Origin of the sequence: Citrobacter sp. ANG330 (assembly GCF_047467925.1) — a bacterium.
GTDB classification, from domain to species: Bacteria; Pseudomonadota; Gammaproteobacteria; order Enterobacterales; family Enterobacteriaceae; genus Citrobacter_A; species Citrobacter_A amalonaticus_G.
On record NZ_JASJUI010000004.1, the window covers coordinates 173,015 to 230,685 of the forward strand.

Genomic DNA, 57,671 nt, shown 5'->3' on the forward strand with positions numbered 1-57,671 from the left:
CGCAACTCACCCGGCGTCATTTTATAATCGTTCATTCCCACCTCTGTCTCAATTTCGCGCCTAGTGTAAAGCGCTAAGCAGGCGGGGTAAATATGCCCTTTATTAACAAATGTTGGGGTTGTGAGTGGTGTCGGACAGAGACGAAAATGCCGGATGACGATACTCACGTTTCTTATCCGGCCTACTCGCAATGTGCTTTTTGTAGGCCGGATAAGGCGTCAGCCGCCATCCGGCATAGAAGATGTGAGGATTAACTTACCAGACGTAGGTCAGCAGATTGTGCGAATCCGGCACCATAAAGTCGACGGACATCATCACGGAGAGCGCGGTAATGGCGATGATGGAGAATCCAAACAGCTTACGCGCCCAGACTCTGTCATCTTCCACTTTGTAACCCCGCAGCGCCATGCCTAACCACCAGACGCTCACTGCCGCAGCCACCACCAGATATTTATAACCTGCGTAGCCACCCAGAGAGAGCATCAGCGTCGCGATAGCAAACGCGATGATGTACAGCGTAATGTGGTTCTTGGCGACGGAAATGCCTTTCACCACCGGCAGAACCGGGATGTTAGCCGCCTGATAATCCTTAAAGCGGAAAATCGCGATGGCATACGAATGCGGCATCTGCCAGAGGCTGAAAATCGCCAGCAGAATTAACGCACCGCTGTCGAACTCGCCGGTGACCGCGCAGTAGCCGATCACCGGCGGCGCCGCGCCGGAGAGGGAGCCGATCAGCGTTCCGTAGACCGAGTGGCGCTTCATATACAGGCTATAAACGCCCACATAGACCACAAAGCCCATCACCCCCAGCCAGCAGGCCAGAGGATTTGCGCCAAACCACAGCAGCATGAAGCCAGCAATACCCAGCAGGGTGGCGTACACCAGCGAGACTTTAGGAGAAATCAGGCCTTTTACCAGCACCCGATTCTTGGTCCTTTCCATCTTTCTGTCGATATCCCTGTCGATGTAGTTGTTAAATACACAACCCGACGCCACAACCAGTGACACTCCGACCAACGTGTAGATGAACAGGGGATAGTCAATGCTGCCCTTAGAGGCCAGCAGGAACCCCCCGATCACCGAGATCAGGTTGCCAAAGATGATGCCTGGTTTCGTTACTTGCAGGTATTGCTTAAACATCATAACCGCCGCTCTTAGTGCATCATCATATTGTAGTTGAGGTTCCACATGATCCAGATGGAACCGACAACCAGGATGGCGATGATCAGCACGGTAAAGACAAAAGCCGTCATGTTCCAGCCTTCATCAGATTTGGTGTTCATGTGCAGGAAACACACCAGATGCACCAGAATCTGCACCACTGCCATTGCCAGGATAGTCCCCAGAATTACGGCCGGAGAAGCAGCGCCCGTCATTACCATCCAGAACGGAATGACTGTCAGAATTACCGACAGGATAAAACCTGTCATGTAAGTTTTTACGCTGCCATGGGACGCGCCGCTGTTCACGTTAGAATGACTCATTACATCGCCCCCATCAGATAAACAACAGTGAACACACAGATCCACACCACATCCAGGAAGTGCCAGAACAGGCTCAGGCACATGATGCGGGTACGGTTGGTGCTGGTCAGGCCGCGACGGGCGATTTGCACCATCAGTACGGCCATCCAGATAAGACCGGAGGTGACGTGCAGACCGTGCGTACCTACCAGCGCGAAGAACGCAGACAGGAAGCCGCTGCGATCCGGGCCCATACCGTTAACAATCAGGTGATGGAATTCATAGATTTCCATCCCGATGAAGCCGGCACCAAACAAGAAGGTCAACGCCAGCCAGGAAACCACCTGGCTCTTGTTGTTCTTGTGCATGGCGATCGCCGCCATGCCGTAGGTGATGGAGCTGAACAACAGCAGGAATGTTTCAACCAGAACGAACGGCAGTTCGAAAATGTCCTTACCTGTCGGGCCACCTGCGGTGCCGTTCACCAGAACGGCATAGGTGGCAAACAGAATAGAGAACAGAATGCAGTCGCTCATCAGGTAGATCCAAAATCCGAAGATTTTGTTCTGGCCTGCATCGTGGTGCCCGTGTTCGTGCGCGTGGGCAGTCGCGTGCGCTAAAGTATCAGTTGCCATTTTTCAGCCCTGCCTTAGTAATCTCATCGAAATGCTGGTTTTCCAGTTTTTCGACTTCCGGGACCGGCACGTAGTAATCAACATCTTCATCAAAGCTTTTCACAATCCAGCTGATGATCATGCCTGCGAAGCTTGCAATAGCCAGCCACCAGATATGCCAGATCATGGCGAAACCAAACAGCGTAGCGAAGGCGGTAATGACGATACCGGCACCGCTATTCTTCGGCATATGGATCTCTTCATAATGCGCTGGCTGTTTGTACGCTTCGCCTTTTTCTTTCATTTCCCAGAAGGCGTCACGCTCATGAACGTGTGGCACAACGGCAAAGTTATAGAACGGAGGCGGGGAAGACGTTGCCCATTCCAGCGTACGGCCACCCCATGGGTCACCGGTCAGATCACGGTTCTGTTCGCGGTCGCGAATAGAGACATACATCTGAATGAACTGGCACAGGATACCCAGCGCAATCAGCGCGGCGCCACAGGCAGCTACAACCAGCATCGGATGGAACTGAGGGTCAATCTGCTGGCTGAGACGACGAGTCATCCCCATAAAGCCCAGCACATACAGCGGCATGAAGGCAACGAAGAAGCCGATGATCCAGAACCAGAATGCGCGTTTACCCCAGGTTTCGTTCAGCGTGAAGCCAAACGCTTTTGGCCACCAGTAGGTCATACCCGCGAAGCAACCAAATACGACGCCGCCGATAATAACGTTATGGAAATGCGCAATCAGGAACAGACTGTTGTGCAGGACAAAGTCCGCGCCCGGGACCGCCAGCAGTACGCCGGTCATCCCGCCGACTGAGAAGGTCACGATAAAGCCAATCGTCCACAGCATTGCTGAGTGGAATACGATACGACCCTGATACATGGTGAACAGCCAGTTGAAGATCTTCACCCCGGTCGGGATGGCGATAATCATGGTGGTAATACCGAAGAAGGCGTTAACGTTCGCACCGGCACCCATAGTGAAGAAGTGGTGCAGCCAGACGATGAACGACAATACGGTAATACACACGGTTGCCCACACCAGCGAGGTGTAACCAAACAGACGTTTACGTGAGAAGGTCGCGGCGATTTCCGAGAACACCCCGAATACCGGCAGAATCAGAATGTACACTTCCGGATGGCCCCAGGCCCAAATCAGGTTGATGTACATCATCATGTTGCCGCCCATATCGTTGGTAAAGAAATGGGTGCCCAGATAGCGATCCAGGGTAAGCAACGCGACGGTAACCGTCAGAATCGGGAAGGAGGCGATAATCAGGATGTTCGCGCACAGCGATGCCCAGGTAAAGACCGGCATCTTGAACATGGTCATGCCTGGCGCGCGCATCTTAATGATAGTCACAAAGAAGTTGATACCGGTCAGGGTTGTACCAATACCGGACAACTGGACTGCCCATATCCAATAGTCGACCCCGACGCTTGGACTGTACTCTATTCCCGAGAGCGGCGGGTACGCCAGCCAACCGGTCTGCGCGAATTCGCCAACACCCAGAGACAGGTTAACCAGGATAACGCCGACAACGGTGAACCAGAAGCTCAGGTTGTTCAGGAACGGGAACGCAACGTCACGCGCACCGATCTGCAGTGGAACCACCAGGTTCATCAGACCGATAACAAATGGCATTGCCACGAAGAAGATCATGATCACGCCGTGAGCCGTGAATATCTGATCGTAGTGGTGAGGCGGCAGGAAGCCCGCTTCACCTGCAGAGGCCAGCGCTTGCTGACTACGCATCATGATGGCGTCAGCAAAGCCACGAACCAACATGACGATGGCGACGATGACATACATGATGCCAAGGCGTTTGTGGTCAACCGAAGTTAGCCACTCTTTCCACAGGTAGCTCCACTTACCAAAGTAAGTAATCAGGCCAAGTAAAGCCGCACCACCGATGATAATAGCAGCGATCGTAACCATGACGATGGGTTCATGGAACGGAACTGCATCCAGTGTCAATTTTCCGAACATCGTATTCTTCCTCAGCCCCTTGAGTTGGCGGCTTCCGCGTGGCTCATGTCCATGCCTTCCATCCCTTCGTGCGAGCTGTGCTCACCTTCTGGTTGGGTCATGTCCATGCTCTGACCGTGAGCCATGAATTTGTTAATCACGTCTTTAAACAAATCGGGTTTCACGTTGGAGAAATATTCCACCTGGTTGTATTCGCTTGGCACAGCCACTTTTTCGAACGCCGTCATGTCGCTCATGGTGTTCGGTGACTGTTTCGCTTTAGCAACCCATTGGTCGAATGCGGCGCGGTCCTCGGTTGCGATAGCCTTGAACTTCATACCGGAGAAGCCAGGTCCGCTATAGCTTGCGGAGATACCGTCATAGGTACCGGCTTCATTGGCGATCAGATGCAGGCGAGTCTGCATACCGGCCATAGCATAAATCTGGCTGCCCAGACGTGGGATGAAGAAGGAGTTCATCACGGAGTTAGAGGTCACTTTGAAGTACACCGGAGTGTTCGCCGGGAAGGCGATTTCATTCACGGTAGCAATGCCCTGTTCCGGATAGATGAAGAACCATTTCCAGTCCATGGAAACCACTTCGATGGTAATGGGCTTTTCGTCATGTGCCAGCGGCTTGCTTGGCTCAAGAGCGTGAGTGGTTTTCCAGGTGAGTACGGCAAGGAAAATGATGATTAAGATAGGGACCGTCCAGACCACCGCTTCCACTTTATTGGAGTGTGACCAGTTCGGACTATACTTCGCATCTTTATTGCTAGCACGGTACTTCCAGGCAAAACCTACAGCCATCAAGATTGCAGGAATAACGACGATCAACATCAGGCCAAATGCCGTCAGTATCAGCGAACGTTGTTCCAGTCCAATCTGTCCTTTGGGATCTAACAGCGCAGAATTACAGCCACTGAGTAATGCAGTGCCTGCAATTAATGACAACCATCCCAAACTTTTATTGTATTTCCTGAGTCTCATTTAACGACCTCAATTCCACGGGACCGGGTGGCGTTTAAAGTGTGTGGGCATTTTACGGGAAGGTTACATTACTGTAAACATCATTGGATCTGTGTTACCGGGTTCTGCCGCCCGTGTCACATATGTTGCAAGATATGTCGTCTCAGCATTAAGAACCTGTTGCAACATCACGTTATAACGAAAGGGGACTTCAGGCAGGTGACGGGAGGGCAATTGGTATAACCAATGCAAAAATAAAACAATTGGTTAACAAGTGATTATCAATAAAGAGACAAATAAAATACAAAAAATAAATGTGTTCAGGCTGAATCGAGTAAGGAAAATAAAACCTATAAAAGGCGTCAATAATTTCCAGATTTTATTGCGCACAAAACAACAAATATTATTTTTTCCAGTTGTTGCTTATTTAGCCGATATAATTACGCAGGGTGATTACAACGGCTAAATAAAGGGGCGCTTACACCAGGCGAGTTTTGCGCAGCGCCAGATAGTCGAGCAATCCGCCAAACACGATGCCGAAAATGGCGATAGTCACCGCGACTTCCAGCAGTCCGGCGAGGAAGGAGAAATTAGTGAAATCCAGCGCGTTCATCGACAGCAACAGCAGCCAGACGGCAAGCAACGCGCATCCCGCCATCAAAATCCATAACGCCAGACTGTAGGCGGAACGGAATTCTGTTCGCGGCAGGAAACTTTCGCTCTGTCGCGTGTACTCCAGCGTTTGCCGGCACAACAACAGCAGTAGCAGACCTGGAACGGCAGCGACAACAGAGAAAAGATAAAACGTCGACCAGCCGTGTGCTTCGACAAACCAACCGGCAACCGGGCCAACATAGACGCGCCCGACGGCAGAAAGTGCCGACAGCAGGGCAAACTGGGTGGCGGAAAACGACTTATTACACAGCGTCATCAGCAGCGCGACAAATGCTGATGTGCCCATTCCCCCACACAGATTTTCGAAAAATACCGCAGCAGCCATGCTGAACATGTGCTTGTCCGTCACCGACAAAAGCCAGTATCCGGCGTTAGAGACGCCCTGCAGAATGCCGAAAATCAACAACGCGCGGAACAGCGTCAGCCGCTGCATTAAAAGCCCGCCGTACAGCGCGCCAATAATCGTCGCGATCAGCCCCAGCGTTTTATTGACGACGCCCACTTCACCGGCGTCGAAACCCACACCACGAATTAAAAAGGTAGTGGTCAGGCTCATGGCGAAGGCATCACCCAGCTTATAAAGGATGATGAGCAGTAAAATCAGCCAGGCATTGTTGCGACCGAAGAAATCGCGCAATGGTGCGGCCACTGCCTGCTCCAGCGTTTTCGGCACAGGAATGCTGTCGGTCGGTTCGGGGGCGAGCAGGGTGGAAATGATGCAAGGGATCAGTAACGCTGCCATCAGCCAGTACATGCCCTGCCAGCCGAGCCAGCGATCGGCCATCCACAAAGCCAGTCCGCCCGACACCAGCATCCCGAGACGGTAGCCGAGTACGCTAATCGCCGCGCCGGTTCCACGTTCTTCCGCGGTTAAGACGTCCGTTTTCCAGGCATCAAACACGATATCCTGCGAGGCCGAGCAAAAAGCAATCACCACCGCCAGTGCTGCCATCCAGCGTAGTTGCGTTCCAGGTTCCAGAAAACCCATCGCTGCGATGGATAACAGCAACAGACATTGCGTAGTCAACAGCCAGCCACGGCGACGTCCTAAAAAGGGCGGCGTGTAGCGGTCCATGACCGGAGACCAGAGAAACTTAAAGACGTACGCCTGACCGACCAGCGAAAAGAAACCAATGGTTTTCAGATTGATATTCTCGACGGTCATCCACGCCTGAAGCGTACCAGAGGTCAACGCGAGCGGCAGGCCGGAGGCAAAACCCAACATCAGCAATATAGCTGATTTTGGTTGCTGAAATATGCGTAAGTATTGGTTGGGCATGGGCTTATAAAGCTGACCCGGCGCGGTGCCGGGTCAGGGAGCAGAGATTAACGGGCGTTTTGCTTGATGAAGTCGTGGACGCTGGTGTCCTGAGACATATCAGTAATCGTATCGGTCAGGACGCTGTTAACCGCGTTGGCGATATTCTTATTGGTCGCCTGGAATGCGCCTTCTACTGAGTAGCTGGCACGGTAGTTTTTGGTCATCTTGTTGCCATTGGCTGCCGTCGCGATGATAGCGATATCGGCTTTGGTGGCGATGTTATAGCGAACGTTGCCCTGAGACACATCCGCGTACAGCTGGTTAACAATGATCTGCAGGTTCACCGCACCGTTCGGGCCAACCATATAACCGCGTGCGGTCATCTGTTTTTCCAGTACTTCTTGTAACAGGAAGCGCAGATCGCGGGAGGCCGTCAACGTGACCAGTTGATTGTCGCGGGTCACTTTCGCCAGCGCCTGGTCCGGACGCTGATCGGCGCCATTGATGCTAACGGTCACGCCCATCAGGCTGGGATCTTGCTGCGGGAGCGTGATTTTAGGCGAAACGTCAATCGTGGTTGGCGGCGTCGCGCAGCCTGCCAGCATGAAAAGCGCGATTAACGGGAAGAGGATTTTTTTTAACATGTTCGTGCTCTCAGTAACTCTTAATCATATGGATAGAGAATAATTCCCGCCATCATAACATCGCCAACGGCGAGGGGAAGTGGGTAACGCATGTAAATTCATTATGTTGTCCTGATAATGACGTTATAGAGACCAAATTTGGTCTTTATGCCATCCTCCAACGGGTTGAATCAGTAAACTTCATCGCGTTGACGGCGAAAATCAGACGAAGGCTAAATTTTTGTTGTAATAGTGTAATGGAACGGGTAAAAGCGGCTAATATTTAAAGGGATGGGTGACATCTCAGCGCCGTTTGAGGAGATATATCATGATGATACGTGAGCAAATAGAAGAAAAATTAAGGGCAGCGTTCCAACCCGTGTTCCTCGAGGTCGTGGATGAAAGCTATCGTCATAATGTCCCGGCTGGTTCAGAAAGCCACTTTAAAGTCGTTCTGGTTAGCGATCGCTTTACCGGCGAGCGTTTTTTGAATCGTCATCGGATGATCTACGGTACATTAACCGCAGAACTATCCACAACGGTCCACGCGCTGGCTCTGCATACTTATACCATCAAAGAGTGGGAAGGGTTGCAGGATACGATCTTTGCGTCACCGCCATGTCGTGGTGCGGGAAGCATCGCGTAAAAACACATTTGCAACCGCTGGCGCTTTTCCAGTATGTTGCTAAAGATTATGTGAAAACGGCCTGCGGGCCGTTTTGTTTTGTCTGAATTTTGCACGGGTCAAACCCTTTTCAGGGCAAAAATAGCCGGGAATTGTGAAAAATGCCGCAGCAACGCGCAATAACCGTTCTCGACTCATAAAAGTGATGCCGCTATAATGCCGCGTCTTATTTGAATGTCTTCGGGATGATTCTGACGACAGGGAATGTGATTGATTAAGAGAACATCCCGGTTCCGCGAAGCTAATAATCTGTGCTTGCGGAGTAGAGTTGACCGAGCACTGTGATTTTTTGAGGTAACAAGATGCAAGTTTCAGTTGAAACCACTCAAGGCCTTGGCCGCCGTGTAACGATTACTATCGCTGCTGACAGCATCGAGACCGCTGTTAAAAGCGAGCTGGTCAACGTAGCGAAGAAAGTACGTATTGACGGCTTCCGTAAAGGCAAAGTACCGATGAATGTTGTTGCTCAGCGTTATGGCGCGTCTGTTCGCCAGGACGTTCTGGGTGACCTGATGAGCCGCAACTTCGTTGATGCCATCATCAAAGAAAAAATCAATCCGGCTGGCGCACCGAACTACGTTCCGGGCGAATACAAACTGGGTGAAGATTTCACCTACGCGGTAGAATTCGAAGTCTATCCGGAAGTTGAACTGACCGGCCTGGAAGCAATCGAAGTTGAAAAACCGGTTGTTGAAGTTACCGACGCGGATGTAGACGTGATGCTGGACACCCTGCGTAAACAGCAGGCGACCTGGAAAGATAAAGACGGCGCTGCGGATGCAGAAGACCGCGTTACCCTCGACTTCACCGGTTCTGTAGACGGCGAAGAGTTCGAAGGCGGTAAAGCGTCTGATTTCGTACTGGCGATGGGTCAGGGTCGTATGATCCCAGGCTTTGAAGACGGTATCAAAGGTCACAAAGCAGGCGAAGAGTTCACTATCGACGTGACTTTCCCGGAAGATTACCACGCTGAAAACCTGAAAGGTAAAGCGGCGAAATTCGCCATCAACCTGAAGAAAGTTGAAGAGCGTGAGCTGCCGGAACTGACTGAAGAATTCATTAAACGTTTCGGCGTTGAAGATGGTTCCGTTGCTGGTCTGCGTACTGAAGTCCGTAAAAACATGGAGCGCGAGCTGAAAGGCGCGGTGCGTAACCGTGTTAAATCTCAGGCAATCGATGGTCTGGTGAAAGCGAACGACATCGACGTTCCTGCCGCACTGATTGACAGCGAAATCGACGTTCTGCGTCGTCAGGCTGCTCAGCGTTTCGGTGGCAACGAGAAACAAGCGCTGGAACTGCCGCGTGAACTGTTCGAAGAACAGGCTAAGCGCCGCGTAGTGGTCGGTTTGCTGCTGGGCGAAGTGATTCGCACCAACGAACTGAAAGCGGATGAAGATCGCGTGAAGGGCCTGATCGAAGAGATGGCTTCTGCTTACGAAGATCCGAAAGAAGTGATCGAGTTCTACAGCAAAAATAAAGAGCTGATGGACAACATGCGTAACGTCGCTCTGGAAGAACAGGCGGTTGAAGCGGTTCTGGCGAAAGCCAAAGTGACTGAAAAAGCCACGACCTTCAATGAGCTGATGAACCAGCAGGCGTAATTGCGCTTAATCGCGCGAATTTCGCACAGAGGCCCGTCACCGTCAGGTGGTGGGTCTTTTTTTTGTCACGACTTTTGCAGGGAAGCGTGCGAAAAAGCCCTTTTCGGTGTTAGCGTTCAAGCAAAAGATTGTTATGCTTGAATTATGGCGATGCCGTACCCATAACAGAGGGACTAGCTGATAATCCGTCCATAAGGTTACAATCGGTACAGCAGGTTTTTTCAATTTTTATCCAGGAGACGGAAATGTCATACAGCGGCGAACGAGATAACTTTGCACCCCATATGGCGCTGGTGCCGATGGTCATTGAACAGACCTCACGTGGTGAGCGCTCTTTTGATATCTACTCTCGTCTACTTAAGGAACGTGTCATTTTTCTGACCGGGCAGGTCGAAGATCATATGGCTAACCTGATTGTGGCGCAGATGCTGTTCCTGGAAGCCGAAAACCCGGAAAAAGATATCTATCTGTACATTAACTCTCCGGGCGGCGTGATCACCGCAGGGATGTCGATTTATGACACCATGCAGTTTATTAAGCCAGACGTCAGCACCATCTGTATGGGCCAGGCGGCCTCAATGGGTGCTTTCTTGCTGACGGCCGGAGCGAAAGGTAAACGTTTCTGCCTGCCGAACTCCCGCGTTATGATTCACCAGCCGTTGGGGGGTTACCAGGGCCAGGCGACGGATATTGAAATTCACGCCCGTGAAATCCTGAAAGTAAAAGGGCGCATGAACGAACTTATGGCACACCATACGGGTCAATCTCTTGAGCAGATTGAGCGTGATACTGAGCGCGATCGCTTCCTCTCTGCCGCTGAGGCAGTGGAGTATGGCTTAGTCGACTCGATTTTGACCCATCGTAATTGATGCCCGGGGCGCAACTCTGCCGCTATACTTACCAGGGGCGGCACAACGCGACAAAGCGAGTTGCGCCTGAGAATGGCATTTTGCGTCGTCGTGTGCGGCACAAAGAACAAAGAAGAGGTTTTGACTCATGACAGATAAACGCAAAGATGGCTCGGGCAAATTGTTGTACTGCTCTTTTTGCGGCAAAAGCCAGCATGAAGTGCGTAAGCTCATCGCCGGTCCATCCGTGTATATCTGCGATGAATGTGTCGATCTGTGTAACGACATCATTCGCGAAGAGATTAAGGAAGTTGCACCGCATCGTGAACGCAGTGCGCTGCCAACGCCACACGAAATTCGTAACCACCTTGACGATTACGTCATTGGTCAGGAACAGGCGAAGAAAGTGCTGGCGGTCGCGGTATACAACCACTACAAACGTCTGCGCAATGGCGACACCAGTAATGGCGTCGAATTGGGTAAAAGTAACATCCTGCTGATCGGCCCGACTGGCTCCGGTAAAACGCTGTTGGCGGAAACGCTGGCGCGCCTGCTGGACGTCCCGTTCACTATGGCGGATGCCACCACGCTGACCGAAGCGGGTTACGTGGGTGAAGACGTCGAGAACATCATTCAGAAACTGTTGCAGAAATGCGACTACGATGTGCAAAAAGCGCAGCGTGGTATCGTCTATATCGATGAAATTGATAAGATTTCCCGTAAGTCTGACAACCCGTCGATCACCCGTGACGTTTCCGGTGAAGGCGTACAGCAGGCGCTGCTGAAACTGATTGAAGGGACGGTTGCCGCCGTTCCGCCGCAGGGTGGACGTAAGCATCCGCAGCAGGAGTTCTTGCAGGTGGATACCTCTAAGATCCTGTTCATCTGTGGCGGTGCGTTTGCCGGCCTGGATAAAGTGATCGCCAACCGCGTTGAAACCGGCTCCGGCATTGGTTTTGGCGCGACGGTGAAAGCCCAGTCCGATAAAGCCAGCGAAGGCGAGCTGCTCTCGCAGGTAGAACCGGAAGATTTGATCAAGTTTGGTCTGATTCCTGAGTTCATTGGTCGTCTGCCGGTTGTGGCGACGCTGAGTGAACTGAGTGAAGAGGCGCTGATTCAGATCCTGAAAGAGCCGAAAAATGCCCTGACGAAACAGTATCAGGCGTTGTTCAATCTGGAAGGTGTCGACCTGGAGTTCCGCGACGAAGCGCTGGATGCAATTGCCCGCAAAGCGATGGCGCGTAAAACCGGTGCCCGTGGTCTGCGTTCTATTGTCGAAGCCGCGCTGCTGGATACCATGTACGATCTGCCTTCGATGGAAGACGTCGAAAAAGTGGTCATTGATGAGTCGGTGATCGGCGGCCAGAGCAAGCCTTTACTGATTTACGGCAAGCCGGAAGCCCAGCAGGCATCTGGTGAATAATTAGCCAATTCATACAATCAGTTAATCAAAAAGGGGGGATTTTATCTCCCCTTTATTTTTTCCGTAATCATGGCGTTGAATGTGTGGGAAACATCCCCATATACTGACATACATGTTAAAGGTGGCGTGAAGCACAGCGATGCCGCCTGATTACCTGGCGGACACTAAACTAAGAGAGAGCTCTATGAATCCTGAGCGTTCTGAACGCATTGAAATCCCCGTATTGCCGTTGCGCGATGTGGTGGTTTATCCGCACATGGTCATACCCTTGTTTGTAGGGCGGGAAAAATCTATCCGTTGTCTGGAAGCGGCTATGGACCATGATAAAAAAATCATGCTGGTCGCCCAGAAAGAAGCATCAACGGATGAGCCGGGTGTAAACGATCTTTTCACCGTCGGGACCGTGGCCTCTATTTTGCAGATGCTGAAACTGCCTGACGGCACCGTCAAAGTGCTGGTCGAAGGGTTACAACGTGCGCGTATTTCTGCGCTGTCTGATAACGGCGAGCACTTCTCTGCGAAAGCGGAATATCTTGATTCGCCTGCTATCGACGAGCGCGAACAGGAAGTGCTGGTACGCACCGCTATCAGCCAGTTCGAAGGCTATATCAAGCTGAACAAGAAAATCCCACCGGAAGTGCTGACGTCGCTCAATAGCATCGACGATCCGGCGCGTCTGGCGGATACCATCGCCGCGCACATGCCGTTGAAGCTGGCGGACAAGCAGTCCGTGCTGGAGATGTCAGACGTGAATGAACGTCTGGAATATCTAATGGCGATGATGGAGTCTGAAATCGATCTGCTGCAGGTTGAGAAGCGTATTCGCAACCGTGTGAAAAAGCAGATGGAGAAGTCCCAGCGTGAGTACTACCTGAATGAGCAGATGAAGGCGATTCAGAAAGAACTCGGCGAAATGGACGATGCGCCGGATGAAAACGAAGCGCTGAAGCGGAAGATCGACGCGGCGAAAATGCCGAAAGAGGCGAAAGAGAAAGCCGAAGCTGAACTGCAGAAGCTGAAAATGATGTCTCCGATGTCGGCGGAAGCGACCGTGGTGCGCGGTTACATCGACTGGATGGTACAGGTGCCGTGGAATGCGCGTAGCAAGGTCAAAAAAGACCTGCGTCAGGCGCAGGAAATCCTTGATACCGACCATTACGGTCTGGAGCGCGTGAAAGACCGCATCCTTGAGTATCTCGCGGTACAAAGCCGTGTGAACAAAATCAAAGGGCCGATTCTGTGCCTGGTGGGACCGCCGGGGGTAGGTAAAACCTCTCTGGGTCAGTCCATCGCCAAAGCGACCGGGCGTAAATACATCCGTATGGCGCTGGGCGGCGTGCGCGATGAAGCGGAAATTCGCGGTCACCGTCGGACGTACATCGGTTCTATGCCGGGTAAACTGATCCAGAAAATGGCGAAAGTGGGCGTTAAAAACCCGCTGTTCCTGCTCGATGAGATCGACAAAATGTCTTCCGACATGCGTGGCGATCCGGCATCCGCACTGCTTGAGGTACTGGATCCAGAGCAGAACGTGGCGTTCAGCGATCACTATCTGGAAGTGGACTACGATCTCAGCGACGTGATGTTTGTGGCGACCTCCAACTCCATGAACATTCCGGCGCCGCTGCTGGATCGTATGGAAGTGATCCGTCTGTCCGGTTATACCGAAGATGAGAAGCTGAATATCGCGAAACAGCACCTGCTGCCGAAGCAGATTGAGCGTAACGCGCTGAAGAAAGGCGAGCTGACGGTCGACGACAGCGCCATTATCGGCATTATTCGTTACTACACTCGTGAGGCTGGCGTGCGTAGTCTGGAACGCGAAATTTCCAAACTGTGCCGGAAAGCCGTTAAGCAGTTGCTGCTGGATAAGTCACTGAAACACATTGTCATTAATGGCGATAACCTGCACGATTACCTCGGCGTACAGCGCTTTGACTATGGCCGTGCGGACAATGAAAACCGCGTGGGCCAGGTGACCGGTCTGGCGTGGACCGAAGTGGGCGGCGATCTGCTGACCATCGAAACCGCCTGCGTACCGGGCAAAGGCAAGTTGACCTACACCGGTTCGCTGGGTGAAGTGATGCAGGAGTCCATCCAGGCTGCGCTGACCGTGGTGCGCGCGCGTGCGGAAAAACTGGGTATTAATCCGGACTTTTACGAAAAACGCGACATTCACGTTCACGTACCGGAAGGGGCAACGCCGAAAGACGGTCCGAGCGCCGGTATCGCCATGTGTACGGCGCTGGTTTCCTGCCTCACCGGTAACCCGGTGCGTGCCGATGTGGCAATGACCGGTGAGATCACCCTGCGTGGTCAGGTTCTGCCAATCGGTGGGTTAAAGGAAAAACTTCTGGCTGCGCACCGTGGTGGTATCAAAACGGTCTTAATTCCGGATGAAAACAAACGTGACCTGGAAGAGATTCCGGACAACGTTATCGCCGATCTGGACATCCATCCGGTGAAACGCATTGAAGAGGTTTTGACACTTGCTCTGCAAAACGAACCCTCCGGAATGCAGGTCGTGACGGCAAAATAGTGACCTCGCGCAAAGAGCACTAATAAAAACAGGGCTGGCAGGCCATTTCGTACTTGCCAGCCTTTTTTTGTATAGCTAATTTAGATGACGGATTAGGTCTGCCATCATTATCGGGTGTTGTAAGGGCACGGCAGGCCTGATATAACTGCTGCGCGGTCGCACTTTGAAGGATTCTGGTGCGATATAAATTATAATGAGGAAGAGAAGAGTGAATAAATCTCAACTGATCGACAAAATTGCTGCAGGGGCTGATATCTCCAAAGCTGCGGCAGGGCGTGCGTTAGACGCAATTATTGCTTCTGTTACCGAATCTCTGAAAGAAGGGGATGACGTTGCGCTGGTAGGTTTTGGTACTTTTGCTGTTAAAGAGCGTGCTGCCCGTACTGGTCGCAACCCGCAAACAGGTAAAGAGATCGCCATTGCTGCCGCCAAAGTACCTGGTTTCCGTGCAGGTAAAGCACTGAAAGACGCAGTAAACTAAGCGTGATCCCCCTTCGGGGACAGGACTCAGTACAAGGGCGCATCAATTGATGTGCCTTTTTTATTTTTGCAGCGATTTTATACTCGTTGTGGGCTGACAATTGCCCCTGTTTCTTGTCACAATAGACCTTTATGCGCAGCGTTCAGGAAACGCTATGCTGCGTAACGCGTATATACACAAAGTATTCACGTTGCATCGTGGCGGTTGAAGACGAAGCAACCTGAATGATGCAGTGTATCGTCACCTACAGCGGAGTGTGGTTACACCATGATGGACAGCTTACGCACGGCTGCTAACAGTCTCGTGCTCAAGATTATTTTCGGAATCATTATCGTGTCGTTCATTCTGACCGGCGTGAGTGGTTACCTGATTGGCGGAGGCAACAACTACGCCGCTAAAGTGAATGACCAGGAAATCAGCCGTGGGCAGTTTGAGAATGCGTTCAACAGCGAACGTAATCGCATGCAGCAGCAGTTGGGCGATCAGTATTCTGAGCTCGCGGCGAACGAAGGTTACATGAAAACGCTGCGCCAGCAGACGCTCAATCGCTTGATCGATGAAGCGTTGCTTGACCAGTATGCCCGCGAACTGAAACTGGGCATCAGCGACGAGCAGGTGAAGCAGGCTATTTTCTCCACGCCGGCATTCCAGGTCGACGGTAAGTTTGATAACAATCGCTACAATGCGCTCGTGAATCAAATGGGAATGACCGCCGATCAGTATGCGCAGGCGTTGCGTAACCAACTGACTACTCAGCAGATTATTAGCGGCATCGCCGGGACTGATTTCATGCTCAAAGGCGAGACCGATGCGCTGGCGGCGCTGGTCTCTCAGCAGCGCGTCGTGCGTGAAGCCACGATTGACGTTAATGCGCTCGCGGCGAAGCAGTCAGTGACGGACCAGGAAGTGGCCAGCTACTATGAGCAGCACAAAAACAGCTTCATGACGCCGGAACAGTTCCGTGTAAGCTACATCAAGCTGGACGCAGCATCGATGCAAAAGCCGGTCAGCGATGAAGATATCCAGTCTTATTACGATCAGCATCAGGATCAATTCACCCAGGCGCAGCGTAACCGTTACAGCATCATCCAGACCAAAACGGAAGATGAAGCGAAAGCGGTGCTTGACGCGCTGAACAAAGGCGGCGATTTTGCTGCGCTGGCGAAAGAGAAATCCGCAGACATCATCTCTGCCCGTAACGGCGGTGATATGGGCTGGCTGGAAGACGCCACAACGCCGGAAGAGCTGAAAAATGCGGGTCTGAAAGAGAAAGGTCAGCTTTCTGGTGTGATTAAATCCTCTGTTGGCTTCCTGGTTGTGCGTCTGGACGACGTTCAGCCAGCGGTTGTGAAGCCGCTGAGCGAAGTCCGCGATGACATTGCCGCGAAAGTGAAGCAGGAAAAAGCGCTCGATGCATACTTTGCCCTGCAGCAGAAAGTGAGCGACGCGGCGAACAATGATACGGAATCTCTTGCGGGCGCCGAACAGGCGGCTGGCGCGAAAGCGGTACAGACGGGCTGGTTCAGCCACGAGAACCTGCCGGAAGAGCTGAATTTCAAACCGGTTTCTGACGCCATTTTTGATGGCGCTCTGGTGGGTGAAAACGGCGCGCCGGGCAGAAACTCCGACATCATTACCGTCGATGGCGATCGCGCGTTTGTTCTGCGTATTAGCGATCACAAAGCCGAAGCCGTAAAACCCCTGTCTGACGTGAAAGATCAGGTTACGGCGCTGGTTAAGCACAACAAAGCAGAACAGCAGGCGAAACTGGATGCGGAAAAACTGCTGGTTGAGCTGAAGGCGGGTAAAGGCGCAGAAGCGATGAAAGCCGCTGGTCTGAGCTTTGGCGAGTCTAAAACGCTGAGCCGTACGGGTCAGGATCCGGTTAGCCAGGCGGCGTTTGGTCTGAGCCTGCCAGCGAAAGATAAGCCGAGCTACGGCATTGCCAGCGATATGCAGGGTAATGTGGTTCTGCTGGCGCTTGATGACGTGAAAGCGGGCTCTATGCCAGAAGAACAGAAAAAAGCCATGGTTCAGGGGATCACCCAGAACAATGCGCAGATTGTCTTTGAAGCGCTGATGAGTAACCTGCGTAAAGCCGCGAAAATTAAGATCGGCGATGCGATGGATCAGCAGCAGTAATCTTCGAGACGTCTCGCAGCGTATTACGCAACTGTTGTAACGTTTAAAGGCCGCTTTCGCGGCCTTTTCCATTTCTGAATTTTGCCATTTGTCCGTGAGTATCTCCCTCGCTATCGTGATTCCACTGTTAACAAACAAGGAGAAAACAGTATGAAACATGGAATTAAAGCATTGCTTATCAGCCTTTCTTTTGTCTGTGCGGGCATGTCACAAAGCGCACTGGCGGCGTCGTCAGAGGCGAAGACTGCGGCGGTGGAAACCAAAGCGGAAGCACCCGTCGCAGGCAAAAACAAAGCGGCAACCCCGGCGAAGACCAGCGATCAGGAAGGTACCAGGATCAGTATCAATACGGCATCGGCAGAAGAGTTAGCGCGAGCGATGAACGGAGTCGGTCTGAAGAAAGCACAGGCGATAGTCAGCTACCGCGAAGAGTACGGCCCGTTTAAAACGGTGGAAGATCTCAAACAGGTGCCGGGGATGGGAAATGCGTTAGTAGAGCGTAATCTGTCAGTTTTAACTCTTTAATCACTTGCACACTGGCAAATATTTGCCAGACTGAGAGAGGTCATACCAGTTATGACCTCTCTACTCATGTCTACCAATAACAAAAACGTAAGGTTTCTGCGCTATGCAAACACAGATCAAAGTCCGTGGTTATCATCTTGATGTCTATCAGCACGTGAATAATGCCCGCTATCTTGAGTTTCTGGAGGAAGCGCGCTGGGATGGCCTCGAGAGCAGCGATAGCTTTCAATGGATGACTGCCCACAATATCGCTTTCGTGGTGGTCAACATCAATATCAACTATCGCCGCCCGGCGGTTCTGAGCGATCTGTTGACCGTCACCAGTCAGGTGCAACAGTTAAACGGGAAAAGCGGTATTCTGAGTCAGGTGATAACGCTGGAGCCGGAAGGACAGGTGGTGGCTGATGCGCTCATTACGTTCGTCTGTATCGATCTGAAATCGCAAAAAGCGCTGCCGCTGGAAGGGGAGTTGCGCGAAAAGCTGGAGCAAATGGTGAAGTAGGTGTGGTTGATTCACCTGTAGGCCGGATAAGGTGCCAGGCACCGCCATCCGGCGAAACCCACAATTATTTCAGTCCGGTCTTCTGCTTCATGGCTGCCATTACGGTTGGTTTATCCGCCAGATAATGATTCAGGCCATTTGCGCGTAGATTACAGGCCGCACAGTGGCCGCAACCGTCGCCCTTGATGCCGTTGTAGCAGGTCAGGGTTTCTTCCCGGATTAAATCCAGTTTACCCCAATAGTCGGCCAGCGCCCAGGTTTCGGCTTTATCAATCCACATCAACGGCGTTTCAAAACGGATATCTTTCGCCATGCCCAGTTTGATTGCATGATTCAGCGCCTCGACAAAATCATTACGGCAGTCAGGATAACCCGAGAAATCGGTCTCGCAGACGCCGGTAATGACCGCTTCAGCTTTTACCTGATAAGCATAAATCGCCGCCAGGGTCAGAAACAGAATATTGCGCCCAGGGACAAAGGTATTCGGGATCCCATCGGCATCCGGTTCGTAATCCGGAACCGGGATATTGTCGCGAGTCAGGCTGCTGACGGCCAGTTCACTCAATAGCGTTACATCGAGCACTTTGTGCGCTCGCGCGCCCAGTTTCAGAGCCAGATCACGTGCAACATCAATCTCCGCACGGTGTCGCTGACCATAATCAAAAGTCACGCAATGCACTTCATCATACTGATGCAGCGCCTGCGCCAGACAGGTCGTGGAGTCCTGACCTCCACTGAATACTACGACGGCACGTTTCATGGTTAATCCTGATAAATGGCTGTACACGAAATCATTCAACCTGCCTTGAGGCGACATGTTGAGAATCCCCAGGAGTTTACATAAGTAAATGACTGGGGTGAACAGACCTGGCCAACAAAGGGGCCGTTTGAAGGATGACGTGTATAAAGAGGTTATGGTAGCGCCAGAGTTGCCTGGCGACCAGCTTCTTCACGATGCGGGCGGTGGAAGCCAGGCTTCGGTGAACTCAAACCAGCCGCGCGGGTTCAGCCGCACCCCATTTACGCCCGGCGGCGCGCTAATACGATAGTGATAGTTAAACAGCGGCGTCAGCGTCGCTTCGTTCATCAGGCTGGCGAAGACGTGTTGTAATGCGGCATATCGATGCTCTTCTTCTGGCCTGATTTGCAGCGCATCCAGCGTCGCCTGCAAATGCGAAAATGCCGGGGCATCAAGTACATGCGGCCAGAGTGAATCGCAGCGTAGCCACTGTTCGAGAGTATATTCGGGCGCCTCGCCAATCAGGCGATCCCCCATCATCAGATCCGCACTGGCAAGTTGCTGGCAGCCCTCCCAGGTTTTTGCGTTATGAAAGATCAGCGTCAGTTCGCATCCCAATGCTTTCAGGGTATGACGCAGGTGATCTGCCATCGTATGCAGCTCCACCGGCAGGTGATAAATCAGCGTCATTTCCTTTGGCAATTCTACCTCGTCCAGCCCCTCCCATTGCGGGATGGCCCAACCAGGCAACAGCTCAGTGCAGGGGGTAATCAGATTTTCCCCCACATCCAGCGTTTGCAGCAGCGAAGAGCGATGAATAAGGCTGACCAGCCGACGAGCCTGCTGTGGCGTCAGGCGAGGGCTCTTTTTCAGCGTGAGATAGCAGAAACCGAGGCTGATGCCGGTGCTTACCGGACTCACCGTGGCGAGTTCCTCGGGTTTACCAATGGTTATCTGCACCGGATGACGGCAGCTGGTGCCGAGATCCTGCGCGAAAAGCTGAGGCGTGATCCAGTACTCAATGGCTTTTAGCAATGGATGCGCGAGATGATAATGATCGTGGCTTTCCAGGCGCACCAGTTCAGGCGTAAACAGCGTCAGACGAAAAGGTCCCGTTCCGATGACAGGATGTTCCGGATGCGCCAGCAGGCTGCCGTAGCTTGCCAGCCGGTGCGCCAGCCAGAAATCAGGACGATGCAGGATAAAGGTCAGACACTGAGGATGCGTCACCTCAATGCGCTTCACGCTGGTAAATAACCGGTTTAGCGTCGGGATTTCACGCAGCATCAGCAGTCGCTGATGCAGTTGTGTCGTCTCTACCGCGTCGCCGTTATGCCAGAACAGCGTTGAACGGATATAGAAGTCCCAGCGCAACCCGTCGGCGGAGATGTCCCAGTGGTGGGCTAAATCCCCGCAGGGAAGCTGCGTCTGGCTGTCAAAACGCGTCAGGCCGGAGAAAATTTGCCCTGCCAGATGTTGCTCGGCGCGTCCAGGAAGAAAACCAGGGTGTAGCGGATCAAGCTGACGGTAATAGGGGATACGTAGCGTGGGCGTGTCGTTTTGCCATTGACCGCCCATAAAGGGCTGCAGCATCGCCCGCAATTCACCGGGTGCCAGTTGCGCCAGTTCCAGCACGCTAAGCTGTTGTCCTTTCTCCAGCGCCTGTTCCATCATGGCGGTGCGCAGCGATTCCGGCGTTACCAGAAAACGTAACTGCCCACGCTTACCGCGCCCGGACTGTGCTTCCCAGACCAGCCAGCCCGACTCCTGCGCCTGGCGTAACAACGTGCGGATGTGTCGCTCGCTACAGAAGCAGCGTTCGGCCAGTTCTGCGACAGTCACGCTCTGCGGTTCGCCATTAGAAGGCTGCCAGAGTCGCTGGTACTGATTAAGCCGATTGAGTAGTCGCATATAAACCCGGAACAATTTTTTTTATCTATTCACTATTACTTCCGTATATATCAGGTAATACTCGATCACAAGTTAATTTGTCACAGAGTGGAGAAAGAGATGGCACGCCTGGCGGCATTTGATATGGATGGCACCCTGTTGATGCCAAATCACCTTTTGGGTGATGAAACGCTCTCTACTCTTGCGCGTCTACGCGAACGCGACATTACCCTGACGTTTGCCACCGGGCGTCATGTGCTGGAAATGCGCCATATTCTTGGCACTTTTTCACTCGATGCTTTTCTGATAACCGGTAACGGGACGCGTATTCACTCGCTGGAAGGCGAAGTGCTGCATCATCGGGATCTGGATCCGGTAGTGGCGGAGATTGTTCTACATCAGGCCTGGGACACGCAGGCGAGTATGCATGTCTTCAACGATAACGGCTGGTTTACCGGGCAAGAGATCCCCGAGATGCTGCACGCTCACGTCTACAGCGGGTTTCGTTATCAGATTGTGGATGTCGCGCGTATCCCGGCAGATAACGTCACCAAAGTTTGTTTTTGTGGCGATCATGACGATCTGACACGGCTGAAAATTCAGCTTGAAGAGGCATTAGGCGCGCGGGCCCATCTTTGCTTCTCGTCGGTTGATTGCCTGGAAGTGCTGCCGGTGGGCTGTAACAAAGGTTCTGCACTGGAGGTCCTGAGCGGACATCTGGGGCTGTCGCTGGCGGAATGTATGGCCTTTGGCGACGCGATGAACGATCGCGAAATGCTCGGCAGCGTTGGACGGGGGCTGATCATGGGCAATGCCATGCCGCAACTTATTGCCGAACTTCCCCATTTACCGGTGATTGGGCATTGCCGCAATCAGGCGGTATCACACTTTTTGACACATTGGCTGGACTATCCAAATCTTCCTTATTCCCCCGAATGAGAGACCCTACCAGCAACGGGCATAGTGATATGCCCGTTTTTTTTATTGCTGATTCAGGATGTGTGACAGTTGAGATTGCCACGGCGTTAAATCGCCAATGTGCGCGCTTACCCATTCAGGGTTGTAGTAAGTGTCCAGATAGCGCTCGCCGCTGTCGCACAGTAATGTCACCAGCGAGCCGGTTTCTCCGGTTTCGCGCATGCGGCTGGCGAGTTGCAGCATGCCCCACATATTGGTGCCCGTAGAGGCGCCGACTTTGCGGCCTAACTGTGTTTCCAGCCAGTGCGCAGTGGCCACGCTCGCAGCATCAGGAACGCGCAGCATTTCGTCGACCACGTCAGGAATAAAAGAAGGCTCAACGCGCGGGCGACCAATGCCCTCAATTTTACTGCCGACAGGGCTGCGCAGCGAGGCATCACGTTCCTGCCAGAAAGGCAGGAAGACGGAGTTTTCCGGGTCCACGACCATCAATTGTGTATTGTAGCCCTGGCAACGAATGTAGCGGCCTATCGTGGCGGAGGTGCCCCCGGTTCCGGCGCTCATGACAATGTATTTCGGTACGGGATGCGGTTCGCACTGCATCTGGCGGAAGATGCTGTCGGCAATATTATTATTACCACGCCAGTCAGTAGCGCGTTCGGCATAAGTGAACTGATCCATATAGTGGCCGTTCAGCTCGCGCGCCAGTTGTTCTGAGGCAGCATAAATCTCGCAGGCGTTTTCCACGAAATGGCAGCGACCCCCATAAAATTCAATCTGTTCGATTTTTCGTTTTGCCGTGCAGGCAGGCATGACGGCGATAAACGGCAAGCCAAGCAGACGGGCGAAATAAGCTTCGGATACTGCCGTTGAACCCGAAGAGGATTCGATAATCGTCGTGCCTTCCTTAATCCAGCCGTTGCACAGCCCATAGAGGAACAGCGAACGCGCCAGTCGGTGCTTCAGGCTACCGGTCGGGTGAGTGCTTTCATCTTTCAGATACAGATGAATACCCTCAAAAGCAGGTAACGGCAGGCGAATAAGGTGCGTATCGGCAGAGCGCTGATAATCCGCGTTAATCTCATTAATCGCGTTTTTAACCCAGGTGCTGTTCATCATTACTGTCCATTTGTCATTTTGTGCCAAGAGTAGCGAAAAGCACGGAAAAAATTGTTGCCATTTGGCCTTTAAAATAGAATGTAAGGAGAAAATTCTTCTCTAAGGTGCCGGTATGTTAGATAAAATTGACCGCAAGCTGCTCTCCTTGCTGCAGCAGGACTGCACCCTCTCTTTGCAGGCGCTGGCCGATGCCGTTAATCTGACCACCACACCGTGCTGGAAACGTCTCAGACGACTGGAAGAGGACGGCATTCTGGTCGGCAAAGTCGCGCTGCTGGACCCGGAAAAACTGGGGCTGGGGTTAACGGCCTTTGTGCTCATCAAAACCCAGCACCACAGCAGTGACTGGTATTGCCGCTTCGTGACCGTAGTCAGTGAGATGCCGGAAGTTTTAGGGTTCTGGCGTATGGCCGGGGAATATGACTATCTGATGCGGGTTCAGGTGGCTGATATGAAGCGCTATGACGACTTCTACAAACGTCTGGTTAACAGCGTTCCCGGGCTATCTGACGTCACGTCGAGTTTTGCCATGGAACAGATTAAATACACCACTGCGCTGCCAATCGAATAACTCTCCCGGTACGCTTTGCCGGAAAATCAGTCAGGACATAAAACGTGCGATTATTTGCTCAATTAAGCTGGTATTTTCGCCGGGAGTGGCGTCGCTACCTCGGGGCGGTTGCCTTGCTTATCCTCATCGCTATTTTGCAACTCATTCCGCCAAAAGTGGTGGGTATTGTGGTGGATGGCGTGTCCACACAACACTTTACGCCGCAACAGATAATGATGTGGATTGGCACCATCGCGCTGATTGCCGTGGTGGTCTATCTGTTGCGCTACGTCTGGCGCGTGCTGCTGTTTGGCGCCTCCTACCAACTGGCGGTGGAGCTGCGTGAAGATTACTACCGCCAGCTCAGTCGCCAGCATCCTGAGTTTTATCTGCGCCATCGCACGGGTGATCTTATGGCTCGCGCCACCAATGACGTGGACCGCGTGGTCTTTGCCGCAGGGGAAGGAGTTCTGACGCTGGTGGATTCGCTGGTGATGGGCTGCGCAGTGTTGATCGTGATGTCCACGCAGATCAGCTGGCAGCTCACATTGTTTGCACTATTGCCGATGCCGGTAATGGCGCTGATGATCAAACGCTACGGCGATCGTCTGCACGATCGTTTCCGGCTGGCGCAGGCAGCTTTTTCCAGCCTCAACGACCGTACCCAGGAGAGTCTGACCAGCATTCGCATGATCAAAGCGTTTGGCCTGGAAGATCGGCAGTCCGCGCTGTTTGCGGCCGACGCGGAAGATACCGGGAAGAAAAACATGCGTGTGGCGCGCATCGATGCCCGCTTTGATCCGACGATTTATATCGCCATCGGGACGGCGAACCTGCTGGCTATCGGCGGCGGTAGCTGGATGGTCGTACAAGGTTCGCTGACGCTGGGACAACTGACCAGCTTTATGATGTATCTCGGGCTGATGATTTGGCCAATGCTGGCGCTGGCGTGGATGTTTAACATCGTGGAGCGTGGCAGTGCGGCTTATGGGCGTATTCGCGCGATGCTGGCTGAAGCGCCAGTGGTGAACGATGGCAGTGAACCGGTGCCGGAAGGTCGGGGCGAGCTGGCGGTGGCGATCCGCGAGTTCAGCTACCCGCAAACCACGCATCCGACGCTGGAAAACGTCAATTTTCGGCTCAAACCGGGACAGATGCTGGGTATCTGCGGGCCGACTGGTGCGGGTAAAAGTACTGTGCTGTCGCTGATTCAGCGCCATTTCGATATCGTCCAGGGAGATATCCGCTTTCATGATATCCCTCTGCCACGTCTGCAACTGGATAGCTGGCGCAGTCGGCTGGCGGTGGTCAGTCAGACGCCATTCCTGTTTTCGGATACGGTAGCCAATAACATTGCGCTGGGCTGCCCCGGCGCCACGCAACAGGACATTGAACATGTGGCGCGTTTAGCCAGCGTGCATGAAGATATTCTCCGCCTGCCACAGGGTTACGACACCGAAGTCGGTGAGCGCGGCGTCATGCTTTCCGGCGGGCAAAAGCAACGTATTTCTATCGCGCGGGCGCTGCTGCTGAATGCCGAAATCCTGATCCTGGACGACGCGCTCTCGGCTGTCGACGGACGAACGGAACATCAAATCCTGCACAATCTGCGCCAGTGGGGAGAAGGGCGTACGGTGATTATCAGCGCGCACCGCCTTTCGGCGCTGACCGAAGCGAGCGAAATCATCGTGATGCAGCATGGCCATATCGCGCAGCGTGGCGATCACGAGGCGCTGGTGCAGCAGAAGGGCTGGTATCGCGATATGTACCGTTATCAGCAACTGGAAGCGGCGCTGGATGACGCGCCAGAAAACGACGAGGAGGCGGTAAATGCGTAGTTTTGGGCAGTTATGGCCGCCCCTCAAACGCTTGCTGGCCTATGGTTCTCCGTGGCGAAAACCGTTAGGCGTTGCCGTGATTATGCTGTGGGTTGCGGCAGCAGCAGAGGTCAGCGGGCCGCTGCTGATCAGTTACTTTATCGACAATATGGTGGCAAAGAACAACCTGCCATTAGGGGTGGTTACCGGGCTGATTGCCGCCTATCTCGGGCTACAGATTCTCGCCGCCAGCCTGCACTATGCTCAGTCGTTGTTGTTTAACCGCGCAGCGGTCGGCGTGGTGCAGCAATTGCGTACCGACGTAATGGATGCCGCGCTGCGCCAGCCGTTGAGTGAATTTGACACGCAGCCCATCGGGCAGCTCATTTCGCGCGTCACTAACGATACCGAAGTGATTCGCGATCTGTATGTCACGGTAGTGGCGACGGTTCTGCGCAGCGCTGCCCTGATTGGCGCGATGCTGGTGGCGATGTTCAGTCTCGACTGGCGCATGGCGCTGGTGGCGATCCTGATCTTCCCGGCGGTGTTGGTGGTGATGATTATCTATCAGCGTTACAGCACGCCGATAGTCCGCCGCGTGCGGGCTTATCTCGCCGATATCAATGACGGCTTCAACGAAGTCATTAACGGCATGAGCGTGATCCAGCAGTTTCGCCAGCAGGCGCGCTTTGGGGAACGCATGGGCGAAGCCAGCCGCTCGCATTATCTGGCGCGCATGCAGACGCTGCGTTTAGATGGCTTTTTATTGCGGCCTCTGCTGAGCCTGTTTTCCGCGCTTATTCTCTGCGGCCTGCTGATGCTGTTCAGTTTTACCTCGGCAGGAACAATAGAAGTCGGGGTACTCTACGCCTTCATCAGCTATCTGGGGCGCCTGAATGAGCCGCTGATTGAACTGACCACTCAGCAGTCGATGCTGCAACAGGCAGTAGTGGCTGGCGAGCGCGTATTTGAATTGATGGACAGACCCCGCCAGCGTTACGGGCAGGATCCGCGACCGCTGGCATCCGGGCAAATTGACGTTGAGGATGTGTCGTTTGCCTATCGCGACGATAACCTGGTGCTGCAAAATGTCAGCCTTTCCGTGCCGTCCCGCAGTTTTGTTGCGCTGGTAGGGCATACCGGCAGCGGTAAAAGCACGCTCGCCAGTCTGCTGATGGGCTATTACCCGCTGAGTCAGGGGGAGATTCGCCTTGACGGGCGTCCATTACGTTCGCTTAGTCACAGCGCGTTGCGTCAGGGTGTCGCGATGGTGCAACAGGATCCGGTGGTGATGGCGGATTCATTCCTGGCAAACGTGACGCTAGGGCGGGATATCTCTGAAGAACAAGTGTGGCAGGCGCTGGAGACGGTGCAACTGGCTCAACTGGCTCGCGGAATGAGCGAAGGCATTCATACCCAACTTGGCGAGCAAGGGAACAATCTCTCCGTCGGGCAGAAACAGCTGCTGGCGCTGGCGCGGGTGCTGGTGGCCACGCCGCAAATTTTAATCCTCGATGAAGCGACCGCCAGCATCGATTCCGGTACCGAGCAGGCTATTCAGCATGCCCTGGCCGCCGTGCGCGAACACACCACGCTGGTGGTGATTGCTCACCGATTGTCGACCATTGTCGAGGCAGACACCATTCTGGTGCTTCATCGTGGACAGGCGGTAGAGCGTGGTACGCATCAGCAACTGCTTGCGGCGCAAGGGCGCTACTGGCAGATGTATCAGCTCCAGCTCGCCGGCGAAGAGCTGGCAGCCAGCGTTCGCGAGGAGTCGCTTCCCGCCTGATGCACCGCCGCTGCCGGGCCACTTCAGCGGTGGTGCAAAAATGTAACGCATCATGCACTGTCATGGTGCGTTTTTCTTTTCCCGTTCCGTTTTTCTTTCTGAATCGCCCGTCAGACGGCCTGTAAACAGACACAGGCTCTCCTTTTTCAATTCTGGCATACCCCTTGCAATACATCATTCGTGTAGTCGCACCATATGCCGAATTCTGACTGGAGGGGATCTATGAAGCTGGTTACCGTGGTAATCAAACCGTTCAAACTGGAAGACGTTCGCGAAGCGCTCTCTTCTATTGGTATTCAAGGGCTGACCGTCACCGAAGTGAAAGGGTTCGGACGTCAGAAGGGTCATGCCGAGTTATATCGGGGTGCAGAGTACAGCGTCAACTTCCTGCCTAAAGTGAAGATTGATGTGGCTATTGCCGACGACCAGCTGGATGAAGTGATTGATGTCATCAGCAAGGCGGCCTACACCGGAAAAATTGGCGACGGCAAAATTTTCGTCGCGGAGTTGCAACGCGTCATTCGTATTCGCACCGGCGAAGCTGACGAAGCAGCGCTGTAAAGCCTGGCACACAGTAACGGGAAACGACAAAATGAAGATAGCAACGATGAAAACGGGCCTTACTTCTCTGGCACTGCTGCCTGGTCTCGCAATGGCGGCTCCGGCAGTGGCGGATAAAGCCGATAACGCCTTTATGATGATTTGTACCGCGCTGGTGCTGTTTATGACCATACCGGGTATCGCCTTGTTCTACGGCGGTTTGATCCGCGGGAAGAACGTCCTGTCGATGCTGACGCAGGTCACCGTCACCTTCGCGCTGGTGTGCATTATGTGGGTGGTGTTCGGCTATTCACTGGCGTTCGGCGAAGGGAACAGCTTCTTCGGTAACTTCAATTGGGTGATGCTGAAAAACATTGAGCTGACCGCTGTGATGGGCAGTATCTACCAGTACATTCACGTTGCTTTCCAGGGATCGTTTGCCTGTATAACCGTCGGCCTGATCGTCGGTTCGCTGGCAGAGCGTATCCGTTTCTCGGCCGTGCTGATCTTCGTGGTGGTCTGGCTGACTCTCTCCTACATTCCGATTGCCCATATGGTGTGGGGCGGCGGTCTGTTGGGATCGCATGGTGCGCTGGACTTTGCGGGCGGTACCGTGGTGCATATCAACGCCGCCATCGCTGGCCTGGTGGGGGCCTACCTGATTGGCAAACGCGTGGGTTTCGGCAAAGAGGCGTTCAAACCGCATAACCTGCCGATGGTCTTTACCGGTACGGCGATCCTTTATATCGGTTGGTTCGGCTTTAACGCCGGCTCCGCGGGGACGGCGAACGAAATTGCTGCGCTGGCCTTTGTGAACACCGTTGTTGCCACGGCCGCCGCGATCCTCGGCTGGATCTTCGGCGAGTGGGCGCTGCGTGGTAAACCGTCTCTGCTGGGCGCCTGCTCAGGGGCGATTGCCGGTCTGGTTGGCGTAACGCCGGCATGCGGCTACATCGGTGTCGGTGGCGCGTTAATCATTGGCGTCGTGGCTGGCCTGGCCGGATTATGGGGCGTGACCATGCTCAAACGACTGCTGCGTGTTGATGATCCGTGCGATGTGTTCGGCGTTCACGGTGTTTGTGGAATTGTCGGCTGTATTCTGACCGGGGTTTTTGCCTCAAGCGCGCTGGGCGGCGTGGGCTTTGCTGAAGGGGTGACGATGGGGCATCAGCTGCTGGTGCAGCTTGAGAGTATCGCCATCACGATCGTCTGGTCTGGCGTAGTCGCCTTTGTTGGCTACAAGCTGGCGGATATGACCGTTGGTCTGCGCGTACCGGAAGAACAAGAGCGCGAAGGGCTGGATGTGAACAGCCACGGCGAAAATGCTTACAACGCATAACAGAAAATGCCCGGCGAGTTTGACCGGGCAACAGTGGGATACCGCCGGATGCGCAGTCATGCCATCCGGCTTTTTTAGTTGTGATTACGCATCACCCCTTCCTGTACGGTCGACGCCACCAGTTTGCCGTCCTGCGTGTAGAACTCGCCGCGAACAAATCCGCGCGCGCTGGAGGCCGACGTGCTTTCCACGCTGTACAGCAACCATTCATTCAAATCAAACGGACGGTGGAACCACATGGAGTGGTCGATCGTCGCAATCTGGATCCCTTTTTCCAGAAAACCAATGCCATGAGGCTGCAGGGCAACGGGCAGGAAATTGAGATCGGAAGCGTAGCCTAGCAGATACTGATGGACGCGAATGTCGTTGGGCAACGCACCGTTCGCGCGGATCCACACCTGGCGCGTAGGTTCTGCCACATGGCCTTGTAACGGGTTATGAAACTCAACGGGGCGTACTTCCAGCGGGCGATCGCAGAGAAATTTATCTTTTAAAATTGGCGGTAGCAGGTGCGCCACAGTCCGGGCGATGTCAGTTTCTGATGCTAACCCTTCCGGCGAGGGGGCGTGTGGCATGGTTTTCTGATGTTCGAAACCCGGCTCCGGCGCCTGGAATGAGGCTGTCATGTAAAAGATGGGCTTGCCGTTCTGGATGGCGGCAACGCGGCGGGCGCTGAAGCTGTTACCGTCGCGCAAAACCTCTACATCGTAAATAATGGGTTGCTGGCTATCGCCGGGGCGTAAAAAATAGCTGTGAAACGAGTGGACCAGTCTTTCTTCTGGTACGGTCTCTTTTGCTGCATAGAGCGCCTGACCAACGACCTGTCCACCAAATACCTGGCGTAACCCTAAGTCTTCACTCTGGCCCCGAAAGAGTCCTTCCTCAATTTTTTCCAGATTCAATAATGTCAGCAAATTGTTCAGTGCCTGACTCATACATACTCTCCAGGTAACAACGACGCCGAAGCGAGATAGGCAGAGTATAACGCAATTTTGGAAGTGGTCCGATGGGTGCAATAGTCTGAAAAACTGACCAATTCCAGGCAGAAATAAGTGATGTGTGCCACACTTAGCTACGTTACGTTTTTGTTAACCACTCTTCCGGCGGGAGGAAAACCTGCTGGTGCATTGATGATAAGGAGAATTTAATGAAGCTCATGCACATGGTAAGTGGTTTAGCGGTCGCGGTTGCTCTGGCTGCCTGCGCGGATAAAAGTGCGGATATCCAGACGCCAGCGCCGAACCCAAATACTTCAGCAACGGCCACACAGCCTGTTATACAGCAACCTAATGTCTCGGGTACCGTATGGATCCGTCAGAAAGTGGCATTGCCGCCTGACGCCGTATTAACCGTGACGCTGTCGGATGCGTCGCTGGCCGACGCCCCGTCGAAAGTTCTGTCCCAGAAAGCGGTTCGTACCGAAGGGAAACAGTCGCCATTCAGCTTCGTCCTGCCGTTTAACCCGGCTGACGTGCAGCCCAATGCCCGCATTCTCCTGAGTGCAGCCATTACGGTGAATGACAAACTGGTGTTTATTACCGATACCGTGCAACCGGTCATCAACCAGGGCGGTACAAAAGCCGATCTGACGCTGGTGCCGGTTCAGCAGACGGCAGTGCCTGTACAGGCAAGCGGTGGGGCAGCGACGACGGTGCCTTCAACTTCGCCGACGCAGGTGAATCCGTCTTCAGCGGTTCCGGCCCCGACACAGTACTAAGTCCTCTCTGACCCTCTCTACCCGGAGAGGGTCAATACTTCCAGCGATACCGCTGCAAATTGATCTGCCCATTTCCTGACACCACAATGCCTTCCGCCAGTAAGGCCTGCCGCTGTCGCTGTAGGTCTGGACCTGTTAGCGAAATTGCGCCGTGCCGGTTCACCACGCGGTGCCAGGGCAGGGTGCTACCTTCGGGCAAACGTTTGAGTACGCCGCCAACCTGTCTGGCCGCGCGCGGGGATCCCGCGAGCATGGCGATATCGCCATAGGTCGTGACGCTGCCTTCGGGAATAGAGGCAACAATTTGCCAGACGCGCTGAGGGAATGTGTCTTGTCTGTCCATGGTTTCCTTCCAACGGTAATTCCTCAGCATAATCTGGAATGGCGGGCGCGGGAAGTTCCATTGCGCAAGAAACCAGCATCTGACCGCCGATGGCTTGCAATTACAGGGGGCAGCAGTGATAATGCGCCTGCGCGTTGGTTAACAACGCTCTCAATGGGGGCTCTGTTGGTTCTCCCGCAACGCTACTCTGTTTACCAGGTCAGGTCCGGAAGGAAGCAGCCAAGGCAGATGACGCGTGTGCCGGGATGTAGCTGGCAGGGCCCCCACCCATTTGTGCCATCCGGCATCACATCTTTGTTTCTCTTCTTGCTGTTGTCATCGTTTTATCATTTTTTTGTCATCAAATACTGGCAGAGTGTTTTTGGGATGTTAAATCCTGGTGCTTAATTTTCTTTTCACGCCGTGGCGATTCTGTCGTCGCTGGAGTCGTGCTTTTGCCTGCCCACAAGGATTTTTACGATGGTTACTGCAGTACTGAATGTCAAAATTGATGAGGTATTAAAAAAAAAACTTCGTCATTACGCTGAAGTGAATAATGAGAATTTAAGCATCACGACAGAAAAACTGCTGCTGATTGCCTTCGACGTTGCGGCAGAGGCGGGCGTCTCGGCTGGCGATATCGATAGCCAACACACGGAAGAGGCTCTTGTTGAGCCGCTGACACCTAAAGAAATCAAAGCATTGCGCAGACTACTGAAGAAGAAAAAATGAAACAGCAAACGCTCTCCATCGCCAGTAACTATGGCGAAGCCTGTGAATTGCTCCGATCGGGGTATGTTAAGCATGTTTGCCTGAGCTGGAATGTCGGCAGCGATGAGTTTTTCCGCATTGCCTCAGACTGGTGCGATGCCGGCGCCAAAATAAAGAAAGAGGGCGATAACTTTGTGATTTCCCTCAAAGGTTTTCCGGTTCCCCGCCAGCATTAAATAATCTTCCGCACCTTACCGCTTCCGTACTGCAGACGCAGTGTTTCCCAGAGCGGTTCCAGGGTGTTAAACGCGGTGCGCAGGGAGTCTTCCGTCAAGGCGAACGGCATGCGTAAGAAACGATCAAACGCGCCCGCGAGGCCAAAGCGGGTGCCCGTGCCCAGTTGAATTCCGACGCTTTCCGCACGCGTAGCGAAAAGCGTCGCCAGCGTATCCGGTAATTCCACCCAGAAGGATAATCCACCCTGCGGTTGTTGATAGCGCCATTCGGGAAAGTGCGTGCGCATCAGTGAGTCACAGAGTGCGCGCCGTGCGGCTAACTGCTCTCTGCGCTGCGGCAAGAATGAATCGGCATTATCCAGCAACCACGTGGTGGCGAGCTGCTCGATGATCGGTGAGCCGAGATCGACCGTATCCCGCGTCTGCACAAGCGCTGCGATGGTGCGTGATGGCGCACGCACCCAGCCCAGTCGCAATCCTCCCCAGAAGCTTTTGCCCGCCGAACCCAGCATAATCACCGGGGCATCGTGGTGATACGCCGCCAGTGGTGGGGGCGGAGGGGCATCGTACCAGAGATTCACCATTGTTTCGTCGATCACCAGCGTCGTACGCGTACGGGCGGCGATGTCCGCGATGACGTGCCGCGTCCCATCATCCATACACCGCCCGGTGGGATTGTGAAAATCCGGCATCAGATAGGCCATTCTCGGTGAGGTCTGGGCAATAATTGCTGCCAGTCCATCAGTATCCCAACCTTCTTCGGGCAAGGAGACGCCCACCGGCCGACAGGAGGCCCCCTGGATAGCGGCAATCGCCAGTGGATACGTGGGATGATCGACCACCACGCGATCGCCGGGGCCGGTCAGTAAGCGCAGGATCAGCGACAGGCCGCTGACCGCACCGTTAACCACCATGATTTCATCCGCCGTGGTAGGAAGTCCTCTCGCACAGTAATGCCGGGCGAGCGATTCGCGTAAGCAGAGTAATCCCTGCGGCTGATAGCCCGATGTCAGCAAATGTGGCGGCATGGCAAGCAGCGCCTGCTGATAAGCCTGATGAATTTCAGGTCCGGCACTGAGGGCGGCGGTAGAGAGATCTAGCGCCATTGTCGTACCGGCGCGCGTTGGCACTTCGCGGATATGGCCCGGCAATATCACGCGCGACCCGCTGCCTTGTCGACTTTCCAGATATCCCTCTTCCCGCAGTTGCGCCAGTGCGCTGGCCACGGTCGTCCGGCTGACGTCGAGTACCGCAGCCAGTTCGCGTTCTCCGGGTAAACGGCTGTCGATCGCCAGACGCCCGTCAAGGATCAGCAGACGCAGTGCTTCAGCCAGCTGTCGCCAGAGCGGGGTTCTTGATGCGTTGTCCTGCCAGTGCCCCAGCAGGCGCTGTAGAGACTGACTTCCATACCGACGTGCTGACATTTCAGTCCACTTTCTCAAAACTGGTCATTAATCATAATGCCAATTGTAGAGAAGATGAATGCAATCTGAACGAGGAGGGTGAAAATGGGGCGTCGTCTGGTTCAACTTTACTTTGGGCTGGCTCTGTATGGGGTATCAACCGCGATGTTCGTGCGCGCGGATTTAGGGGCCGACCCGTGGAATGTGTTCCATCTGGGGCTGGCGAATCTGTTGTCGATGAAAATTGGCGTGGTGATGATTATCGTCGGCGCGCTGGTACTCCTGCTGTGGATCCCCCTGCGTCAACGCCCAGGATTGGGGACGCTCAGTAACGTGATTGTGATTGGACTGGCCGCGGATGCCGCGCTGGCGGTGATGCCAGCGTTTTCCTCCCTCGTGGTGCGCAGCCTCGTGCTGGTGGCCGCCGTGGTTGTGAATGCGCTGGCGACGGGAATGTACATCGGCGCGGGTTTTGGCGCCGGGCCGAGAGATGGCCTGATGACTGGCCTTCATGCCCGCACGGGATGGTCGGTACGTACGATCCGTACGGCGATAGAAGTCTCTGTTTTACTGAGTGGCTGGCTGTTGGGTGGAACCCTGGGGGTCGGGACGGTGCTGTATGCGCTGGCGATTGGGCCGTTGATCCAGATCTGCCTGCCGTGGTTTCGCTATAAACCCCGGGCGCGGATTCAGACGGCATAGAAAAGAGAAGGCGACTAAACTTATTCACGACTGACGCGGCTGGAACAGGCTTGTCGCGCAGTAGACTTCGGAGGATATTCTCATGAAGTATGTGGATGGCTTTGTCCTTGCCGTACCCGCCGAAAACAAGGAGGCTTATCAGGCGATGGCGGCAAAAGCAGCACCGCTGTTCAAGGAATTTGGCGCGCTCCGCATTGTGGAATGCTGGGCCGATGATGTGCCAGATGGCAAACTCACCGATTTTCGCATGGCGGTGAAAGCCGAGGAGCACGAAGAGGTGGTATTCAGTTGGATTGAATACCCGTCGAAAGAGGTCCGGGATGCGGCGAATCAGAAGATGATGTCCGATCCGCGCATGAAGGCGTTTGGCGAGTCAATGCCGTTTGATGGCAATCGCATGATTTACGGCGGTTTCTCTCCTATTATCGACGACTAACGTGACTGGCTGTGCGGCGTGCCGCCAGCCATTTCAGCGTTATAAGTGTTTTTCCGCCCACAGAATAAACGCCTCTTTGGGAAGTGCTTTGCTGTACAGCCAGCCCTGCCCGTAATCGACACCGTGCTGGCGCAACCAGTCTTCCTGATTTGCCGTTTCAATTCCTTCCGCCACCATTTTCAGCTTCAGCGTCCTGGCCATTTCGATGATATGTGGTGTTACGTTCTTGTATTCCAGCGCATCGACAAACGATTTGTCGATTTTCAGGATATCCACGTCCAGATTCTGCAAATAGCTGAGGCTCGAATAGCCGGTGCCAAAATCGTCAATATAGATGGCATGCCCCGCTTTGCGGTAGCGGGCAATAATGGGTGAGCTGGTCTTCGGATTGGCAAATCCCCGTTCCGTCAGTTCCAAAGCTATCTGTGAGGGGGCAAGCTGGTAGCGGTTAAGCAGTTTACTGAGCTGCATCGGAAGCTTCTCACAGGCCAGATCCGCCGCCTCAATGTTAATCGAAATATGCTGTTCGGGATGTTGCTTCAGCCATTTCCCCATGTCCTCAAACACCGTTTCAATGATTAAGCGGGTGAGGGGTTCGGTAAGGCCAGTCTGTTCGGCCAGGGGAATAAAAATGTCGGGCGACAGGAAGCTACCGTCGGTTTGCGGCCAGCGGGCCAGCGCTTCCGCCCCCACGATTTTGCCGGTGCTGAGTGACACAATAGGCTGATAATGGACCTTTATGTCCCGGTTATTAATCGCATCCTGTAACCGGTGATGCGGTGACTGGATCCGTCGCAAAATACGCAGAATAAAGGCGGCGGCCAGCAACCCAATCAGGATCCCGGCGGGAACCCAGATCAGCGCCTGTCGGTACCAGATTGTCTGCAACGGCAGAGTAGACGCCCAACTGACAATGGTAATCCCCATTTCCGGGAAAGGGCGAATCTCATAAATTATGCCATGGCTTTCCAGATGGTGAGGCGTGCTTTCCTGGGTGAACTGCAGAATATTCGGCGCAAGCGCGCTGCTGCTGGCAATAACGGTATTGCGCTTTACGCCAATTATCGCGACATCGATCTGCCAGGCGCCAAAAGGGACTACGTCAATAAAGGAGTCGGGATCAATCATCACAATGTAGTCGCCATAGCCCAGCGCGGCCATGTAGCGCGCGATCCCCAGATCGTTTTGTGCGGTAAACCAGGCGCGGTAGCCGTCGCTAGTGATTTTCATCGGTGCAGGGAAGGCCCCGGAATGACTTTCTTGCTCCAGAGAGGAACAGCGTAGTGTGTTGTTTTTCAGATAAAGGACTTCCTGTACATAGCGATAGCTAAAGGAGAGTCTGCGCATGGCCAGTAAATGCTCATGTGAGCACGGCGTGCTCTTTATGGCGTTCATCTGCTGTAATGCCTGTTTCGCCTGCGTCACCACGCGTTCTGTCCGTTCAGAGACACGCGATGAATAGGTATCCAGTTCTTCGATAAATTTCTTTTCGACCTGGCGATGAGCGAGCCAGATGCTCAGTCCAACCGGAACCAACACGGCGAGGATAAGCACTCCTGTGACCAGACTGACCAGATGTCGTGTTCTCACGCAGATATCCTTAATAACGCATTGTAGAGAAAGTATATCCGATCGTGAAAAAAGCCCTGTAATTGATGTCGTTAATCTGCGCTTTTTTTTGATGAGAGCGGGGATTTTCACCATTTGCAAAGAGAGAAAGCATCGACGTAGTAAGGCAGAAAGCATTGCACGGTCATGCATTCAACGATAAAGTAATGTTATATTATTACATCAATCAACGGTGATGAGGATATCATGCAAGTCTTAAATTCATTACGTAGCGCAAAGCAGCGCCATCCGGACTGTCAGATCGTAAAGCGTAAAGGGCGTTTATATGTAATTTGTAAGAGCAACCCACGTTTTAAAGCGGTACAGGGAAGGAAAAAACGGCGTTAAAGAGAGAAGAAGGCCGGATAGCGAAAAGGTCTATCCGGCAACATCTATCGGTTATGGCGTGGCTTCTGCACGGGCAAGCGTGAAGATATCGTAAAACGACAGCTCGCCCTTGCGCATCAACATCTTCTGTAATTGGGCTTTGTGCTCATCGTCGACGCGCGGAGAGTGAAGGATGGTGCTGATTAGCGAAGAGGGCACAAACCGGGTGTTGTACCACTCACCGTTGTAACATACCCTGAAATCCAGCACGTCGATATCTTCATAGCGATAGCGCGGCGCGACATCAAAAAAGAAAAAACCGTTGAGGATGACAAATAGCACGACCAGTAGCCAGACTGAGTCGACCAGTGTTTCTGATTGCAGCATGACTGCCAGCGTGGCAAACCAGGCGACGTACATCCCAATAAATAAGCCAGGATGTTTGCGGATAAAACTGATGCTAAAGCGGGGCTTATTATCGCGCTTCTCACGAACGTTTAGATCGTCGATGGTCTCGGTGAGCAGGCGTTGTATTTCTGTCATTTTCTGCCTTCGTGATTTTCGCTACTTACAGGGGAACGCCCTATTTTAAGGGGGCGATTCGCGTGAAAAAAGTAACAGATTAACCACAATTTAGCATAACAGTTACAATTGTATTTACAGAGTTTTAATGATTTGTGCCGGGTTGCCACCCACCACGACGTTGGCGGGCACATTTTTGGTCACTACCGCACCGGAGGCGACAACCACATTGTCACCAATACTGACACCGGGATTAATGACCGCACGTCCACCAATCCAGACATTATTGCCAATCGTGACGGGCTTGCCGAACTCCAGCCCGCTATTACGCTCTGTCGCATCCAGCGGATGTGTGGCGGTATAAATATGGACACCGGGAGCCAGCATGCAGTTATCGCCAATATGAATCGGGCAGACATCCAGCATGACACAATCGAAGTTGGCGTAAAATTCTTTACCCAGAAAGATATTGTAGCCGTAGTCACAGCGGAATGACGGCTCAATAGTGGGCCGATCACACTGACCTAACAGGGTGTGGAGGATAGCCAGCCGTTCGGCCTTTTCATCCGGGGAGGTCTGGTTGTAGCGGTGAACGAGTCGACGCGCCTGCAGTCTGTCATGGCGCAGGCGTTCATCTGCCGGCTGATACCGTTCACCCGCAATCATTTTCCGTTTCTCTTCACTCATCCTGCGCTCTCTGACGGCTCACCGGGAAGGCAATACAGTAGAGTGTCAGCGAGAACCGGGGAACGATCCCTGAGCTATATTGTGATAGAAATCACAATAGTCATACTATTGTTATTATGAATAAGATAATTGTTTTTCAGGAAAACTTCCGTATTTCCTGAGGCTCAGTAATCCATTTAACGAATGAATTTCCAGACGGAGGAAGGGATCTTGTCGTAAAGTTTATTCATCGTCAATTCTGCGAGACGGTGATCGGCAGCTGAGTAAAATACAGCCAGTTCATTGTCAGATAATTCATATTTATTTTTCTCGATCACACGCTCAAGCGTGTCAATTGTCTGACAACGTCGCAAACGCATCAAATAGTCAGTTTTAGTTAATGGTTTATCGGACATAAATCTTACCTATGATTGTAATAATTTTTAACAAGACAAACTGACAGGATTAGCCCTGGTGGCATTCACAAAGTAGCGGAACAAGCGATTTCCCGATTTCCGCCATTTCTGCAGATCCTGCGCATTAATGCCATAACTGCTGAACAACATAAATGTGTCGTCCAGATATTCATCAATCTGTTCAATCAGCTTATTGTCCTCATTATACTTAATTTTATAATTAAGTGCGAAGGTTGCAATATGCTCTATCAATTCGTTGAGTTGAAGGTTGATCGCCGAGGTCGGGTCATTAACCCAGCCATGATTGCTCTCTTCAAGGTTTGCAAGACAGTCGTGATAAAGCGTTTCACAAAGAAATTTAAGCTGCGCTATATCGTGTCTTTTAGGTGAGTATTCATCCATAACGCATCCCCTTCTTAGTGGCTTGAACTAACCGAACACCTTTCGGGATGGGTACAACTAACTGACCTGGTACTTGCCTTCTACGCTTGATGATTTAACTATAATCTACTCTAAAAAAGATTTCATCGCTATATTACGAAAAATTACAATAAATGTAATACGAAGGAAAGTGGAAGTTCGTTCATCTTTATCATTATAGCATGCCGCCAACCCGCGTCGAAATGAGATAATTACGTGATTATTTTGCAATTCATCAGATTATCTTCTCTTTCGCTCCTCCTGCGCTTACCTCTGGCGCGAAACCAGAAACGGATACTTCCCAGGAATTGTCTTAATAATGAGTAATTAAGCAAGGTATAAGCCATAAGCCAAATGGCCTGAAATAGCCTTCATTCTCTTGTGGATTATAACGTTTATTATCCGCAACCAAAAGTCAAAAAAGTATCAATAAGCCCTTTTACTGATCTCAGGTGAAAAAAAGGCCGCTTGCGCGGCCTTTTATCTGACGAGAATCAGCGACTCTCTACAGAGTGGTTGTGCTCAATATCCTCACTTCTCCGGCTGAAGCGGCGGCGTACCACCACAAAGAAGACCGGAACGAAGAAGATAGCCAGAACCGTTGCGGTGACCATCCCGCCCATTACGCCAGTACCTACGGCGTTCTGCGCGCCGGAACCGGCACCAGAGCTGATAACCAGTGGCATAACGCCCAGAATGAACGCCAGAGAGGTCATCAGGATCGGACGTAAACGCATACGAACTGCTTCCAGCGTCGCTTCAATCAGGCCTTTGCCCTCTTTATCCATCAGATCTTTGGCGAATTCGACGATCAATATCGCGTTCTTCGCCGACAACCCAATGGTTGTGAGCAGGCCTACCTGGAAGTAAACGTCGTTGGTCAGACCGCGGAAAGTTGCCGCCAACAGCGCACCAATAACCCCCAGTGGAACCACCAGCATCACGGAGAACGGAATCGACCAGCTCTCATACAATGCTGCCAGACACAGGAAGACGACAATCAGTGAGATGGCATACAGGGCAGGGGCCTGGTTACCGGACAGACGTTCCTGATAGGACATTCCCGTCCAGTCATAGCCGATACCGGATGGCAGCTTACTGGCCAACTGCTCCATCATCGCCATCGCTTCACCGGTACTTTTACCCGGTGCTGCCTGACCTAAGATCTCCATGGACGGCAAGCCGTTATAGCGTTCCAGACGCGGTGAACCGTATTCCCAGCGTGAAGATGAGAACGCGGAGAACGGCACCATCTGACCATCGCTACCACGGACATACCAGTTCCCGATATCTTCCGGCAACATACGGTATTTAGCTTCGGACATGACGTAAACTTTCTTCACACGACCGCGGTCGATAAAGTCGTTTACGTAGCTTCCGCCCCATGCAGCACCCAGCGTGGTATTAATATCGCTAATGGAAACACCCAGCGCCTGTGCTTTTTCCTGGTCGATATCAATCTTGAACTGCGGCGTATCTTCCAGACCGTTCGGACGAACGCCGACCAGCAGATCCGGATGTTTCGCCACTTCGCCAAACAACTGGTTACGTGCCTGCGTCAGTTTTTCGTGACCGAGTCCCGCCTGGTCAATCAACTGGAAGTCAAAACCGGTCGCCGTACCCAGCTCCACAATTGCGGGCAGGTTAAACGCGAAGACCATGGCGTCTTTAATTTGTGAGAAGGCGGCAGAAGCGCGTTGGGTAATGGCTTCAACCTTGTTCTCTTCGCCCGGACGGTCAGCCCAGTCTTTCAATGAGACGAACGCAATACCAGTGTTCTGACCGCGACCTGCAAAGCCGAAGCCGTTAACCGCAAACACCGATTCAACGTTGTTCTTCTCTTTGGTAAGGAAGTAGTCGGTCATCTCATCAAGCACTTTCTGCGTACGTTCCTGGGTCGCGCCCGCAGGCAACTGGGCCATGCTGAGGAATACGCCCTGGTCTTCGTCCGGCAGGAAGGAGCTTGGCAGACGGACGAACAGGAACGCCATGCCGACGACGATGATCAGATACAGCAGCAGATAACGACCGGTGCTGCGCAGAATATTGCCTACGCTATCGGTGTAATGGTGCGTGCTCTTATCGAACATGCGGTTAAACCAGCCGAAGAAGCCTTTCTTGCCTTCACCGTGATCGCCTTTGGCAACTGGTTTAAGCATGGTGGCGCACAGCGCCGGCGTCAGGATCAACGCAACGAGTACCGACAGCGCCATTGCGGACACAATGGTGATAGAGAACTGACGATAAATCGCACCGGTTGACCCACCGAAGAAGGCCATCGGGATAAATACCGCAGACAGCACCATCGCGATACCCACCAGCGCGCCCTGAATCTGGCCCATGGATTTACGCGTGGCTTCCTTCGGCGGTAGCCCCTCTTCTGACATAACACGTTCGACGTTCTCGACCACCACGATGGCATCATCCACCAACAGGCCGATGGCGAGTACCATCCCGAACATTGTCAGGGTATTTATCGAGAAGCCGAATGCGGCAAGTACCGCAAAGGTGCCCAACAGAACGACCGGTACGGCAATGGTCGGGATCAGCGTCGCGCGGAAGTTCTGCAGGAACAGATACATCACGAGGAACACGAGAATGATCGCTTCCACCAGCGTTTTCACCACTTCGTGAATAGAGATTTTCACGAACGGGGTGGTGTCATACGGGTAAACGATTTTCAGGCCCGATGGGAAGAACGGTTCCATCTTCACCAGTTCAGCACGGATCGCCGCGGCGGTATCCAGCGCGTTCGCACCGGTCGCCAGTTTGATACCCAGACCGGAGGCCGGTTTACCGTTAAACTTGGCGATGATGTCGTAGTTCTCACCGCCCAGCTCAATTTTCGCGACGTCACGCAGGCGAACCTGAGAACCGTCCTGGTTCACTTTCAGCAGAATTTTGCCGAACTCATCGGTTGAGGTCAGACGTGTCTGGGCAATAATCGACGCGTTAAGCTGCTGGCCTTTCACCGGCGGCGTACCGCCTAATTGACCGGCTGCCACCTGGGCGTTCTGCGCTTTAATTGCGGCAATGACGTCGACCGGGGTCAACTGATACTTGTTGAGTTCGGTCGGATCCATCCAGATACGCATCGCATACTGTGAACCAAACAGCTGAACGTCACCCACGCCGGAAGTACGGCTGATGGTGTCTTTCATGTTGGCGGCGACGTAATCCGAAATATCTTCCTGCGTCATGGTGCCGTCGGTATTGATAACCCCGACAACCATCAGGAAGCTACTGGACGACTTCTCAACGCTCACACCCTGTTGTTGTACTTCCTGCGGCAGCAGCGGCATCGCCAGCTGCAGTTTGTTCTGCACCTGAACCTGCGCGATATCTGCATCCGTACCGGATTCAAACGTCAGGGTGATTTGCACAGTACCCGTGGAGTCACTGTTTGAGGACATGTACATCAGGTTATCGATACCGTTCATATTCTGTTCGATAACCTGCGTGACCGTATCCTGCACGGTTTTAGCATCAGCGCCAGGGTAGGTTGCGGAGATCGTCACTGCGGGCGGCGCAATTGTCGGATATTGCGCGACCGGCAGTTTGAGGATCGCAAGCCCCCCTGCCAACATGATGATGATGGCGATCACCCACGCGAATATTGGGCGATCGATAAAGAAATTAGGCATGTCTTAACGGCTCCTGTTTAAGTTAAGACTTAGACTGCTCAGGCTGGCTACCGCTGGCGGCTTGCTGTTTGTTATCCGCGGTAATCTCTTGTGCTTTCACCTGCGCACCAGGACGCACTTTCTGCAGCCCGCTGATAATGACGCGTTCGCCTGCTTTCAGACCACTTGTCACCAGCCATTTATCGCCAATCGCCTGACTGGCCACGATTTGACGGTTTTCCACTTTGTCATCGGCTCCCACAACCAGTACGGTCGCATCGCCGCGCGGCGTACGGGTCACGCCTTGTTGTGGTACCAGTAACGCAGTCGGGTTGGTCCCTTCTTCCAGACGCGCGCGAACGAACATCCCCGGCAGTAAGGTGTGATCCGGGTTAGGGAAGACGGCGCGGATGGTGATAGAACCGGTGGTCTGATCGACGGTCACGTCTGAAAACTCCAGCGTACCCGTCTGCGGGAATTTAATACCGTCACTGGTCACCAGCTCGACTTTCGCCTTGCCGTTTTCCTGTTTCAGCGTTCCGTTAGCCAGTTCTTGTTTCAGGCGCAGGAAGTCGTTGCTCGACTGCGTGACGTCAACATAGATAGGGTCGAGTTGCTGTACGGTTGCCAGTGCGGTCGCCTGACCGTTTTGCACCAGTGCGCCTTCCGTCACGGCTGATTTACCAATACGGCCGCTAATCGGAGAAGTCACTTTGGTGTAGGCCAGGTTAATACGCGCTGTTTCAACGGCGGCTTTCGCGGCAACGACGGCAGCATTTGCCTGTTGCGCATCGGCCAGCGCCTGATCGTAATCTTGTTGACTAATGTACTGCGTCCCCAGCAGCTTTTTATAACGGTTAACCGTTACCTGAGCGATGCTGGCAGCAGCCTGGGCTTTCGCCAGATCGCCTTTCGCGCTCTCATACGTGGCTTGATACGTCGCAGGATCAATCTGATAGAGAGACACTCCTGCTTCGATATCACTACCTTCCTCGAAATTACGCTTCAGGATAATCCCGCTTACCTGAGGACGAACTTCCGCAATACGGAAAGCACTGGTGCGACCCGGCAGTTCAGTTGTGATCTGTAGAGGTTCAGTTTTGAGCGTCACAACCCCAACTTCTGGCATCTGCTGGCCCCCTTGCTGGGCCTGTTTGTCGTCACATCCTGTAAGCGCTAAGCTGCCTGAGAGCATCAGAACGACCGCCAGAGGCGTAAACCCTCTGTTTTTGTTCATATGTAAACCTCGAGTGTCCGATTTCAAATTGATCAATGGTCAAAAGTCCACAAACCCATTGCTGCGTTTATATTATCGTCGTGCTATGGTACATACATTCATAAATGTATGTAAATCTAACGCCTGTAAATTCACCGACATATGGCACGAAAAACCAAACAACAAGCGCAGGAAACACGACAACACATCCTGGATGTGGCGCTACGATTGTTCTCGCAACAAGGGGTATCTTCCACCTCGCTTGCGGAGATTGCAAAAGCCGCTGGCGTCACTCGCGGCGCAATCTACTGGCATTTCAAAAACAAGTCGGATTTATTTAGTGAAATCTGGGAACTATCAGAATCCAGTATTGGTGAGCTTGAGACTGAGTATCAGGCAAAATTCCCCGACGATCCACTATCAGTGTTAAGAGAAATACTCGTTCATCTCCTGGAATCTACCGTGACGGAAGAACGGCGACGTTTATTGATGGAGATTATATTCCATAAATGTGAATTTGTGGGAGAAATGACTATAGTTCAACAGGCGCAAAGAAACATCTGTCTTGAAAGCTATGATCGCATTGAACAAACTTTATCCCATTGTATTCATTCAAAAATGCTACCGGCAACTCTGCTTACGCGTCGGGCGGCGGTGATGATGCGCGCCACGATTTCGGGCATGATGGAAAACTGGCTCTTTGCCCCCCAATCTTTTGATCTCAAAAAAGAAGCGCGGGATTACGTCGCCGTTTTGCTGGAAATGTTAACATTTTGTCCCACGCTACAGTCGGCGGGGCCTGACACCGTGTCCTGACGCCACTCCAGGAATTATCCTGGACGGTTTCGTTGTCGCTATTCTGTCTGCCAGAGCCGTGATATTCTTTCACGCTGACTATTTTCGGTCGTCTTCTCGGTTCAGAAACCTTCATTCACATGATTATGTTGCCGCTCTATAAACGTGCACAGCACCTTGTATTCATCACGGTGGCTGTATTTATCTTAATGCTGTCGTGCCAGTCGTTGGCGGTTGCCCGCGCGTCGTCAAACAGCGATCTGCCGTCGAAAGCGGATGTGCAAAGCCAACTGGATACGCTCAATAAGCAAAAAGACCTCTCCGCGCAGGATAAATTAATTCAGCAGGATCTCGTCGAGACCATTGCAACACTTGAGAAAATCGATCGGGTAAAAGACGAGACGACCCAGCTTCGTCAGCGCGTGGCGCAGGCACCGGAAAAAATGCGTCAGGCGACAGAGGCGCTGAGTGCGCTCAGCGATGTGGATAATGATGATGAAACGCGTAAAACGCTCAGTACACTTTCATTACGCCAGTTAGAACTTCGCGTGGCGCAGGTACTGGATGATTTGCAGAACGCGCAAAACGATCTCGCCACCTATAACAGCCAGTTGGTCTCCCTGCAAACGCAGCCCGAACGCGTACAGAATGCGATGTACACCGCGTCTCAGCAACTTCAGCAGATCCGTAACCGACTGGATGGCACCAATGTGGGCGATGCAGCATTGCGACCGACGCAGCAGGTGCTTTTACAGACGCAGCAGGCGTTACTCAATGCCCAGATCGATCAACAACGTAAAAGTCTGGAAGGCAATACGGTGTTGCAGGACACTCTGCAAAAGCAGCGTGACTATGTCACTGCAAACAGCAACCGGCTTGAACATCAGATGCAGTTGTTGCAGGAAGCGGTCAACAGCAAGCGTCTGACCTTAACGGAAAAAACGGCGCAGGAGGCCATTTCCCCGGATGAAACCGCGCGGATCCAGGCCAATCCACTGGTGAAGCAAGAACTGGAAATTAACCACCAGCTCAGCCAGCGCCTAATCACCGCGACGGAAAATGGCAACTCGCTGATGCAGCAAAACATCAAAGTCAAAAACTGGCTGGACCGTGCGCTGCAATCCGAACGCAATATCAAAGAACAAATCGCAGTGCTGAAAGGCAGCCTGCTGCTGTCGCGTATTCTCTATCAGCAGCAGCAAACGCTGCCGTCGGCGGATGAACTCTCGGACATGACCAACCGCATTGCCGACCTGCGTCTGGAACAGTTCGAAATCAACCAGCAGCGTGACGCGTTATTCCAGAACGATGCGTTCGTGGCCAAACTGGAAGAAGGCCACAGCAACGAAGTGAATGACGAAGTGCATGACGCTCTGTTACAGGTTGTCGATATGCGCCGTGAACTGCTGGACCAGCTTAATAAGCAGTTGGGTAATCAGCTCATGATGGCCATTAACCTGCAAATTAATCAGCAGCAGTTAATGAGCGTCTCGAAAAGCCTGAAAGAGATCCTGACCCAACAAATCTTCTGGGTGAACAGTAACCGTCCTATGGACTGGGACTGGATAAAAGCCTTCCCGCAGTCGCTGAGAGATCAGTTCAAGGCGATGAAAATCACGGTGAACTGGGAAAAGGCGTGGCCGGCGGTGTTTATCGCTTTCCTGGCCGGGCTGCCGCTGCTGCTGATCGCCGGACTGATTCGCTGGCGTCTGAAATGGCTTAAAGCGTATCAACAAAAGCTCGCCGCCGCGGTGGGATCGCTGCGCAATGACAGTCAGTTAAACACGCCGAAAGCGATTCTGATCGATCTGATCCGCGCCTTGCCGGTGTGCCTTCTGATTTTGGCGGTCGGCCTGATTTTGCTGACCATGCAACTGAACATCAGTGACCTGTTGTGGGCATTCAGTAAAAAGCTGGCAATCTTCTGGCTGGTTTTCGGGTTGTGCTGGAAAGTCCTCGAAAAAGACGGGGTGGCGATTCGCCATTTCGGTATGCCTGCGCAACTGACCAGCCACTGGCGTCGCCAGATTGTGCGCATCAGCCTGGCGTTACTGCCGTTGCACTTCTGGTCGGTCGTGGCCGAGCTTTCTCCTTTGCATCTGATGGACGATGTGCTGGGGCAGGCGATGATTTTCCTCAACCTGTTGCTGATCGCTTTTCTGGTCTGGCCGATGTGCCGCGAGAGCTGGCGTGATAAAGAGTCGCATGGCCTGCGCCTGGTGACGATCACCATCCTGTCAATCATCCCGATTGCGCTGATGGTGCTGACGGCGACCGGCTACTTCTACACCACGCTGCGCCTTTCGGGCCGCTGGATTGAGACCGTTTATCTGGTCATCATCTGGAACCTGCTCTACCAGACGGTGCTGCGCGGTTTAAGCGTCGCGGCGCGGCGAATCGCCTGGCGTCGTGCGCTGGCGCGCCGGCAGAATCTGGTGAAAGAGGGGGCCGAAGGGGCGGAACCGCAGGAGGAACCGACCATCGCGCTGGAGCAGGTAAACCAGCAAACGCTGCGTATCACCATGCTGCTGATGGTTTCACTGTTTGCCGTGATGTTCTGGGCGATTTGGTCCGATCTGATCACCGTGTTCAGTTATCTCGACAGCATTACGCTCTGGCACTACAACGGTACCGAAGCGGGCGCGGCGGTAGTGAAAAGCGTGACGATGGGCAGTCTGCTGTTTGCCATTATCGCGTCGATGGTGGCATGGGCGCTGATCCGCAACTTACCGGGTCTGCTGGAAGTGCTGGTGTTGTCGCGCCTCAAAATGCGCCAGGGCGCGTCGTACGCTATCACCACGATCCTGAACTACATCATCATTGCCGTTGGGGCGATGACGGTTTTCGGCTCGCTCGGCGTGTCGTGGGATAAACTGCAATGGCTGGCGGCGGCGTTATCGGTCGGTCTCGGTTTCGGTTTGCAGGAGATCTTCGGTAACTTTGTCTCAGGTTTGATCATTTTATTCGAACGTCCGGTGCGGATTGGCGATACGGTGACGATCGGTACTTTTTCCGGTACCGTCAGCAAGATCCGTATCCGTGCGACCACCATTACTGATTTCGATCGCAAAGAGGTGATCATCCCGAACAAGGCGTTTGTGACCGAGCGCCTGATCAACTGGTCGCTGTCCGATACCACCACCCGTCTGGTGATTCGTATTGGCGTGGCGTACGGATCGGATCTGGATAAAGTGAAAAAAGTCCTGCTCCAGGCCGCGACGGAACATCCAAAAGTGATGCACGATCCTGAACCGGCGGTCTTCTTCACCACCTTCGGTGCCAGTACTCTTGATCACGAACTGCGTCTGTACGTGCGTGAACTGCGCGATCGTAGCCACACGGTGGATGAACTGAACCGGTCAATCGATCGCCTGTGTCGTGAAAACAACATTGATATCGCCTTTAACCAGCTTGAAGTGCATCTGCGCAACGAGAAGGGGGATGAGGTGACAGAAGTGAAACGTGAGATCAAAGGCGACGACCCGACGCCAGCGGTGTAAACAAACACTTGCCTGCCTGATGGCGCTGCTTGCGTCTTATCCGGCCTACAACGCAGGGTATTTTCCAATACCTGCTCAGATAATGTAGGCCTGATAAGCGCAGCGCCATCAGGCAAAACTCAATCCGGTGTGTCAGCAGTCTGAGCCACTTTTTTTTCATAGTCCCGTTTCACCATTTCCAGCGCTTTCAAAACGGTATCCGGGGCGACATTGTTTTCTTCCAGCAACACAATCAAATCGACGGCCAGTTTGACCTCATCCGGGGCGTTCTCAAGTGACATATATTCTCCAGGAACTAGCGGGTTAAATGCGCCAGAACGCGTTCAATTTTGTCCAGCGCCTTACGACAGCGCGCCAGACGACCTTCATAGATTTCCACTTCACGTTGCAGGCTTTGTTGTTCGTCCAGACGGGTGACCTGAGCCAGTCGCGCCTTGCGCTGCGCGGTCATTTCCTGCAGACGTCGCTCAAACTCCTGATGCTGAATGCGTTTACGCTGCCATTTCGCCAGACCCGGCGAGGCGCTGTCCCATTCTCTGAGCGATCCACTGGCGATTTCACGCGCGATAGCTTCCAGTTGCGACGCCAGATGTTCCGCCAGCCAGGCAACCTGAGGGAGTTGTTGTTTTTCCACCGCCTGGCGTAGTGCGCGAAGGTTCGTTCCGGCTTCATCCAGGCAAGCCTGCAACAGCGTGCTGCGGGTCTGAAAAAGATGGCGATCGAAGCGGGCGCTGAGCGTAGCATGCTGCGCCACCGGCGCACTACGTTGGCGCAGGAGGGCGAGCTGATCTTCCAGCTTTTGCAGCAGCATGGCGGTTTTCACTGTAACACTCCGATGAAAATGATAACTGTTATGCTAAAGTAGCGTTCTGGTTTGCGACATGCCTTTATTATGCAACGAATCCTTTTAATCATCACGGGTTGGCTGGCGGTTGTATTAGGGACTCTGGGCGTCGTGCTGCCTGTACTGCCGACGACACCGTTTATCCTGCTGGCTGCCTGGTGCTTTGCCCGCTCATCGCCGCGTTTCCATGACTGGTTACTCTACCGCTCGTGGTTTGGCAGCTATTTGCGCTTCTGGCAGAAATATAAGGCCATGCCGCCGGGCGTTAAGCCCCGCGCGATCGTGATGATCCTCATCACCTTCGCCGTATCGCTGTGGTTGACGCCGATGTGGTGGGTACGGATCCTGCTTCTGGTGATCCTGACGTGTTTGCTGATATTTATGTGGCGAATACCTGTGATTGACGAAAAACAACAAAAGCACTGAAGCATAATAATCGCGGTTGCAATTGCGGGCAGTAGCCAGTAAATTCGACCGTTTTCGAGCACAGGCGCACTGGGTCAAATTAATGCAGCCAATAAAGAGGCCGTTTGAAGGATGAAGTGTATAGTGCGCCGTGAAGTAACACCGTATTAATCAGGCACAAACTTATGACCGCAACTGCACAGCAGCTTGAGTTTCTCAAAAACAGCATTAAAAGCATTCAGGATTACCCGAAACCGGGCATTCTTTTCCGTGATGTCACCAGCTTACTGGAAGATCCGAAAGCTTACGCGCTCAGCATCGAATTGCTGGTTGAGCGTTACAAAAATGCAGGCATCACCAAAGTTGTCGGTACCGAAGCGCGCGGCTTTCTTTTTGGCGCGCCAGTCGCGCTGGGTCTGGGCGTTGGCTTTGTGCCGGTGCGTAAACCCGGCAAGCTGCCGCGTGAAACGATCGCTGAAAGCTACGAACTGGAATACGGCACCGATCAGCTGGAAATCCACGTTGATGCGATCCACGCCGGTGATAAGGTGCTGGTGGTTGACGATCTGCTGGCGACCGGCGGCACGATTGAAGCGACCGTGAAACTGATCCGTCGTCTGGGCGGCGAAGTGACCGATGCGGCGTTCATCATTAATCTGTTTGATATCGGCGGCGAACAGCGCCTGGAAAAGCAGGGCATTAACTGTTATAGCCTGGTTCCTTTTCCGGGGCACTGATTCAGGCTATCTTATTTGCCATTTTGGCCCCGGTCAGTGCTCTAAATCCTCACGTACTGTCAGTACGCTCCGGTTTTTGCGCGCTGTCCGTCACCAAACTGGCTGCAACGATGACGCCTGAATATCACCTCTCAACCTCGCTGAATGTGCGAGGTTGTGTTAGCATTCCCCCCTATGAATCCACCTTCCAGCGTTTCAGAGCCAGCCAATGAGTTATCAGGTTTTAGCCCGAAAATGGCGCCCACAAACCTTTGCTGACGTCGTCGGCCAGGAACATGTGCTGACCGCACTGGCGAACGGCTTGTCGTTAGGGCGTATTCACCATGCTTATCTTTTTTCCGGTACCCGCGGTGTCGGTAAAACATCTATTGCCCGTCTGCTGGCAAAGGGGCTGAATTGCGAAACTGGCATTACCGCCACGCCGTGTGGCGTGTGTGATAACTGCCGCGAAATCGAGCAGGGGCGGTTTGTCGATCTGATTGAGATCGATGCCGCGTCGCGCACCAAAGTTGAAGATACCCGGGATCTGTTGGATAACGTCCAGTACGCCCCGGCTCGCGGTCGATTCAAAGTTTATCTGATCGACGAAGTGCATATGCTCTCTCGTCACAGTTTTAACGCGCTGCTCAAAACGCTTGAGGAGCCGCCTTCGCACGTCAAATTCCTGCTGGCGACGACCGATCCGCAGAAACTGCCGGTGACCATTTTGTCCCGCTGCCTGCAGTTCCATCTTAAGGCGCTGGATGTCGACCAGATCCGCCATCAGCTCGAACACATTCTTGACGAAGAACACATTGCTCACGAGCCGCGTGCGCTGCAACTGCTTTCCCGTGCGGCCGACGGCAGCCTGCGTGATGCGTTGAGTCTGACCGACCAGGCGATTGCCAGCGGTGACGGCCAGGTTTCCACTCAGGCGGTGAGTGCGATGCTCGGCACGCTGGATGACGATCAGGCGCTGTCGCTGGTTGAAGCGGTGATTGCCGCTGACGGTGAACGGGTGATGTCGCTGGTCAACGAAGCCGCAGCGCGGGGCATCGAATGGGAAGCGTTACTGGTTGAAATGCTTGGTCTGCTGCACCGTATCGCGCTGGTTCAGCTTTCTCCCGCCGCGCTGGGCAGCGACATGGCGACGATCGAAGTGCGCATGCGTGAGCTGGCGCGCACCGTGCCGCCAACGGATGTTCAGCTTTATTACCAGACGCTGTTGATAGGCCGTAAAGAACTGCCGTATGCGCCCGACAGACGGATGGGCGTTGAAATGACCTTACTGCGGGCGCTGGCGTTTCATCCACGCATGCCGCTACCGGAACCCGAGGTTTCGCGACAATCTTTTGCTCCTGTCGCACCCACCGCGGTAATGACGCCGACGCAGGTGCCGCAACAGTCTGCGCCTGCGCATCAGGTTTCCGCCGTGCCATTGCCGGAATCCACCAGTCAGGTGCTGGCGGCGCGCAGCCAACTACAACGCGCGCAGGGAGCAACCAAAGCAAAAAAGAGTGAACCGGCAGCCGCACCCCGCGCGCGGCCGGTGAATAACGCTGCGCTGGAAAGACTGGCTTCGGTATCAGAACGCGTGCAGGCTCGTCCTGCGCCGTCTGCGCTCGAACAGGCTCCGGCGAAGAAAGAAGCCTATCGCTGGAAGGCGACCACGCCGGTTGCTGAAGTGAAAGAGGTGGTGGCGACGCCGAAGGCGCTGAAGAAAGCGCTGGAGCATGAGAAAACGCCGGAACTGGCCGCAAAGCTTGCCGCAGAGGCGATTGAACGCGATCCGTGGGCGGCGCAGGTCAGCCAGCTCTCGCTGCCAAAACTGGTTGAACAGGTCGCGCTCAACGCCTGGAAAGAAGAGAACGGCAATGCGGTCTGTCTGCATTTGCGTTCCAGCCAGCGTCACCTGAATTCCAGCGGCGCACAGCAAAAGCTGGCGGAAGCACTGAGTCAGCTTGCGGGATCAACGGTTGAACTGACCATCGTAGAAGATGATAATCCGGCGGTGCGAACGCCGCTGGAGTGGCGTCAGGCGATTTATGAAGAGAAACTTGCGCAGGCGCGTGAGTCGATAGTTGCGGATAACAACATCCAGACCCTGCGTCGCTTTTTTGATGCGGATCTGGATGAAGAGAGTATTCGTCCCATTTGATCGTAAGCGACGCTTATGGTTGTCATCCCTTAACGTGATTGAGAGAGAAGCCTATGTTTGGTAAAGGCGGTCTGGGTAACCTGATGAAGCAGGCCCAGCAGATGCAAGAAAAAATGCAGCAGATGCAGGAAGAAATCGCGAAGCTGGAAGTGACCGGTGAATCCGGCGCGGGTCTGGTGAAAGTGACCATCAACGGTGCGCATAACTGCCGTCGTGTGGAGATCGACCCAAGCCTGCTCGAAGATGATAAAGAGATGCTGGAAGATCTGGTCGCTGCTGCGTTTAACGATGCTGCCCGTCGCATTGAAGAGACCCAGAAAGAAAAAATGGCCTCTGTCTCCTCCGGTATGCAACTGCCGCCAGGCTTTAAGATGCCGTTCTGATGCAAACCAGCCCGCTGTTAACTCAGCTTATGGAAGCACTGCGCTGCCTGCCGGGCGTTGGCCCGAAGTCGGCGCAGCGCATGGCGTTTACGCTGCTACAGCGCGATCGCAGCGGCGGGATGCGCCTGGCGCAAGCGCTCACCCGGGCGATGTCGGAAATCGGCCATTGCGCCGATTGCCGCACCTTCACCGAGCAGGAGGTTTGCAATATCTGTACGAATCCGCGTCGTCAGGAAAACGGCCAGATTTGCGTGGTCGAGAGTCCCGCGGATATCTATGCGATTGAACAGACCGGGCAGTTTTCCGGGCGCTACTTTGTGCTGATGGGGCATTTGTCGCCGCTCGATGGAATCGGGCCGGATGATATCGGCCTCGACCGCCTTGAGCAGCGACTCTCCTGTGAGCAACTCAGTGAAGTGATCCTCGCGACCAACCCGACGGTTGAAGGGGAAGCTACCGCGAACTACATCGCTGAACTCTGCGCGCAGTATGGCGTTGACGCCAGCCGTATCGCCCACGGCGTGCCGGTCGGCGGTGAACTGGAGATGGTGGACGGCACCACGCTGTCGCATTCTCTGGCAGGACGTCACAAGATTAAATTCTGAACAAACGGAGGCTGCGCTCGCGGCCTCCGCTTGAAATCCCCCACGGTTGTCCCCATTTCACCCTCAACGTGTTTTTACCATTCAAAATGGCATTGTTGAGGTAGATCTACATGAAAGGACAAGAAACTCGTGGGTTTCAGTCAGAGGTAAAACAGCTTCTGCACCTGATGATCCATTCTCTGTATTCCAATAAAGAAATTTTCCTGCGTGAGCTTATCTCTAACGCCTCCGATGCGGCGGACAAGCTGCGTTTTCGCGCGCTGTCGAACCCGGACCTCTATGAAGGCGACGGTGAACTGCGTGTGCGGGTCTCCTTCGATAAAGATAAGCGTACGTTGACCATCGCCGATAACGGCGTGGGGATGAACCGTGATGACGTGATCGATCATCTGGGAACCATCGCGAAATCCGGCACCAAATCCTTCCTCGAATCCATGGGCTCCGATCAGGCGAAAGACAGCCAGTTGATTGGTCAGTTTGGCGTAGGCTTCTATTCGGCGTTTATCGTTGCGGATAAAGTGACCGTTCGCACCCGTGCGGCAGGCGACAAGCCGGAGAACGGCGTGTTCTGGGAATCAGCGGGCGAAGGTGAGTACACCGTCGCTGATATCACCAAAGACGATCGTGGCACCGAAATCACCCTGCATCTGCGTGAAGGGGAAGACGAGTTCCTTGATGACTGGCGCGTACGTTCCATCATCAGCAAATATTCCGACCATATCGCACTGCCGGTTGAGATTGAAAAGCAGGAAGAGAAAGACGGCGAAACCGTGGTTTCCTGGGAGAAAATCAACAAGGCGCAGGCGCTGTGGACGCGCAATAAGTCGGAAATTTCAGACGACGAATACAAGGAATTCTACAAGCATATCGCGCACGATTTTACCGATCCGCTGACCTGGAGCCACAACCGTGTGGAAGGGAAGCAGGAGTACACCAGTCTGCTGTACATCCCGTCTCAGGCGCCGTGGGACATGTGGAACCGCGATCACAAACATGGCCTGAAGCTGTACGTTCAGCGCGTCTTTATCATGGACGACGCCGAGCAGTTCATGCCGAACTATCTGCGCTTCGTGCGAGGACTTATTGACTCCAACGATCTGCCGCTGAACGTCTCTCGTGAGATCCTGCAGGACAGCACCGTCACCCGTAACCTGCGTAGCGCGCTGACTAAGCGTGTTCTGCAGATGCTGGAAAAACTGGCGAAGGACGACGCAGAAAAATACCAGACCTTCTGGAAACAGTTTGGCCTGGTGCTGAAAGAAGGGCCGGCGGAAGATCACGCTAACCAGGAAACCATCGCTAAACTGATGCGTTTCGCATCGACGCATACCGATTCTTCTGCACAGACCGTCTCTCTGGAAGAGTACGTCTCCCGCATGAAAGAAGGGCAGGAGAAGATTTACTACATTACCGCTGACAGCTATGCGGCGGCGAAGAGCAGCCCGCACCTGGAACTGCTGCGTAAGAAAGGCATCGAAGTGCTGCTGCTTTCCGATCGTATCGACGAGTGGATGATGAACTATCTGACCGAGTTCGACGGCAAGCCGTTCCAGTCCGTTGCCAAAGCAGACGAATCCATCGACAAGCTGGCGGATGACGTTGATGAAAGCGCAAAAGAAGCGGAAAAAGCGCTGACGCCGTTCGTTGAGCGCGTGAAAAATCTGCTGGGCGATCGGGTAAAAGAGGTGCGTCTGACGCATCGTCTGACCGATACGCCGGCGATTGTCACTACCGATGCGGACGAAATGAGCACCCAGATGGCGAAACTGTTTGCCGCGGCGGGCCAGGCTGTGCCGGACGTGAAATACATCTTTGAACTCAATCCGGATCACGTGCTGGTGAAACGCACGGCGGAGACGGAAGACGACGCGAAGTTCAGCGAGTGGGTTGAACTGCTGCTGGATCAGGCGCTGTTTGCTGAGCGCGGCACGCTGGAAGATCCGAACCAGTTTATCCGTCGTATGAACCAGCTGTTGGTTTCCTGATAGTCACAATGTAATGCCGGATGGCGCTAACGCTTATCCGGCCTACAACATCTCGTCGATCGTAGGCCGGATAAGGTGTTACACCGCCATCCGGCAATTTCTCTCCTTATTTTTAATTTTCCCGTCATTAACCGTTTCAGCGCAGAGCACCTTCCTTGAGACAAAGGCGTGATGGTGGTATCGTTTAGCGCTTTTTTAAAAATATCGACAACCTTTAAGGGGATTTTCGTAATGCGTATCATTCTGCTTGGCGCTCCGGGCGCGGGTAAAGGAACTCAGGCTCAGTTCATCATGGAGAAGTATGGTATTCCGCAAATCTCCACCGGTGATATGCTGCGTGCCGCCGTGAAATCTGGCTCCGAGCTGGGCAAACAAGCGAAAGACATCATGGACGCTGGCAAACTGGTGACGGATGAGCTGGTGATCGCGCTGGTGAAAGAGCGTATCGCGCAGGAAGATTGCCGTAACGGTTTTCTGTTAGATGGTTTCCCGCGCACGATTCCGCAGGCTGACGCCATGAAAGAAGCGGGTATCGTCGTGGATTATGTTCTTGAATTCGACGTACCGGATGAGCTGATCGTTGACCGTATCGTGGGTCGCCGCGTACACGCCGCCTCTGGTCGTGTCTACCACATCAAATTCAATCCGCCAAAAGTGGAAGGGAAAGACGATGTGACGGGCGAAGAGTTGACTACCCGTAAAGACGATCAGGAAGAAACCGTGCGTAAGCGTCTGGTGGAATACCATCAGATGACGGCGCCGCTGATTGGTTACTACCAGAAGGAAGCGGCAGCGGGCAACACCCAATACGCGAAAGTCGACGGGACTCAGGCCGTGGCAGACGTGCGCGCTGCGCTGGAAAAAATCCTCGGTTAAGTTTTTTGCGTAGTGAACCTTTTATCAGGCCTGCCATTATCGTGTAGGCCTGATAAGCGCAGCGCCATCAGGCTATAGGTGCCGGATGGCGGCGTAAACGCTTTATCCGGCCTACGGGCATCGTTAGCGGCATCAGGCAAATTCTCGTCTTACCTCTCACAGCAATTAGTTCTTCTTCCTCTCTTTTCCGCTACAATTATCAACAATTTGAATCGATAAGAGGCGGTAATGCGTCAGACGAAAACCGGTATCCTGCTGGCAAATCTTGGCACTCCCGATGCCCCCACTCCGGCGGCAGTAACACGCTATCTCCGGCAATTCTTAAGCGATAAACGCGTCGTCGATACGCCCCGAGTGCTGTGGTGGCCGCTGCTGCGCGGCGTGATTTTGCCGCTTCGCGCCCCGCGTGTGGCAAAACTGTATCAGTCTGTCTGGATGGAAGGCGGCTCGCCGCTGATGGTTTATAGCCGTCAGCAGCAGCAGGCGCTTGCCGCACGCTTACCGGACACGCCTGTCGCGTTGGGTATGAGTTACGGCTCGCCGTCGCTGGAAAGCGCGGTAGACGAATTGCTGGCAAACCACGTTGATCACATTGTCGTGCTGCCGCTGTACCCGCAATATTCCTGCTCAACGGTTGCTGCCGTCTGGGATGAACTGGCGCGTATCCTTAAACGCAAACGCCGTATTCCCGGCATTTCATTTATTCGTGATTATGCCGACGACCGCGCCTATATTGACGCGCTGGCGAACAGTGCACGCGCCTCATTTGCGAAACATGGCGAACCGGATTTGCTGCTGTTGTCCTATCATGGTATTCCCCAGCGTTTTGCTGATGAAGGCGACGACTATCCGCAGCGCTGTCGCGATACCACCCGTGAGCTGGTTTCCGCGCTCGGTCTGCCGCCGGAAAAAGTAATGATGACCTTCCAGTCGCGCTTTGGCCGTGAGCCGTGGTTAACGCCCTATACTGATGAAACGCTCAAAATGTTGGGTGAGAAAGGGATGGGGCATATTCAGGTGATGTGCCCGGGTTTTGCGGCGGATTGTCTGGAGACGCTGGAAGAAATCGCGGTGCAGAATAAAGAGATCTTCCTCGAAGCGGGCGGCAAAAAGTATGAATATATTCCGGCGCTGAATGCCTCGCCGGAACATATCGATATGATGCTAAAACTTACGGAAGCGTACCGCTGATATTAGCGCAACTGCCTGGTAAAGAAGTCCGCGCCGTCGCGTAGCGCTTCATCGGCAGATTTCATCATGCGTGAGTAGTGCAGAAAGGCGTGCAGCGTGCCGGGATACATTTTGTATTCGCAGGGCTGCTGGTGCGCCTGAAGCGTCTGGAAGAGCAGACGGCTGTCGTCGATCAGCGGGTCAAACTCCGCGCCAGCGATAAAGCAGGGCGGCACGTCGCGCGTCAGGTCGTTGTTGAACAGGCAATAGTACGGCGACTCGCGATCGTCGGCATCTCGCAAATACATTTTTTCGTACATCTCCAAATCCTGGCGGCTGAGACCGTCCCACTCACCGCCCATCAGTCGACGACTCACCGAGTCCTGCAAGCCATACAGGCCGTACCACAACAGCACACCTGCCACTGTTCCACAGTGAATCTGCTTATCCCGCAACCACAGCGCGCTGGCGAGCGCCAGCAAGGCGCCAGCGGAATCGCCGGCAAAGCCAATTTGCGTCATGTTCAACTGATAGTCGTCCGCCTGCTGATAAAAGAACTGACAGGCAGCAATGATTTCTTCAAGAGCTTGCGGAAAGCGCGCTTCAGGCGAGAGCGAATAGTCGACGCCGATTACCGTACACTGGGTATAGCTTGCCAGCAGGCGCATGATGCGATCATGGGTATCCAGATTTCCGAGAATACAACCGCCACCGTGCAGGTAAAACAGCGTGGCATGGCTGTCCGGCGTTGGGCTATACAGGCGTGTTGTCACCTCTCCCCATGCCGTGGGGATGGCATATTCCCGCGTTGGCATTTTCGGTGCGTCCGCGTTCCAGAAACGGCGCTCAAGAATGTAGTGTTGGCGCATCG

The 57,671-nt window shown here is 53.5% G+C and carries 55 protein-coding genes, 1 other RNA gene and 1 other annotated feature (2 of these 57 running past the window's edge); of the genes, 32 read left to right on the forward strand and 24 right to left on the reverse strand.

Annotated features, from left to right (window positions below; translation table 11 throughout):
* From QNN88_RS11615 to QNN88_RS11650, 8 genes are all read right to left on the reverse strand, one after another.
* A protein-coding gene (locus QNN88_RS11615) for an MFS transporter (RefSeq protein WP_414240361.1) crosses the window boundary here: on the reverse strand, positions 1-35 show its 5' end (the start). Its footprint begins 1,330 nt before the window's first position; only the first 35 of its 1,365 coding nucleotides appear in the window; the start codon lies at positions 33-35; its stop codon lies off the left edge, out of view.
* Between the two features lie 220 nt (positions 36-255).
* Positions 256-1,146, reverse strand: coding sequence for a heme o synthase (cyoE, locus tag QNN88_RS11620; RefSeq protein WP_414240362.1), 891 nt, complete (start codon positions 1,144-1,146; stop codon positions 256-258).
* An 11-nt stretch (positions 1,147-1,157) separates the two neighbouring features.
* Positions 1,158-1,487, reverse strand: coding sequence for a cytochrome o ubiquinol oxidase subunit IV (locus QNN88_RS11625; protein WP_043001584.1), 330 nt, complete (start codon positions 1,485-1,487; stop codon positions 1,158-1,160).
* Positions 1,487-2,101, reverse strand: a complete 615-nt coding sequence (locus tag QNN88_RS11630; protein ID WP_043001583.1) for a cytochrome o ubiquinol oxidase subunit III — start codon at positions 2,099-2,101, stop codon at positions 1,487-1,489. The genes QNN88_RS11625 and QNN88_RS11630 overlap by 1 nt, the downstream gene beginning before the upstream one ends.
* Positions 2,091-4,082, reverse strand: a complete 1,992-nt coding sequence (cyoB, locus tag QNN88_RS11635; protein ID WP_414240363.1) for a cytochrome o ubiquinol oxidase subunit I — start codon at positions 4,080-4,082, stop codon at positions 2,091-2,093. The genes QNN88_RS11630 and cyoB overlap by 11 nt, the downstream gene beginning before the upstream one ends.
* An 11-nt stretch (positions 4,083-4,093) precedes the next feature.
* Positions 4,094-5,050, reverse strand: a complete 957-nt coding sequence (gene cyoA, locus QNN88_RS11640) for a cytochrome o ubiquinol oxidase subunit II (protein WP_414240364.1) — start codon at positions 5,048-5,050, stop codon at positions 4,094-4,096.
* A 457-nt stretch (positions 5,051-5,507) separates the two neighbouring features.
* The gene (ampG, locus tag QNN88_RS11645; RefSeq protein WP_414240365.1) at positions 5,508-6,983 is read right to left on the reverse strand and encodes a muropeptide MFS transporter AmpG; all 1,476 of its coding nucleotides are present in this window, start codon (positions 6,981-6,983) and stop codon (positions 5,508-5,510) included.
* Between the two features lie 47 nt (positions 6,984-7,030).
* Positions 7,031-7,609: a lipoprotein gene (locus tag QNN88_RS11650; protein WP_414240366.1), complete on the reverse strand. Its 579-nt coding sequence runs from the start codon at positions 7,607-7,609 to the stop codon at positions 7,031-7,033.
* Between the two features lie 307 nt (positions 7,610-7,916).
* On the opposite strand from QNN88_RS11650, the gene bolA reads away from it, so the two are divergent.
* From bolA to fadM, 9 genes are all read left to right on the forward strand, one after another.
* Positions 7,917-8,234 carry a transcriptional regulator BolA gene (bolA, locus tag QNN88_RS11655; RefSeq protein ID WP_042324511.1) on the forward strand — a complete coding sequence of 106 codons (318 nt, stop codon included), beginning with the start codon at positions 7,917-7,919 and terminating at the stop codon, positions 8,232-8,234.
* 341 nt (positions 8,235-8,575) lie between these two features.
* Positions 8,576-9,874 carry a trigger factor gene (gene tig, locus QNN88_RS11660; protein ID WP_414240367.1) on the forward strand — a complete coding sequence of 433 codons (1,299 nt, stop codon included), beginning with the start codon at positions 8,576-8,578 and terminating at the stop codon, positions 9,872-9,874.
* A 245-nt stretch (positions 9,875-10,119) separates the two neighbouring features.
* On the forward strand, positions 10,120-10,743 hold the full coding sequence (clpP, locus tag QNN88_RS11665) for an ATP-dependent Clp endopeptidase proteolytic subunit ClpP (RefSeq protein WP_002891804.1): 624 nt from the start codon (positions 10,120-10,122) through the stop codon (positions 10,741-10,743).
* A gap of 127 nt (positions 10,744-10,870) precedes the next feature.
* Complete coding sequence (gene clpX, locus QNN88_RS11670; RefSeq protein WP_336220981.1) at positions 10,871-12,145, forward strand: ATP-dependent protease ATP-binding subunit ClpX; 1,275 nt, start codon at positions 10,871-10,873, stop codon at positions 12,143-12,145.
* A 184-nt stretch (positions 12,146-12,329) separates the two neighbouring features.
* Positions 12,330-14,684 carry an endopeptidase La gene (gene lon / locus QNN88_RS11675; protein WP_042285905.1) on the forward strand — a complete coding sequence of 785 codons (2,355 nt, stop codon included), beginning with the start codon at positions 12,330-12,332 and terminating at the stop codon, positions 14,682-14,684.
* Between the two features lie 193 nt (positions 14,685-14,877).
* Positions 14,878-15,165, forward strand: a complete 288-nt coding sequence (hupB, locus tag QNN88_RS11680) for a nucleoid-associated protein HU-beta (RefSeq protein WP_152754439.1) — start codon at positions 14,878-14,880, stop codon at positions 15,163-15,165.
* A gap of 267 nt (positions 15,166-15,432) precedes the next feature.
* Positions 15,433-17,307, forward strand: a complete 1,875-nt coding sequence (gene ppiD / locus QNN88_RS11685) for a peptidylprolyl isomerase (protein ID WP_414240368.1) — start codon at positions 15,433-15,435, stop codon at positions 17,305-17,307.
* A 150-nt stretch (positions 17,308-17,457) separates the two neighbouring features.
* On the forward strand, positions 17,458-17,832 hold the full coding sequence (locus QNN88_RS11690; RefSeq protein WP_414240369.1) for a helix-hairpin-helix domain-containing protein: 375 nt from the start codon (positions 17,458-17,460) through the stop codon (positions 17,830-17,832).
* 103 nt (positions 17,833-17,935) lie between these two features.
* Positions 17,936-18,334 carry a long-chain acyl-CoA thioesterase FadM gene (fadM, locus tag QNN88_RS11695; RefSeq protein ID WP_043001576.1) on the forward strand — a complete coding sequence of 133 codons (399 nt, stop codon included), beginning with the start codon at positions 17,936-17,938 and terminating at the stop codon, positions 18,332-18,334.
* A 64-nt stretch (positions 18,335-18,398) separates the two neighbouring features.
* Here fadM and queC read toward each other — a convergent pair whose 3' ends face one another.
* Both queC and QNN88_RS11705 read right to left on the reverse strand, forming a co-directional pair.
* Positions 18,399-19,094: a 7-cyano-7-deazaguanine synthase QueC gene (gene queC / locus QNN88_RS11700; protein WP_414240370.1), complete on the reverse strand. Its 696-nt coding sequence runs from the start codon at positions 19,092-19,094 to the stop codon at positions 18,399-18,401.
* A gap of 189 nt (positions 19,095-19,283) precedes the next feature.
* Entirely contained in the window at positions 19,284-20,984 is a 1,701-nt protein-coding gene (locus QNN88_RS11705) for an SgrR family transcriptional regulator (RefSeq protein WP_414240371.1), read from the reverse strand.
* A 99-nt stretch (positions 20,985-21,083) separates the two neighbouring features.
* On the opposite strand from QNN88_RS11705, the gene cof reads away from it, so the two are divergent.
* Complete coding sequence (gene cof, locus QNN88_RS11710) at positions 21,084-21,902, forward strand: HMP-PP phosphatase (RefSeq protein WP_414240372.1); 819 nt, start codon at positions 21,084-21,086, stop codon at positions 21,900-21,902.
* A gap of 42 nt (positions 21,903-21,944) precedes the next feature.
* Here the strand turns inward: cof and QNN88_RS11715 are convergent, their stop codons facing one another.
* Positions 21,945-23,000: a PLP-dependent cysteine synthase family protein gene (locus QNN88_RS11715; protein ID WP_414240373.1), complete on the reverse strand. Its 1,056-nt coding sequence runs from the start codon at positions 22,998-23,000 to the stop codon at positions 21,945-21,947.
* A gap of 112 nt (positions 23,001-23,112) precedes the next feature.
* On the opposite strand from QNN88_RS11715, the gene QNN88_RS11720 reads away from it, so the two are divergent.
* The 5 genes from QNN88_RS11720 to amtB all read left to right on the forward strand — a co-directional run bounded on the left by QNN88_RS11720 (position 23,113) and on the right by amtB (position 29,038).
* A complete protein-coding gene (locus QNN88_RS11720; protein WP_414240374.1) occupies positions 23,113-23,571 on the forward strand; it encodes an Lrp/AsnC family transcriptional regulator in 459 nt (152 codons plus the stop codon).
* A 44-nt stretch (positions 23,572-23,615) separates the two neighbouring features.
* Positions 23,616-25,388, forward strand: a complete 1,773-nt coding sequence (locus QNN88_RS11725) for a SmdA family multidrug ABC transporter permease/ATP-binding protein (protein ID WP_414240375.1) — start codon at positions 23,616-23,618, stop codon at positions 25,386-25,388.
* Positions 25,381-27,159, forward strand: coding sequence for a SmdB family multidrug efflux ABC transporter permease/ATP-binding protein (locus tag QNN88_RS11730; RefSeq protein ID WP_414240376.1), 1,779 nt, complete (start codon positions 25,381-25,383; stop codon positions 27,157-27,159). The genes QNN88_RS11725 and QNN88_RS11730 overlap by 8 nt, the downstream gene beginning before the upstream one ends.
* Positions 27,160-27,381: 222 nt before the next feature.
* Positions 27,382-27,720, forward strand: coding sequence for a P-II family nitrogen regulator (glnK, locus tag QNN88_RS11735; RefSeq protein WP_002891893.1), 339 nt, complete (start codon positions 27,382-27,384; stop codon positions 27,718-27,720).
* 31 nt (positions 27,721-27,751) lie between these two features.
* Complete coding sequence (amtB, locus tag QNN88_RS11740) at positions 27,752-29,038, forward strand: ammonium transporter AmtB (protein ID WP_414240377.1); 1,287 nt, start codon at positions 27,752-27,754, stop codon at positions 29,036-29,038.
* A gap of 74 nt (positions 29,039-29,112) precedes the next feature.
* On the opposite strand, the gene tesB is transcribed toward amtB, so the two are convergent.
* Positions 29,113-29,973 carry an acyl-CoA thioesterase II gene (tesB, locus tag QNN88_RS11745; RefSeq protein ID WP_414240378.1) on the reverse strand — a complete coding sequence of 287 codons (861 nt, stop codon included), beginning with the start codon at positions 29,971-29,973 and terminating at the stop codon, positions 29,113-29,115.
* Between the two features lie 212 nt (positions 29,974-30,185).
* Here tesB and QNN88_RS11750 point away from each other — a divergent pair, with 212 nt between their 5' ends.
* Complete coding sequence (locus QNN88_RS11750; protein ID WP_414240379.1) at positions 30,186-30,755, forward strand: YbaY family lipoprotein; 570 nt, start codon at positions 30,186-30,188, stop codon at positions 30,753-30,755.
* Positions 30,756-30,786: 31 nt separating this feature from the next.
* Here the strand turns inward: QNN88_RS11750 and QNN88_RS11755 are convergent, their stop codons facing one another.
* Complete coding sequence (locus tag QNN88_RS11755) at positions 30,787-31,098, reverse strand: MGMT family protein (protein ID WP_414240380.1); 312 nt, start codon at positions 31,096-31,098, stop codon at positions 30,787-30,789.
* A gap of 163 nt (positions 31,099-31,261) precedes the next feature.
* Between QNN88_RS11755 and ffs the strand changes: the two genes are divergently transcribed.
* From ffs to QNN88_RS11770, 3 genes are all read left to right on the forward strand, one after another.
* An RNA gene (gene ffs, locus QNN88_RS11760) (signal recognition particle sRNA small type) lies at positions 31,262-31,358 on the forward strand.
* A 199-nt stretch (positions 31,359-31,557) separates the two neighbouring features.
* On the forward strand, positions 31,558-31,809 hold the full coding sequence (locus QNN88_RS11765; RefSeq protein ID WP_414240381.1) for a hypothetical protein: 252 nt from the start codon (positions 31,558-31,560) through the stop codon (positions 31,807-31,809).
* Positions 31,806-32,024, forward strand: a complete 219-nt coding sequence (locus QNN88_RS11770; RefSeq protein ID WP_043001564.1) for a hypothetical protein — start codon at positions 31,806-31,808, stop codon at positions 32,022-32,024. Before QNN88_RS11765 ends, QNN88_RS11770 begins: the two co-directional genes overlap by 4 nt.
* Here QNN88_RS11770 and QNN88_RS11775 read toward each other — a convergent pair.
* Positions 32,021-33,448 (reverse strand): PLP-dependent aminotransferase family protein, encoded by a 1,428-nt coding sequence (locus QNN88_RS11775; RefSeq protein ID WP_414240382.1) that lies wholly within the window; start codon positions 33,446-33,448, stop codon positions 32,021-32,023. The genes QNN88_RS11770 and QNN88_RS11775 overlap by 4 nt on opposite strands.
* An 84-nt stretch (positions 33,449-33,532) precedes the next feature.
* On the opposite strand from QNN88_RS11775, the gene QNN88_RS11780 reads away from it, so the two are divergent.
* Together QNN88_RS11780 and QNN88_RS11785 are read left to right on the forward strand one after the other, a co-directional pair.
* Positions 33,533-34,129 carry a YczE/YyaS/YitT family protein gene (locus QNN88_RS11780; protein ID WP_414240383.1) on the forward strand — a complete coding sequence of 199 codons (597 nt, stop codon included), beginning with the start codon at positions 33,533-33,535 and terminating at the stop codon, positions 34,127-34,129.
* An 82-nt stretch (positions 34,130-34,211) separates the two neighbouring features.
* Positions 34,212-34,565: a DUF1428 domain-containing protein gene (locus tag QNN88_RS11785; RefSeq protein WP_414240384.1), complete on the forward strand. Its 354-nt coding sequence runs from the start codon at positions 34,212-34,214 to the stop codon at positions 34,563-34,565.
* 39 nt (positions 34,566-34,604) lie between these two features.
* On the opposite strand, the gene QNN88_RS11790 is transcribed toward QNN88_RS11785, so the two are convergent.
* Positions 34,605-36,155 carry an EAL domain-containing protein gene (locus QNN88_RS11790; protein ID WP_414240385.1) on the reverse strand — a complete coding sequence of 517 codons (1,551 nt, stop codon included), beginning with the start codon at positions 36,153-36,155 and terminating at the stop codon, positions 34,605-34,607.
* Positions 36,156-36,380: 225 nt separating this feature from the next.
* On the opposite strand from QNN88_RS11790, the gene ykgO reads away from it, so the two are divergent.
* Positions 36,381-36,521 (forward strand): type B 50S ribosomal protein L36, encoded by a 141-nt coding sequence (gene ykgO, locus QNN88_RS11795; protein WP_003859006.1) that lies wholly within the window; start codon positions 36,381-36,383, stop codon positions 36,519-36,521.
* Between the two features lie 51 nt (positions 36,522-36,572).
* Here the strand turns inward: ykgO and QNN88_RS11800 are convergent, their stop codons facing one another.
* The 6 genes from QNN88_RS11800 to acrA all read right to left on the reverse strand — a co-directional run bounded on the left by QNN88_RS11800 (position 36,573) and on the right by acrA (position 43,384).
* The gene (locus tag QNN88_RS11800; RefSeq protein WP_414240386.1) at positions 36,573-37,043 is read right to left on the reverse strand and encodes a YlaC family protein; all 471 of its coding nucleotides are present in this window, start codon (positions 37,041-37,043) and stop codon (positions 36,573-36,575) included.
* Between the two features lie 114 nt (positions 37,044-37,157).
* Positions 37,158-37,709, reverse strand: coding sequence for a maltose O-acetyltransferase (gene maa, locus QNN88_RS11805; RefSeq protein WP_414240387.1), 552 nt, complete (start codon positions 37,707-37,709; stop codon positions 37,158-37,160).
* Between the two features lie 176 nt (positions 37,710-37,885).
* Positions 37,886-38,104 carry an HHA domain-containing protein gene (locus QNN88_RS11810; RefSeq protein WP_001280991.1) on the reverse strand — a complete coding sequence of 73 codons (219 nt, stop codon included), beginning with the start codon at positions 38,102-38,104 and terminating at the stop codon, positions 37,886-37,888.
* A gap of 27 nt (positions 38,105-38,131) precedes the next feature.
* On the reverse strand, positions 38,132-38,506 hold the full coding sequence (tomB, locus tag QNN88_RS11815) for an Hha toxicity modulator TomB (protein ID WP_414240388.1): 375 nt from the start codon (positions 38,504-38,506) through the stop codon (positions 38,132-38,134).
* A 512-nt stretch (positions 38,507-39,018) separates the two neighbouring features.
* Entirely contained in the window at positions 39,019-42,168 is a 3,150-nt protein-coding gene (acrB, locus tag QNN88_RS11820; RefSeq protein WP_414240389.1) for an efflux RND transporter permease AcrB, read from the reverse strand.
* 22 nt (positions 42,169-42,190) lie between these two features.
* A complete protein-coding gene (gene acrA / locus QNN88_RS11825) occupies positions 42,191-43,384 on the reverse strand; it encodes a multidrug efflux RND transporter periplasmic adaptor subunit AcrA (protein WP_414240390.1) in 1,194 nt (397 codons plus the stop codon).
* 141 nt (positions 43,385-43,525) lie between these two features.
* On the opposite strand from acrA, the gene acrR reads away from it, so the two are divergent.
* On the forward strand, positions 43,526-44,179 hold the full coding sequence (gene acrR, locus QNN88_RS11830) for a multidrug efflux transporter transcriptional repressor AcrR (RefSeq protein ID WP_414240391.1): 654 nt from the start codon (positions 43,526-43,528) through the stop codon (positions 44,177-44,179).
* A gap of 119 nt (positions 44,180-44,298) precedes the next feature.
* On the forward strand, positions 44,299-47,658 hold the full coding sequence (gene mscK / locus QNN88_RS11835; RefSeq protein WP_414240392.1) for a mechanosensitive channel MscK: 3,360 nt from the start codon (positions 44,299-44,301) through the stop codon (positions 47,656-47,658).
* Positions 47,659-47,777: 119 nt separating this feature from the next.
* Here mscK and rsmS read toward each other — a convergent pair whose 3' ends face one another.
* A complete protein-coding gene (gene rsmS / locus QNN88_RS11840) occupies positions 47,778-47,939 on the reverse strand; it encodes a pleiotropic regulatory protein RsmS (RefSeq protein WP_414240393.1) in 162 nt (53 codons plus the stop codon).
* 14 nt (positions 47,940-47,953) lie between these two features.
* On the reverse strand, positions 47,954-48,481 hold the full coding sequence (priC, locus tag QNN88_RS11845) for a primosomal replication protein N'' (protein WP_414240394.1): 528 nt from the start codon (positions 48,479-48,481) through the stop codon (positions 47,954-47,956).
* A gap of 69 nt (positions 48,482-48,550) precedes the next feature.
* On the opposite strand from priC, the gene QNN88_RS11850 reads away from it, so the two are divergent.
* From QNN88_RS11850 to hemH, 8 genes are all read left to right on the forward strand, one after another.
* Positions 48,551-48,928 (forward strand): DUF454 family protein, encoded by a 378-nt coding sequence (locus tag QNN88_RS11850; protein ID WP_414240395.1) that lies wholly within the window; start codon positions 48,551-48,553, stop codon positions 48,926-48,928.
* 164 nt (positions 48,929-49,092) lie between these two features.
* Entirely contained in the window at positions 49,093-49,644 is a 552-nt protein-coding gene (gene apt, locus QNN88_RS11855) for an adenine phosphoribosyltransferase (protein WP_414240396.1), read from the forward strand.
* Between the two features lie 208 nt (positions 49,645-49,852).
* Complete coding sequence (dnaX, locus tag QNN88_RS11860; protein WP_414240397.1) at positions 49,853-51,781, forward strand: DNA polymerase III subunit gamma/tau; 1,929 nt, start codon at positions 49,853-49,855, stop codon at positions 51,779-51,781.
* Positions 51,114-51,178 (forward strand) — a sequence feature (DnaX frameshifting element). It overlaps the preceding gene by 65 nt.
* A 53-nt stretch (positions 51,782-51,834) precedes the next feature.
* A complete protein-coding gene (locus tag QNN88_RS11865) occupies positions 51,835-52,164 on the forward strand; it encodes a YbaB/EbfC family nucleoid-associated protein (protein WP_001515903.1) in 330 nt (109 codons plus the stop codon).
* Positions 52,164-52,769 (forward strand): recombination mediator RecR, encoded by a 606-nt coding sequence (gene recR, locus QNN88_RS11870; protein ID WP_414240398.1) that lies wholly within the window; start codon positions 52,164-52,166, stop codon positions 52,767-52,769. Before QNN88_RS11865 ends, recR begins: the two co-directional genes overlap by 1 nt.
* A gap of 110 nt (positions 52,770-52,879) precedes the next feature.
* Positions 52,880-54,754, forward strand: coding sequence for a molecular chaperone HtpG (gene htpG, locus QNN88_RS11875; protein WP_414240399.1), 1,875 nt, complete (start codon positions 52,880-52,882; stop codon positions 54,752-54,754).
* A gap of 231 nt (positions 54,755-54,985) precedes the next feature.
* Entirely contained in the window at positions 54,986-55,630 is a 645-nt protein-coding gene (adk, locus tag QNN88_RS11880; RefSeq protein WP_043001547.1) for an adenylate kinase, read from the forward strand.
* 228 nt (positions 55,631-55,858) lie between these two features.
* On the forward strand, positions 55,859-56,821 hold the full coding sequence (gene hemH, locus QNN88_RS11885) for a ferrochelatase (protein ID WP_414240400.1): 963 nt from the start codon (positions 55,859-55,861) through the stop codon (positions 56,819-56,821).
* 2 nt (positions 56,822-56,823) lie between these two features.
* On the opposite strand, the gene aes is transcribed toward hemH, so the two are convergent.
* On the reverse strand, positions 56,824-57,671 hold the 3' portion of the coding sequence (aes, locus tag QNN88_RS11890) for an acetyl esterase (protein ID WP_414240401.1). The gene runs 115 nt beyond the window's last position; only the last 848 of its 963 coding nucleotides appear in the window; the start codon falls outside the window, past its right edge; the stop codon is at positions 56,824-56,826.

Coding starts and splice junctions, on each gene's coding strand:
- cyoE (WP_414240362.1), bottom strand. CDS start 1,146: ATGATGTTTAAGCAATACCTGCAAGTAACGAAACCAGGCATCATCTTT.
- QNN88_RS11625 (WP_043001584.1), bottom strand. CDS start 1,487: ATGAGTCATTCTAACGTGAACAGCGGCGCGTCCCATGGCAGCGTAAAA.
- QNN88_RS11630 (WP_043001583.1), bottom strand. CDS start 2,101: ATGGCAACTGATACTTTAGCGCACGCGACTGCCCACGCGCACGAACAC.
- cyoB (WP_414240363.1), bottom strand. CDS start 4,082: ATGTTCGGAAAATTGACACTGGATGCAGTTCCGTTCCATGAACCCATC.
- cyoA (WP_414240364.1), bottom strand. CDS start 5,050: ATGAGACTCAGGAAATACAATAAAAGTTTGGGATGGTTGTCATTAATT.
- ampG (WP_414240365.1), bottom strand. CDS start 6,983: ATGCCCAACCAATACTTACGCATATTTCAGCAACCAAAATCAGCTATA.
- QNN88_RS11650 (WP_414240366.1), bottom strand. CDS start 7,609: ATGTTAAAAAAAATCCTCTTCCCGTTAATCGCGCTTTTCATGCTGGCA.
- bolA (WP_042324511.1), top strand. CDS start 7,917: ATGATGATACGTGAGCAAATAGAAGAAAAATTAAGGGCAGCGTTCCAA.
- tig (WP_414240367.1), top strand. CDS start 8,576: ATGCAAGTTTCAGTTGAAACCACTCAAGGCCTTGGCCGCCGTGTAACG.
- clpP (WP_002891804.1), top strand. CDS start 10,120: ATGTCATACAGCGGCGAACGAGATAACTTTGCACCCCATATGGCGCTG.
- clpX (WP_336220981.1), top strand. CDS start 10,871: ATGACAGATAAACGCAAAGATGGCTCGGGCAAATTGTTGTACTGCTCT.
- lon (WP_042285905.1), top strand. CDS start 12,330: ATGAATCCTGAGCGTTCTGAACGCATTGAAATCCCCGTATTGCCGTTG.
- hupB (WP_152754439.1), top strand. CDS start 14,878: ATGAGGAAGAGAAGAGTGAATAAATCTCAACTGATCGACAAAATTGCT.
- ppiD (WP_414240368.1), top strand. CDS start 15,433: ATGATGGACAGCTTACGCACGGCTGCTAACAGTCTCGTGCTCAAGATT.
- QNN88_RS11690 (WP_414240369.1), top strand. CDS start 17,458: ATGAAACATGGAATTAAAGCATTGCTTATCAGCCTTTCTTTTGTCTGT.
- fadM (WP_043001576.1), top strand. CDS start 17,936: ATGCAAACACAGATCAAAGTCCGTGGTTATCATCTTGATGTCTATCAG.
- queC (WP_414240370.1), bottom strand. CDS start 19,094: ATGAAACGTGCCGTCGTAGTATTCAGTGGAGGTCAGGACTCCACGACC.
- QNN88_RS11705 (WP_414240371.1), bottom strand. CDS start 20,984: ATGCGACTACTCAATCGGCTTAATCAGTACCAGCGACTCTGGCAGCCT.
- cof (WP_414240372.1), top strand. CDS start 21,084: ATGGCACGCCTGGCGGCATTTGATATGGATGGCACCCTGTTGATGCCA.
- QNN88_RS11715 (WP_414240373.1), bottom strand. CDS start 23,000: ATGATGAACAGCACCTGGGTTAAAAACGCGATTAATGAGATTAACGCG.
- QNN88_RS11720 (WP_414240374.1), top strand. CDS start 23,113: ATGTTAGATAAAATTGACCGCAAGCTGCTCTCCTTGCTGCAGCAGGAC.
- QNN88_RS11730 (WP_414240376.1), top strand. CDS start 25,381: ATGCGTAGTTTTGGGCAGTTATGGCCGCCCCTCAAACGCTTGCTGGCC.
- glnK (WP_002891893.1), top strand. CDS start 27,382: ATGAAGCTGGTTACCGTGGTAATCAAACCGTTCAAACTGGAAGACGTT.
- amtB (WP_414240377.1), top strand. CDS start 27,752: ATGAAGATAGCAACGATGAAAACGGGCCTTACTTCTCTGGCACTGCTG.
- tesB (WP_414240378.1), bottom strand. CDS start 29,973: ATGAGTCAGGCACTGAACAATTTGCTGACATTATTGAATCTGGAAAAA.
- QNN88_RS11750 (WP_414240379.1), top strand. CDS start 30,186: ATGAAGCTCATGCACATGGTAAGTGGTTTAGCGGTCGCGGTTGCTCTG.
- QNN88_RS11755 (WP_414240380.1), bottom strand. CDS start 31,098: ATGGACAGACAAGACACATTCCCTCAGCGCGTCTGGCAAATTGTTGCC.
- QNN88_RS11765 (WP_414240381.1), top strand. CDS start 31,558: ATGGTTACTGCAGTACTGAATGTCAAAATTGATGAGGTATTAAAAAAA.
- QNN88_RS11770 (WP_043001564.1), top strand. CDS start 31,806: ATGAAACAGCAAACGCTCTCCATCGCCAGTAACTATGGCGAAGCCTGT.
- QNN88_RS11775 (WP_414240382.1), bottom strand. CDS start 33,448: ATGTCAGCACGTCGGTATGGAAGTCAGTCTCTACAGCGCCTGCTGGGG.
- QNN88_RS11780 (WP_414240383.1), top strand. CDS start 33,533: ATGGGGCGTCGTCTGGTTCAACTTTACTTTGGGCTGGCTCTGTATGGG.
- QNN88_RS11785 (WP_414240384.1), top strand. CDS start 34,212: ATGAAGTATGTGGATGGCTTTGTCCTTGCCGTACCCGCCGAAAACAAG.
- ykgO (WP_003859006.1), top strand. CDS start 36,381: ATGCAAGTCTTAAATTCATTACGTAGCGCAAAGCAGCGCCATCCGGAC.
- QNN88_RS11800 (WP_414240386.1), bottom strand. CDS start 37,043: ATGACAGAAATACAACGCCTGCTCACCGAGACCATCGACGATCTAAAC.
- maa (WP_414240387.1), bottom strand. CDS start 37,709: ATGAGTGAAGAGAAACGGAAAATGATTGCGGGTGAACGGTATCAGCCG.
- QNN88_RS11810 (WP_001280991.1), bottom strand. CDS start 38,104: ATGTCCGATAAACCATTAACTAAAACTGACTATTTGATGCGTTTGCGA.
- tomB (WP_414240388.1), bottom strand. CDS start 38,506: ATGGATGAATACTCACCTAAAAGACACGATATAGCGCAGCTTAAATTT.
- acrB (WP_414240389.1), bottom strand. CDS start 42,168: ATGCCTAATTTCTTTATCGATCGCCCAATATTCGCGTGGGTGATCGCC.
- acrA (WP_414240390.1), bottom strand. CDS start 43,384: ATGAACAAAAACAGAGGGTTTACGCCTCTGGCGGTCGTTCTGATGCTC.
- acrR (WP_414240391.1), top strand. CDS start 43,526: ATGGCACGAAAAACCAAACAACAAGCGCAGGAAACACGACAACACATC.
- mscK (WP_414240392.1), top strand. CDS start 44,299: ATGATTATGTTGCCGCTCTATAAACGTGCACAGCACCTTGTATTCATC.
- rsmS (WP_414240393.1), bottom strand. CDS start 47,939: ATGTCACTTGAGAACGCCCCGGATGAGGTCAAACTGGCCGTCGATTTG.
- QNN88_RS11850 (WP_414240395.1), top strand. CDS start 48,551: ATGCAACGAATCCTTTTAATCATCACGGGTTGGCTGGCGGTTGTATTA.
- apt (WP_414240396.1), top strand. CDS start 49,093: ATGACCGCAACTGCACAGCAGCTTGAGTTTCTCAAAAACAGCATTAAA.
- dnaX (WP_414240397.1), top strand. CDS start 49,853: ATGAGTTATCAGGTTTTAGCCCGAAAATGGCGCCCACAAACCTTTGCT.
- QNN88_RS11865 (WP_001515903.1), top strand. CDS start 51,835: ATGTTTGGTAAAGGCGGTCTGGGTAACCTGATGAAGCAGGCCCAGCAG.
- recR (WP_414240398.1), top strand. CDS start 52,164: ATGCAAACCAGCCCGCTGTTAACTCAGCTTATGGAAGCACTGCGCTGC.
- htpG (WP_414240399.1), top strand. CDS start 52,880: ATGAAAGGACAAGAAACTCGTGGGTTTCAGTCAGAGGTAAAACAGCTT.
- adk (WP_043001547.1), top strand. CDS start 54,986: ATGCGTATCATTCTGCTTGGCGCTCCGGGCGCGGGTAAAGGAACTCAG.
- hemH (WP_414240400.1), top strand. CDS start 55,859: ATGCGTCAGACGAAAACCGGTATCCTGCTGGCAAATCTTGGCACTCCC.